Annotated in this window: 51 protein-coding genes and 1 pseudogene (2 of these 52 cut by a window edge); 23 read left to right on the top strand and 29 right to left on the bottom strand. The window is 65.7% G+C overall.

Features of this window, described 5'->3' with window-relative positions; translation table 11 throughout:
• The 4 genes from FAS41_RS01365 to FAS41_RS01350 all read right to left on the bottom strand — a co-directional run.
• On the bottom strand, positions 1-761 hold the 5' portion of the coding sequence (locus tag FAS41_RS01365; protein ID WP_138519918.1) for an 8-oxoguanine deaminase. 598 nt of this gene lie to the left of the window's left edge; 761 of the gene's 1,359 nt are visible here — the first part of the coding sequence; the start codon lies at positions 759-761; its stop codon lies off the left edge, out of view.
• A gap of 151 nt (positions 762-912) precedes the next feature.
• A complete protein-coding gene (locus tag FAS41_RS01360) occupies positions 913-1,596 on the bottom strand; it encodes an SDR family oxidoreductase (RefSeq protein ID WP_138519917.1) in 684 nt (227 codons plus the stop codon).
• A gap of 230 nt (positions 1,597-1,826) precedes the next feature.
• On the bottom strand, positions 1,827-3,134 hold the full coding sequence (locus tag FAS41_RS01355) for an MFS transporter (protein WP_138519916.1): 1,308 nt from the start codon (positions 3,132-3,134) through the stop codon (positions 1,827-1,829).
• Between the two features lie 333 nt (positions 3,135-3,467).
• Positions 3,468-4,265, bottom strand: coding sequence for an AraC family transcriptional regulator (locus FAS41_RS01350; protein WP_138519915.1), 798 nt, complete (start codon positions 4,263-4,265; stop codon positions 3,468-3,470).
• A gap of 571 nt (positions 4,266-4,836) precedes the next feature.
• Here FAS41_RS01350 and FAS41_RS01345 point away from each other — a divergent pair.
• The 4 genes from FAS41_RS01345 to FAS41_RS01330 all read left to right on the top strand — a co-directional run bounded on the left by FAS41_RS01345 (position 4,837) and on the right by FAS41_RS01330 (position 7,770).
• Positions 4,837-5,673: an outer membrane protein OmpK gene (locus tag FAS41_RS01345; protein ID WP_138519914.1), complete on the top strand. Its 837-nt coding sequence runs from the start codon at positions 4,837-4,839 to the stop codon at positions 5,671-5,673.
• A gap of 191 nt (positions 5,674-5,864) precedes the next feature.
• Positions 5,865-6,350: a hypothetical protein gene (locus FAS41_RS01340; RefSeq protein ID WP_138519913.1), complete on the top strand. Its 486-nt coding sequence runs from the start codon at positions 5,865-5,867 to the stop codon at positions 6,348-6,350.
• A 161-nt stretch (positions 6,351-6,511) separates the two neighbouring features.
• Positions 6,512-7,183, top strand: coding sequence for a TetR/AcrR family transcriptional regulator (locus tag FAS41_RS01335; RefSeq protein ID WP_138519912.1), 672 nt, complete (start codon positions 6,512-6,514; stop codon positions 7,181-7,183).
• Positions 7,180-7,770, top strand: a complete 591-nt coding sequence (locus FAS41_RS01330) for an IMPACT family protein (protein ID WP_138519911.1) — start codon at positions 7,180-7,182, stop codon at positions 7,768-7,770. The genes FAS41_RS01335 and FAS41_RS01330 overlap by 4 nt, the downstream gene beginning before the upstream one ends.
• A 472-nt stretch (positions 7,771-8,242) precedes the next feature.
• On the opposite strand, the gene FAS41_RS31395 is transcribed toward FAS41_RS01330, so the two are convergent.
• The 5 genes and pseudogenes from FAS41_RS31395 to xdhA form a co-directional block, all read right to left on the bottom strand.
• A complete protein-coding gene (locus FAS41_RS31395; protein ID WP_405307600.1) occupies positions 8,243-8,971 on the bottom strand; it encodes a methyl-accepting chemotaxis protein in 729 nt (242 codons plus the stop codon).
• 138 nt (positions 8,972-9,109) lie between these two features.
• Positions 9,110-10,132: pseudogene (locus FAS41_RS31390) on the bottom strand (HAMP domain-containing protein); the annotation flags it as partial.
• Positions 10,133-10,278: 146 nt separating this feature from the next.
• Complete coding sequence (xdhC, locus tag FAS41_RS01320; protein WP_138519909.1) at positions 10,279-11,133, bottom strand: xanthine dehydrogenase accessory protein XdhC; 855 nt, start codon at positions 11,131-11,133, stop codon at positions 10,279-10,281.
• On the bottom strand, positions 11,130-13,652 hold the full coding sequence (xdhB, locus tag FAS41_RS01315; RefSeq protein ID WP_138519908.1) for a xanthine dehydrogenase molybdopterin binding subunit: 2,523 nt from the start codon (positions 13,650-13,652) through the stop codon (positions 11,130-11,132). Before xdhB ends, xdhC begins: the two co-directional genes overlap by 4 nt.
• On the bottom strand, positions 13,645-15,069 hold the full coding sequence (gene xdhA / locus FAS41_RS01310; RefSeq protein WP_138519907.1) for a xanthine dehydrogenase small subunit: 1,425 nt from the start codon (positions 15,067-15,069) through the stop codon (positions 13,645-13,647). Before xdhA ends, xdhB begins: the two co-directional genes overlap by 8 nt.
• A gap of 468 nt (positions 15,070-15,537) precedes the next feature.
• Between xdhA and ahpC the strand changes: the two genes are divergently transcribed.
• Positions 15,538-16,101: an alkyl hydroperoxide reductase subunit C gene (ahpC, locus tag FAS41_RS01305; protein ID WP_037016170.1), complete on the top strand. Its 564-nt coding sequence runs from the start codon at positions 15,538-15,540 to the stop codon at positions 16,099-16,101.
• A gap of 196 nt (positions 16,102-16,297) precedes the next feature.
• The gene (ahpF, locus tag FAS41_RS01300) at positions 16,298-17,863 is read left to right on the top strand and encodes an alkyl hydroperoxide reductase subunit F (RefSeq protein WP_138519906.1); all 1,566 of its coding nucleotides are present in this window, start codon (positions 16,298-16,300) and stop codon (positions 17,861-17,863) included.
• 259 nt (positions 17,864-18,122) lie between these two features.
• Here ahpF and cls read toward each other — a convergent pair whose 3' ends face one another.
• The 14 genes from cls to zur form a co-directional block, all read right to left on the bottom strand.
• Positions 18,123-19,556 (bottom strand): cardiolipin synthase, encoded by a 1,434-nt coding sequence (gene cls, locus FAS41_RS01295; RefSeq protein WP_138519905.1) that lies wholly within the window; start codon positions 19,554-19,556, stop codon positions 18,123-18,125.
• A 42-nt stretch (positions 19,557-19,598) separates the two neighbouring features.
• Positions 19,599-20,996: an amidase gene (locus FAS41_RS01290; protein WP_138519904.1), complete on the bottom strand. Its 1,398-nt coding sequence runs from the start codon at positions 20,994-20,996 to the stop codon at positions 19,599-19,601.
• A gap of 108 nt (positions 20,997-21,104) precedes the next feature.
• Positions 21,105-21,686 (bottom strand): alpha/beta hydrolase, encoded by a 582-nt coding sequence (locus tag FAS41_RS01285; RefSeq protein ID WP_138520032.1) that lies wholly within the window; start codon positions 21,684-21,686, stop codon positions 21,105-21,107.
• 118 nt (positions 21,687-21,804) lie between these two features.
• A complete protein-coding gene (locus tag FAS41_RS01280; protein ID WP_138519903.1) occupies positions 21,805-22,458 on the bottom strand; it encodes a gamma-glutamylcyclotransferase in 654 nt (217 codons plus the stop codon).
• A 343-nt stretch (positions 22,459-22,801) separates the two neighbouring features.
• On the bottom strand, positions 22,802-23,203 hold the full coding sequence (locus FAS41_RS01275; RefSeq protein WP_138519902.1) for an ExbD/TolR family protein: 402 nt from the start codon (positions 23,201-23,203) through the stop codon (positions 22,802-22,804).
• 1 nt (position 23,204) lies between these two features.
• Positions 23,205-23,921 carry a MotA/TolQ/ExbB proton channel family protein gene (locus FAS41_RS01270; RefSeq protein ID WP_081518836.1) on the bottom strand — a complete coding sequence of 239 codons (717 nt, stop codon included), beginning with the start codon at positions 23,919-23,921 and terminating at the stop codon, positions 23,205-23,207.
• A gap of 49 nt (positions 23,922-23,970) precedes the next feature.
• Positions 23,971-24,792 carry an energy transducer TonB gene (locus tag FAS41_RS01265; protein WP_138519901.1) on the bottom strand — a complete coding sequence of 274 codons (822 nt, stop codon included), beginning with the start codon at positions 24,790-24,792 and terminating at the stop codon, positions 23,971-23,973.
• A gap of 421 nt (positions 24,793-25,213) precedes the next feature.
• Positions 25,214-25,996 (bottom strand): MetQ/NlpA family ABC transporter substrate-binding protein, encoded by a 783-nt coding sequence (locus tag FAS41_RS01260; RefSeq protein WP_138519900.1) that lies wholly within the window; start codon positions 25,994-25,996, stop codon positions 25,214-25,216.
• A gap of 41 nt (positions 25,997-26,037) precedes the next feature.
• Positions 26,038-26,703: a methionine ABC transporter permease gene (locus FAS41_RS01255; protein ID WP_024766991.1), complete on the bottom strand. Its 666-nt coding sequence runs from the start codon at positions 26,701-26,703 to the stop codon at positions 26,038-26,040.
• Entirely contained in the window at positions 26,700-27,710 is a 1,011-nt protein-coding gene (locus FAS41_RS01250; RefSeq protein ID WP_138519899.1) for a methionine ABC transporter ATP-binding protein, read from the bottom strand. Before FAS41_RS01250 ends, FAS41_RS01255 begins: the two co-directional genes overlap by 4 nt.
• 193 nt (positions 27,711-27,903) lie before the next feature.
• Complete coding sequence (locus FAS41_RS01245) at positions 27,904-28,290, bottom strand: hypothetical protein (RefSeq protein ID WP_138519898.1); 387 nt, start codon at positions 28,288-28,290, stop codon at positions 27,904-27,906.
• Positions 28,291-28,327: 37 nt separating this feature from the next.
• A complete protein-coding gene (znuB, locus tag FAS41_RS01240) occupies positions 28,328-29,116 on the bottom strand; it encodes a zinc ABC transporter permease subunit ZnuB (RefSeq protein WP_138519897.1) in 789 nt (262 codons plus the stop codon).
• Positions 29,109-29,909, bottom strand: a complete 801-nt coding sequence (znuC, locus tag FAS41_RS01235; protein WP_081518832.1) for a zinc ABC transporter ATP-binding protein ZnuC — start codon at positions 29,907-29,909, stop codon at positions 29,109-29,111. Before znuC ends, znuB begins: the two co-directional genes overlap by 8 nt.
• Entirely contained in the window at positions 29,909-30,415 is a 507-nt protein-coding gene (gene zur, locus FAS41_RS01230) for a zinc uptake transcriptional repressor Zur (protein ID WP_138519896.1), read from the bottom strand. The genes znuC and zur overlap by 1 nt, the downstream gene beginning before the upstream one ends.
• A gap of 70 nt (positions 30,416-30,485) precedes the next feature.
• Here zur and znuA point away from each other — a divergent pair, with 70 nt between their 5' ends.
• From znuA to FAS41_RS01215, 3 genes are all read left to right on the top strand, one after another.
• A complete protein-coding gene (znuA, locus tag FAS41_RS01225) occupies positions 30,486-31,424 on the top strand; it encodes a zinc ABC transporter substrate-binding protein ZnuA (protein WP_138519895.1) in 939 nt (312 codons plus the stop codon).
• A gap of 374 nt (positions 31,425-31,798) precedes the next feature.
• Positions 31,799-33,946 carry an adenosylcobalamin-dependent ribonucleoside-diphosphate reductase gene (locus FAS41_RS01220; protein WP_138519894.1) on the top strand — a complete coding sequence of 716 codons (2,148 nt, stop codon included), beginning with the start codon at positions 31,799-31,801 and terminating at the stop codon, positions 33,944-33,946.
• Positions 33,947-33,963: 17 nt separating this feature from the next.
• Entirely contained in the window at positions 33,964-34,650 is a 687-nt protein-coding gene (locus tag FAS41_RS01215; RefSeq protein WP_017521239.1) for a TSCPD domain-containing protein, read from the top strand.
• Positions 34,651-34,868: 218 nt separating this feature from the next.
• Here FAS41_RS01215 and FAS41_RS01210 read toward each other — a convergent pair whose 3' ends face one another.
• Entirely contained in the window at positions 34,869-35,819 is a 951-nt protein-coding gene (locus FAS41_RS01210; protein WP_138519893.1) for a homoserine kinase, read from the bottom strand.
• Positions 35,820-35,853: 34 nt separating this feature from the next.
• On the bottom strand, positions 35,854-36,141 hold the full coding sequence (locus FAS41_RS01205) for a DUF2782 domain-containing protein (RefSeq protein ID WP_024766803.1): 288 nt from the start codon (positions 36,139-36,141) through the stop codon (positions 35,854-35,856).
• Positions 36,142-36,215: 74 nt separating this feature from the next.
• Here FAS41_RS01205 and polA point away from each other — a divergent pair, with 74 nt between their 5' ends.
• Positions 36,216-38,966 carry a DNA polymerase I gene (gene polA / locus FAS41_RS01200; RefSeq protein ID WP_138519892.1) on the top strand — a complete coding sequence of 917 codons (2,751 nt, stop codon included), beginning with the start codon at positions 36,216-36,218 and terminating at the stop codon, positions 38,964-38,966.
• A gap of 277 nt (positions 38,967-39,243) precedes the next feature.
• On the opposite strand, the gene yihA is transcribed toward polA, so the two are convergent.
• Entirely contained in the window at positions 39,244-39,906 is a 663-nt protein-coding gene (yihA, locus tag FAS41_RS01195; protein ID WP_138519891.1) for a ribosome biogenesis GTP-binding protein YihA/YsxC, read from the bottom strand.
• 180 nt (positions 39,907-40,086) lie between these two features.
• On the opposite strand from yihA, the gene FAS41_RS01190 reads away from it, so the two are divergent.
• The 8 genes from FAS41_RS01190 to FAS41_RS01155 all read left to right on the top strand — a co-directional run bounded on the left by FAS41_RS01190 (position 40,087) and on the right by FAS41_RS01155 (position 49,314).
• Positions 40,087-40,377: a c-type cytochrome gene (locus FAS41_RS01190; protein ID WP_138519890.1), complete on the top strand. Its 291-nt coding sequence runs from the start codon at positions 40,087-40,089 to the stop codon at positions 40,375-40,377.
• Positions 40,378-40,423: 46 nt separating this feature from the next.
• Positions 40,424-41,029, top strand: a complete 606-nt coding sequence (locus FAS41_RS01185) for a c-type cytochrome (RefSeq protein ID WP_045213406.1) — start codon at positions 40,424-40,426, stop codon at positions 41,027-41,029.
• Positions 41,030-41,207: 178 nt separating this feature from the next.
• Entirely contained in the window at positions 41,208-41,849 is a 642-nt protein-coding gene (locus FAS41_RS01180) for a thiol:disulfide interchange protein DsbA/DsbL (RefSeq protein ID WP_138519889.1), read from the top strand.
• Positions 41,850-41,861: 12 nt separating this feature from the next.
• Complete coding sequence (locus FAS41_RS01175; protein WP_138520031.1) at positions 41,862-42,734, top strand: endonuclease/exonuclease/phosphatase family protein; 873 nt, start codon at positions 41,862-41,864, stop codon at positions 42,732-42,734.
• Positions 42,731-44,725, top strand: a complete 1,995-nt coding sequence (locus FAS41_RS01170; protein ID WP_138519888.1) for a GGDEF domain-containing protein — start codon at positions 42,731-42,733, stop codon at positions 44,723-44,725. Before FAS41_RS01175 ends, FAS41_RS01170 begins: the two co-directional genes overlap by 4 nt.
• Before the next feature lie 159 nt (positions 44,726-44,884).
• Complete coding sequence (locus FAS41_RS01165; protein ID WP_045213398.1) at positions 44,885-45,655, top strand: DeoR/GlpR family DNA-binding transcription regulator; 771 nt, start codon at positions 44,885-44,887, stop codon at positions 45,653-45,655.
• A 15-nt stretch (positions 45,656-45,670) separates the two neighbouring features.
• Positions 45,671-47,506, top strand: a complete 1,836-nt coding sequence (gene glmS / locus FAS41_RS01160; RefSeq protein WP_138519887.1) for a glutamine--fructose-6-phosphate transaminase (isomerizing) — start codon at positions 45,671-45,673, stop codon at positions 47,504-47,506.
• Positions 47,507-48,009: 503 nt separating this feature from the next.
• Positions 48,010-49,314: an MFS family transporter gene (locus tag FAS41_RS01155; protein ID WP_138519886.1), complete on the top strand. Its 1,305-nt coding sequence runs from the start codon at positions 48,010-48,012 to the stop codon at positions 49,312-49,314.
• A gap of 5 nt (positions 49,315-49,319) precedes the next feature.
• On the opposite strand, the gene FAS41_RS01150 is transcribed toward FAS41_RS01155, so the two are convergent.
• Positions 49,320-50,792: an MDR family MFS transporter gene (locus FAS41_RS01150; protein WP_138519885.1), complete on the bottom strand. Its 1,473-nt coding sequence runs from the start codon at positions 50,790-50,792 to the stop codon at positions 49,320-49,322.
• Between the two features lie 354 nt (positions 50,793-51,146).
• Between FAS41_RS01150 and cfaB the strand changes: the two genes are divergently transcribed.
• Positions 51,147-52,331: a C17 cyclopropane fatty acid synthase CfaB gene (gene cfaB / locus FAS41_RS01145; RefSeq protein WP_138519884.1), complete on the top strand. Its 1,185-nt coding sequence runs from the start codon at positions 51,147-51,149 to the stop codon at positions 52,329-52,331.
• Positions 52,332-52,462: 131 nt separating this feature from the next.
• Positions 52,463-52,939: a GNAT family N-acetyltransferase gene (locus FAS41_RS01140; protein WP_138519883.1), complete on the top strand. Its 477-nt coding sequence runs from the start codon at positions 52,463-52,465 to the stop codon at positions 52,937-52,939.
• Here the strand turns inward: FAS41_RS01140 and folE2 are convergent.
• Both folE2 and FAS41_RS01130 read right to left on the bottom strand, forming a co-directional pair.
• Positions 52,936-53,823, bottom strand: coding sequence for a GTP cyclohydrolase FolE2 (folE2, locus tag FAS41_RS01135; RefSeq protein ID WP_138519882.1), 888 nt, complete (start codon positions 53,821-53,823; stop codon positions 52,936-52,938). The two genes, FAS41_RS01140 and folE2, sit on opposite strands and share 4 nt — an antisense overlap.
• A 67-nt stretch (positions 53,824-53,890) precedes the next feature.
• Positions 53,891-54,292 carry a hypothetical protein gene (locus tag FAS41_RS01130; protein WP_138519881.1) on the bottom strand — a complete coding sequence of 134 codons (402 nt, stop codon included), beginning with the start codon at positions 54,290-54,292 and terminating at the stop codon, positions 53,891-53,893.
• Between the two features lie 115 nt (positions 54,293-54,407).
• On the opposite strand from FAS41_RS01130, the gene dksA reads away from it, so the two are divergent.
• The 3 genes in view from dksA to FAS41_RS01115 are tightly spaced (at most 20 nt apart) and all read left to right on the top strand, a layout consistent with a single transcriptional unit that may run on beyond the window.
• Entirely contained in the window at positions 54,408-54,812 is a 405-nt protein-coding gene (dksA, locus tag FAS41_RS01125; protein ID WP_138519880.1) for an RNA polymerase-binding protein DksA, read from the top strand.
• Positions 54,813-54,832: 20 nt separating this feature from the next.
• Positions 54,833-56,035 (top strand): zinc metallochaperone GTPase ZigA, encoded by a 1,203-nt coding sequence (gene zigA / locus FAS41_RS01120; protein WP_138519879.1) that lies wholly within the window; start codon positions 54,833-54,835, stop codon positions 56,033-56,035.
• On the top strand, positions 56,035-56,164 hold the 5' portion of the coding sequence (locus FAS41_RS01115) for a DUF1826 domain-containing protein (protein WP_138519878.1). Its footprint extends 503 nt past the window's final position; 130 of the gene's 633 nt are visible here — the first part of the coding sequence; its start codon is at positions 56,035-56,037; its stop codon lies off the right edge, out of view. The genes zigA and FAS41_RS01115 overlap by 1 nt, the downstream gene beginning before the upstream one ends.

The raw sequence follows: 56,164 nt of genomic DNA, 5'->3' as shown, positions 1-56,164 counted from the left end.
ACGGTGCGCTGGCCGAAACGCTGCAGGCAGAAGTCTTCCTCGTCGAGGGTTTCCGCGAGGTGGGTGTGCAGGCGCACGTCCTCGCGCTCCGCCAGTTCAGCGCTGGCGCGCATGATTTCCGGGGTCACCGAGAACGGTGAGCAGGGCGCCAGGGCGATCTGCACCTGGGCGCCTTCGCCGCGTTGGTGATACTCGCGGATCAGCCGCTGGCTGTCGTCGAGGATGGCCTCGGCGCTCTGCACGGTCTGCTGCGGTGGCAGGCCACCGTCGGCTTCGCCCAGGCTCATGGAGCCACGGGTGAGCATGGCGCGCATGCCCAGCTCCTGGACCACGCCGGCCTGCACATCGATAGCCTGCTCCAGGCCGTCGGGGAACAGGTAGTGGTGGTCGGCGGCGGTGGTGCAGCCCGACAGCAGCAGTTCGGCCAGCGCTACCTTGGTGGCCACGCCGAGCTGCTCGGGAGTCAGGCGCGCCCACACTGGGTAGAGGGTCTTCAGCCAGGGGAACAGCGGCTGGTTCACCACCGGCGCCCAGGCGCGGGTGAGGGTCTGGTAGAAGTGGTGGTGGGTGTTGATCAGGCCGGGCGTCAGCACGTGCTGGCTGGCGTCGAAGGTCTGCTGGACGGGAGCCGAGGGCTGCTGGCCGGCGGCGACCAGTTCGACGATGCGGCCGTCCTGGACGACGATGCCGCCACGGGCGTCCTGATCGTTAGCGGTGAAGATGGCCAGCGGGTTGCGCAGCCAGAGACGCGGGGAGGACATGGATGAATTCTCCAAACGGACGGAGCCGTTCGTTCGAGTCGGCTCCATGGGGTCATGGGAAGCCAGCTCAGTGTTCACCCTGTCTGCTGATCCAGGTTCGCTGACTCGGAAGTCAGGCGTGGGCGCATGGTAGCGCCCACGGCGCTGCTCGTCACCAGTCGATCGTCGCTCCCTGGTAATCCAGGTAGAACTGCCCGCCACGGCCGGCGTGGCCATCGACCTGGTCGACGAGGCCTTTGGCGCTGGTCTGCACGTCCAGCGGCGCGGACTCCCCACCCATGTCGGTGCGCACCCAGCCCGGATGCAGGTTGAGTACCGTGATACCGGTATCGCCCAGTTCGACCACGAAGCTGCGGGTGAGCGAATTCAGCGCTGCCTTGCTCGCGCGATACAACGCCATGCCGCCGGAGACGTTGCCAGCCACGCTGCCCAGCTCGGAGGTCATGAAAGCCAATACACCGCGCTCGGAGTCCAGACGCGGCAGCAGGCGCTCGGCCAGGCGCAGCGGGGCGATGGCGTTGACCATGAACAACTGGCCGACGTCGGCGAGGCTGGCGTCGATGGCCGACTGGTGCGCCGGGCCGTAGATGCCGGCGTTGATGTAGATGAGGTCGAAGCGCGAGCCGGCCAGGGCTTCGGCAAGACGGTCCTGGGAGTGGATGTCGTCCAGCAGCAGCGTTTCCACGCGCACCGGCAGGTTGGCCAGCTCGCCGGGATGGGCAGCATCGCGCACGGTGGCGGTGACGTCCCAGCCGCGGTCCAGCAACTCGCGCACCAGGCCCAGGCCGAGGCCGCGCGAGGCGCCGATGATCAGGGCGGATTTCGGGTTGGTCATGGCAGGGCTCCAGCAGGTGACGGAAGGGTCAAGGATAACCCACCCGGATGACGGCACTGATCGTGTAGGAGCGAGCTTGCTCGCGAACCGAGTCCGCAGCGGCGTTTGTTCGCGAGCAAGCTCGCTCCTGCAGACGGCGAAGCGCTCAAACGACAAGGCCCGGCATGTGCCGGGCCCTGTGGATAAAAAGCCCCGGAGAGTGTGCGCCGGGGCCTGGGCAAGGAGCCCAATCAGTCGGTGGTGATCTTCGAGTGCTTCTGGGTGTCCTTCATGGTCACGTAGACCAGCAGCGAGCAGGCGATGCACGCGGTGACGTACCAGTAGAAGCCGCTCTCCATGCCGATGCTCTTGAACCACAGCGCTACGTACTCGGCGGTGCCGCCGAAGATCGATACGGTCAGCGCGTAGGGCAGGCCCACGCCCAGGGCGCGGATCTCGGTGGGGAACAGCTCGGCCTTCACCACGGCGTTGATCGAGGTGTAGCCGCTGACGATGACCAGCGCGGCCATGATCAGGAAGAACGCGCCCCACCAGGTATCGATGGTGTGCAGGGTGCTGAGGATCGGGTAGGTGAAGACGGTGCCCAGCACGCCGAAGGCGATCAGGATCGGGCGACGGCCAATCTTGTCCGAGAGTGCGCCGACGATGGGCTGCAGCAGCATGAACAGGAACAGGGTGGCGGCCGAGATCATGGTCGAGTCGTTCTTGCTCATGCCCACGGTGTTCACCAGGTACTTCTGCATGTACGTGGTGTAGGTGTAGAAGGCCAGGGTGCCGCCCATGGTCAGGCCGACCACGGTGAGCACTTCCTTGGGATGGCGCATCAGCGAGCGCATCAGGCTTTCCTTGGGCTCTTCCTTCTTGGTGGAGAAGGACTCGGTCTCTTCCATGCCGCGACGCAGGAACATGGCGACGACCGCGCAGAGCGCGCCGATGAAGAACGGAATACGCCAGCCCCAGCTTTCCAGCTGCTCGACGGTCAGGGTCTGCTGCAGCACGATCAGCACCGCCAGGGCGATGAGCTGGCCGGAGATCAGGGTGACGTACTGGAAGCTGGAGAAGAAGCCGCGCTGCTCCTTGTTGGCCATCTCGCTCAGGTAGGTAGCGGATGTGCCGTATTCGCCGCCGACCGACAGGCCCTGCAGCAGGCGCGCGAGCACCAGCAGGATCGGGGCGCCGACGCCGATGGTTTCATAGCTGGGGGTCAGGGCGATGATCAGCGAGCCGAAGCACATCAGCAGCACCGAGGCCAGCAACGCCGCCTTGCGGCCCTTGCGGTCGGCATAGATACCCATCAGCCAGCCGCCGATCGGACGCATGAGGAAGCCCACGGCGAAGATCGCGGCGGTGTTCAGCAGTTGGGCGGTCATGTCGCCCTGGGGGAAGAATGCCTTGGCGAAGTACAGCGAGAAGGCGGCGTAGACGTACCAGTCGTACCACTCGACCAGGTTGCCGACCGAGCCACTGAAGATCGACTTGATGCGCTGGGATGTCGTGCGGGGTGCGGCAGAAGCGGAGACGGCGCTTGCGCTATCCATGGGTATTCCTCTTGTCGTTGTTGTCGTCAGGCGTGCGGACTACTTGTAACGTCACGCCGGCGCGCCGCGAGGGCGGCGCAGTGTCGAGGGCGATAGCAGGCAGCGTGCCAATAAGCGAAAGCAGCGTGGCACTAAGCGTTGAGCGATTTCTTGGGTGGCGCTGGCAGGCGAAGCGGCGCCGATCGGTGAGGGTCTTGAGCGGAAATCCGCCGATACTCGGGCTGACCTGTAGGAGCGAGCTTGCTCGCGAACGGATTACCCGGCGGCACTGGCGCTTGGCGGTTCGCGAGCAAGCTCGCTCCTACAACGGCAGCCTTGGCGGACGGGTGCTGTTCAGCGCTGGCGGAACAGGTCTCCCGGCGTGAACCCAAACAGCCCCTTGAAGGACGCGATATACGCCGAGGTGGAGTCGTACCCGCAATCCAGCGCTGCTGCCGTGACGCTATCGCCCGCCTCGAGTGAGCCAAGGGAGGCGAGCAGACGCTGGCGCTGGCGCCACAGGCGGAAGGTCATTCCGGTCTCGCGCTGGAACAACCGCGACAGGGTCTTCTCCGAGGTACCGATGCGCTGTGCCCAGTCACCCAGGGTGTGGCTGTCGGTGGGGTGGTCTATCAGCGTCTGGCACAACTGCAGCAGGCGGCCCTCCTGCGGCATCGGCAGGGAGAAGGCGACTTCCGGCAGGTCGCGCAGCTGATCCAGCAGCACTTCCACCAGGCGCGATTCGGCGCTGTCGCCCTGTGGATAATCCACCGGCAGCTCGCAGAAGCTCTTGATCAGCTCGCGCGCCAGCGGCGTCACCTCCAGCACCCGGCAGCGATCCGGCGCCCAGCGGCAGGCGTCATCGCGAATGTACAGGCTGCGCATTTCCGCCTGGGTCGAGGTCACCACTTCATGGTCGAGGAAGGCTGGAATCCAGATCGCCCGCTGCGGTGGTGCGAAGAAGCTGCCTTCGGCCGTGTGTACACCCAACACTCCGGTGATGGCGTAGGACAGCTGCACCCAGGCGTGATGGTGCTTGCTGGTCCAGGAGCCCGCGCGTAAACGCTCGGCGCGCGCATAGACCGGCCGCGGCAGGCGGTCGAGTACCGGGATCAGGCGCTGCAGTTCGGGGGCTTGTCCTTTCATCGGTATAACTTTGGAAAGTATCGCTGGAGCATCGGAGTCTGGCAGGCCGCCCCCTTCGCCTCAAGCCAGTTAAGCGATGTTGTCGGTCCGAACGACGGCGTTCGAGCCCTGAAGGAAGCATCCGACAGCGCGACCGCCGAGCGGCCCGAGGCACTCTGACAGGTGTGGTGAAGGCCCTTGTCTGGCATTATCCGCGCCCGGAAAAACGCGTGGTGTGTTCCGACGGCTGTTGTGTAGATTTCCCACAGGATAGTTGTATACATAATTTGTGTTGATTCGTTTCAACACAAGTTTGCCATGTATCCAATCTTCTGGTCGGCGATCGCCATTTCAGTGCTTGCTGCTGGGGCCGATGCCCTCGAAACAGGCGAAGTTGTCCTGTGAGTCAGGAAATGGCCCGGCTCGTGCACCTGCGTCTTCCCTGCCAAAGGAGCGGATCCCAAGGGGTTCGTCATAAAAGTGGAACATCTGGTCAGGATTGGCGCCAATCTTGCTTTTCCTCGCCAGGCCTGACCGACCGGACAGGTTCCACCGACAATTAAAAACGCAACACGACTGCACTGATTAGGAGCAACGCATGACTCGCACTCTCGCATCCCTGCTGCTCGCCGGCGGGCTGCTCGCGGCCGGGCAGGCCATGGCTGGCGGTGAAGACCTGGAGCCGGCCAAGGCCGTCAACGATGGCCCGCTGATCTGGCACAACGAAAGCCTGTCCTACCTGTGGGGCAAGAACTTCAAGGTAGATCCGCCGATCCAGCAGACCTTCACCTTCGAGAGTGCGAGCGCCTGGACCTGGGGCGACATCTGGTTCTTCGTCGACCAGATCAACTACAACGGCAAGGAAAGCGCCACCAACGGCAAGAACACCTACTACGGTGAGTTCAGCCCGCGCCTGTCGTTCGGCAAGATCACCGGTACCGACCTGTCCTTCGGCCCGGTCAAGGACGTGCTGCTGGCGACCACCTACGAGTTCGGCGAAGGCGACGTCGAGTCCTACCTGGTCGGTCCGGGCTTCGACCTGGCGCTGCCGGGCTTCGATTACTTCCAGCTGAACTTCTACTACCGCAAGCCCGACGGCAACCGCGTACCGTCCGGCGCCTGGCAGATCACCCCGGCCTGGGCGATCACCATCCCGGTGGGCAACTCCGACATCCTGTTCGACGGCTTCATGGACTGGGTCGTGAACAACAAGGACGCCAGCTCCAGCCACCGCAACCAGTCGGATTATCACGCCAACCTGCACTTCAACCCGCAGGTGAAATACGACCTGGGCAAGTCCCTGGGCTACGAGGCCAAGCACCTGTACGTGGGTATCGAGTACGACTACTGGTCCGACAAGTACGGCATCAAGGATTCGCAGTACTTCACCACCGACCAGAACACCGTCAGCGCGCTGGTCAAGTACCACTTCTGATGTTCCCCACCGACCCCGCCACCTGGCGGGGTCGGTCTTTTCAGGCTTCGTCGGCAAATTCGTGAGCCTGCAGCTATGTCAGCAAATCTTTCGGAAATTGCCGACAGGCCATCCGGCTCGCAGCCCATTGGTCGAACCCTTGCCAGCCTCTAGCTTTGCATCTCTTTTGCTTCACCTAGGAGATGTGAGCCATGAAGAAACTGTTGATCGCGGCCATTGCCGCGAGCCTGGGCACCCCGGTATTGGCGGCGCCTCTCGGGCACCCCAGCATTCCCGCGACCGAAGTGCACGACGAAACCCATGCGGGCGGCTTCTATCAGGACGTCATTACCCGTTCCCAGCCGGCGCCGGTGAAAGAAGAGCCGAAGGAAGAACAGAAGGCCGTGGTTGCCACCAACGATTGTGCGCCGCTGTGGGGCGGCGGTGCGAAAGACCAGCAGGATCAGGCCCGGGCCGCGAATGCAGCTGACAAGGACGACAAGGATCGTGCCGGCGCGATCGTTCCGCTGCCGCCGACCTGCTCCGGCATGGGCCTGGCCACTCCGCTGTACGGCCAGCTGACCGTCGGTGAGGCTGTCGGCATCGGTGCCGCGGTCGTCGCGATTGGCGCTGCCATCGGCAACCACGGCGGTGGCGGTGGCCACCACAGCTCCGGGACCACCGGTACCACCAAGTGATGCCGTGCCCCCGGTCCATTTCCGGGGGCTGTCGTGGCTGGGACAGGGACCGCACCGCCTGGCGATGCCGGTTCCTGCCCTTTTTCACGCCTTGCGCTTGAATCCCGCTACCCGCCTGGGTTATCCATGCAGCGCCCCCGCAAAATGCACGGACATCCCGCATGACCCTCCAGGTACCCGCCCATACCGCGCCCAACGGCGAAAAGCCCGCCGGTCGCATTCGCCAGAAGAACGAGGAAGCCATCCTCGCCGCCGCCGAGGAGGAGTTCGCCCGCCACGGCTTCAAGGGCACCAGCATGAACACCATCGCCCAGCGCGTCGGCCTGCCCAAGGCCAACCTGCATTACTACTTCAGCAACAAGCTGGGGCTGTACGTGGCGGTGCTGAGCAACATCCTCGAACTGTGGGACAGCACCTTCAACCACCTGACCGTGGACGATGACCCGGCCGTGGCGCTGGCCGCCTACATCCGCGCCAAGATGGAGTTCTCCCGCCGTTACCCGCAGGCCTCGCGGGTGTTCGCCATGGAGATCATCAGCGGCGGCGAATGCCTCTCCCAGCACTTCAGCCAGGACTACCGCACCTGGTTTGCCGGCCGCGCCGCGGTGTTTCAGGCCTGGATCGACGCCGGCAAGATGGACGCCGTGGACCCGGTGAACCTGATCTTCCTGATCTGGAGCAGCACCCAGCACTACGCTGACTTCGCCACCCAGATCGGCTTCGTCACTGGCCGCAAGCGCCTGTCCAGGCAGGACTTCAGCGAGGCCAGTGACAACCTCATCCGCATTATCCTCAAGGGTTGCGGGCTGACGCCGCCGCCGGCCTCGGCATGAGTTTCACCCTCGCCGGCCCCGCGGTTTACGAGGAAGACATCCGCAAGAGCCGCTTCCACTGCGTCGCCGCCCCTATCGCCAGCGAGGTCGAGGCCCAGGCCTTCCTCGCCGCTCACCGCGACGCCAGCGCCGGGCACAACTGCTGGGCCTGGAAGCTGGGCAACCAGTACCGCTTCAGCGACGACGGCGAGCCCGGCGGCACCGCCGGCCGGCCCATGCTGGTCGCCATCGAGGGGCAGGACATGGACCGCGTGGTAGTCGTCGTCAGCCGCTGGTTCGGTGGCATCAAGCTCGGCACCGGCGGCCTGGCCCGCGCCTATGGGGGCTGCGCGGCGAAATGCCTGCAGGACGCCGAACGCATCGAACTGGTGCCCAGCAGCCGGCTGGCGTTCGATTGCAGTTTTGCCGAGCACGCGCTGTTCAAGGCGCGGGTGCTCGCGCTCGGCGCCAGTGTCGAAGACGAAGCTTTTGGTGCGGAAGGTGTGCGCATGACGGTGAACCTGCCGACCACCCAGGTCGAGCCTCTGCAGAGGCTGTTGAGCGACCTCAGTCGTGGTCGTGTCCTGGCGCAATGGCTGGACGCCTGATCCTTCTCCCCAAACACCGTGGAACCGCCTGTGGATAACCTGTGGCAGGACCTCTGCTGCCCAGGTATTCCGCAGCCTTCAGCGCGTCGCTCGTTTTCTGATCAAACGCCCTCGTGCCTGTTGAGTGAAATATGAACAAGCTGTGGAAAAGGTGTGGGTTAAACTCCCCGGGAACATGGTCAAACACCACTTCTGACCGGTCGGTAAGTTATTCATCGGATTGATGCAGGGCTTGCAGGGCCTGGGCTCGGGCTTTTCGCCAGTTGAGCGGGCGGCGCCGTGGAGGTTGGGGGCAAGTCTCTGGACAATCTGTGGGCAACTTGTGGGCAAGGTGTCTCGCTGGCGAGACACTTCGTGCGCTGATCGGCCGTCACCACCCACCGGCCATGGCGAAAAGGCTGCCGCTTCGCTTGGAAAATCTGTGGGTAACTCTGGGGAAAAGGCGCCGGCACAAGGTCGGCGCCGGAACAGCTCAAAGGCGGAACTGCGCCATCTGCCGCGCCAGGTCATCGGCCAGGTTCCGCAACTCGCGGCATTGCTCGCGGCCGTGCTGCACTTCGCGGGTGGTGGCGTGGGCGAGATCGGCGATGCCCTGCACGTTGCGATTGATCTCCTCGGTCACCGCCGACTGCTCCTCGGTGGCCGTGGCGACCTGATGGTTGATATCGCTGATGCGCTCCACCTGATCGGCGATGGCACCCAGCGAGGCGCCCGCCTGTTCGCTGGCGGCCAGGCTCTGGCCGGTGGTCTGCTGGCTTGACTGCATCGAGCGCACCGCAGCCTCCGCGCCGCCCTTCAGGCGCTGGATGATCGTGAGGATTTCGTCGGTGGAGCCCTGAGTGCGGCTGGCCAGCGTGCGTACCTCGTCGGCCACCACAGCGAAGCCACGGCCCAGTTCACCCGCACGCGCCGCCTCGATGGCGGCGTTGAGGGCGAGCAGGTTGGTCTGCTCGGAAACGCCACGGATCACCGCCAGCACCTGGTCGATACTTGCCACTTGCCCGGCCAACTCACCCACGGCGCCGGCGGCTTCGCCGATCTCCCCGGACATGCGCTGGCCGACCTGCAGCGAGCCGCCGACCACGCGGCGCGCTTCACCGGCCTCTTCCCTTGCCTGCTGCGAGGCGCTGGCGGCTTGCTCGGCGTTACGGGCGATTTCCTGCACGGTGCTGCCCATCTCGTTGACCGCCGTGGCGACCATGTCGGTCATTTCCTGCTGGCGGCCGGCGCGGTCGGCAGTGTTGTCCACCACCTGCGCCACTTCGCCGACGGTACGTAGTAGTTGCTGGCTGGTGCCGAGCACGGCGCCGATCAGCGCGCGCTGGCCCTCGAGGAAGCGGTTGAAGCCGCGTGCCAGGTCGCCCAGCTCGTCGGCGCGGCTGTCGTCCAGGCGGCGTGTGAGGTCGCCGCCGCCACCGCCAATTTCCAGCAACGCCCGGGTCACCTGGCGGATCGGCCTGGCCAGGCTGCGCGCCATCAGCACCACCAAAGCCAGGCAGAGTAGGGCGACCACAGCCCCGGCCAGGCCGGAGAAGGCCAGCGCCTCGCGGGCGTCGGCGTAGATTTCCGCTTCCGGCACCTCGCTCACCAGGGTCCAGCCCAGGTCATGCAGCGGCAGGCTGGCGGCCAGGTAGTCCTCGCCGCCACGCTCGAAGCGAGCGCTGTGGAAGCCCTGCTGGCCGAGCAGCGCACTGGCGGCGTCGGCGCCGATCAGGTCGCCGAGGATGCGTCCCTTGGGCAGCGAGGCGTCGGGATGGATCTGCACCTGGCCGTCGTTCTTCACCAGGTACACGCGACCGGACTGGCCGAAGCGGAAGTCGCGGATCAGCGTCGACAGCTCACGCATTTCCAGGCCCAACCCGGCGATGCCCAGCAGCTTGCCGCCCTGCTCCACACGCTGGTCGATGAACAGCGCCAGTTCGCCGGTGCTGCCGTCGGTGTCGATGTTCCACATGCGCGGCTTGCCGCTGTCGATGAACTGGAAGTACCAGCTGTCTTTCGGCTCGCTGCGGCTCAGCGTGCGTTCCTTGCCCTTGTCGCTGTAGTAGGCGCCGCTGGCGTTGGAGGTAATCAGTGCGGAGAAGGCCTTCTGCGAGGCACGGATGCCACCCAGGTAGCGGGTGAACTCGGCAAGCTGTTCGGGCTTCTCGCCGGCCGCCAGCCAGTCCTGCACCAGGGTGTTGTCGGCGATGCCGGCCGCCGCGGTGATGGGGCCGGTGAGGCGCTTCTCGAAGTCGTTGGCAATCGCCTGGATGCTCGCCGGCAACGCCTGTTCGAGCAGGTAGCGCTCGCTGAGGCGATTGACCAGCACGGCATACAGGCCGAGGACGATGAGCAGGCTGATGAGCAGGGCAGCGCCCATGCTGAGGATGAGTTGGGTCTGGATACTTCGCAGGCGCATGTTCTTGTTTTCCTCCGAACGCACAACGAGACGCCCGACAGAGGCGGGCGAAGAGACGGGGTCGTTGAGTGTATCGGCGGCGCCAGGAAAAACTGTTGTCCAACTGGTCAGGTTTTTGCGTTTTCTGGCGAGTCGCGGCACGAGCCTTCGCTACACAACTCGGCCCACTCCACCCCTTCGCGCGTCTGCCGGACGGGGGCGTCCTGGTGATAGCGGGCGATGACCTGGGCAGCCACCGAGATGGCCACTTCCAGTGGGCGTTTGCCGGGCACTTCGGGCAGGCCGATGGGACAGTGCATCTGCGCGATCACCTCCTGTGGGTAACCGTGCTGCTCCAGCCTCATCTGGAAGCGCCGGGCCTTGGTGCGCGAGCCGATCATGCCGAGGAAGCCGGCGTCGCCGCGCTTGAGCACCGCCTCGGCAATGGCATAGTCCAGCGGGTGGTTGTGGGTCATGACCAGGAAGTAGCTGCCCGGTGGCGCCTCGTGCACGGCGTCTTCCGGCTCTTCCAACAGACGCACGCGCACGCCCTCGGGAACGGACTGGGGAAACTCCGCTGCGCGGCTGTCCACCCATTCCAGGCGCAGCGGCAGCCCTGCCAGTAGCGGTGCGAGGGCGCGGCCCACGTGGCCGGCACCGAACAGCACGACCTGCGGCCCGCGTGCGGCGAAGCATTCGAACAGCAGGCTGGCGCGCCCGCCGCAGCATTGGCCCAGCCGCGCGCCGAGGGGGAAGTGTTCCAGCGCCTGGCTGTTCTTGCCGGCCAGCAATAGCTGGCGGGCGTGCTCGATGGCGGCAAATTCCAGATGGCCACCGCCGATGGTGTCGAAGGTTTCCCCGGCGGTGACCAGCATCTTGCTGCCGGACTCGCGGGGCGTGGAGCCCTGCACGCCGATCACGGTGATCAGCACGTAGCGCTCGGCGCTGTCGCGCAGGCGGGCGATGGCGTCCATCCAGGTCATGGCCTGAACTCCTCTGCTGGCTGTTCACCCTCTCCCCAGCCCTCTCCCTGAAGGGAGAGGGGGCGGTTCGGTGCAGGATAGGAGGATGGTCTTTTCACGGACAGCGCAACTGCCGGCTGAAGACCCGGAGGAGCGTCGCGCCGGTCGGCCCCCTCTCCCGCCTGCGGGAGAGGGCTGGGGAGAGGGTGCTCTTGCTGGCGCATCGCCTCACAGGCCCAGAGTACCCGCTCCGGCGTCGCCGGCGTATCCAGGTCGGGGCTCAGCCGGTAATCCGCGAGGCTGGCGATGGCGTCGCGCAGCGCCGACCACACCGAGATCGCCAGCATGAACGGCGGTTCGCCCACCGCCTTGGACAGGTACACGCTGTCCTCTTCGTTGGGACGCTCGAACAGCGCCACGCGGAAGTCTTCCGGCGCGTCGCTCACCGCCGGGATCTTGTAGGTGGCCGGTCCCACGGTGAGCAGCTTGCCCGAGTCGTCCCAGCGCAACTCCTCGGTGGTCAGCCAGCCCATGCCCTGGACGAAGCCGCCTTCGATCTGGCCGATGTCGATGGCCGGGTTCACGCTGCGGCCGACGTCGTGGAGGATGTCCACGCGAAGCACGCGGTACTCGCCTGTCAGCGTGTCGATTTCCACCTCGGAGACCGCCGCGCCATAGGCGAAGTAGAAGAATGGGTGGCCCTGGCCCTTCTCGCGGTCGTAGAAGATTTTCGGCGTGCGGTAGAAGCCGGTGGCGGAGAGCTGGATGCGCGCGAAGTAGGCCGCCTGGATCACCTCGGTGAAGCCCAGGTGCTGCGCCCCGACGGTCACTCCGCCTTGCTCGAAGCGAACCTCCTGCGGCTTCACGCCATCCCGTTCGGCAAGGAAGTCGACCAGGCGCTTCTTCAGCGTGCGCGCGGCATCGCGGGCGGCCATGCCGTTCAGGTCGGTGCCGCTGGAGGCGGCGGTGGGCGAGGTGTTGGGCACCTTGTCGGTGCGCGTGGCGGTAATCACCACACGCTCCAGCGGCACCTGAAATTCCTCGGCGACTATCTGCGCGACCTTGGTGTTCAGGCCCTGGCCCATCTCGGTGCCGCCGTGGTTCAGCTGGATGCTGCCGTCGGTGTAGAGGTGGATCAACGCGCCCGCCTGATTCAGATGCTGCGCAGTGAAGGAAATGCCGAATTTCACCGGCGTCAGCGCCAAGCCCTTTTTCAGCACCGGGCTCTGTGCATTGAAGTCGCGGATGCCCGTGCGACGTGCGGCGTACTCGCTGCTCTGTTCCAGTCGCGCAATCAGTTCGCCCAGCAGGTTGTGCTCGACCTTCTGGTGGTAGGGCGTCAGTTCCCTTCCCATTCCACCATAGAGGTTGAGCTTGCGCACCTCCAGCGGGTCCTTGCCCACTGCACGGGCTATGTCGTCCATGGCGCGCTCGATGATCATCATCCCCTGCGGCCCGCCGAAACCGCGGAATGCCGTGTGCGAGACGATGTTGGTAAAGCTGCGGTAGCCGGAGATGGCCACGTCGGGGATGAAGTAGGCGTTGTCGGCATGGAACATCGCGCGGTCGACGATGGCGTCGGAGAGGTCCGGCGAATGGCCGCAGTCGCCCACCACTTCAAGCTGCGCGGCGAGCAGCCGGCCTTCGTTGTCGAAGCCGATGCGGTAGCGGTTGTGGAAGGGGTGGCGCTTGCCGGTCAGGCGCATGTCGTCGGCGCGCGGCAGACGCAGTTTCACCGCGCGACCGGTCTTGTGCGCGAGCAGCGCAGCGAGGCAGGCGAAGGGCGCGGCCTGGGTCTCTTTGCCGCCGAAACCACCGCCCATGCGCCGCACTTCCACGGTGACCTTGGCCAGCGGGATCGCCAGCACTTCGGCGGCCAGTTTCTGTACTTCGCTTGGGTGCTGGCTGGAGGTGTGCACCAGCATGCCGCCGTCGTCGCTGGGCAGGGCGAGCGAGGCCTGGCCTTCGAGGTAGAAATGCTCCTGGCCGCCGATGAACTGGCGCGCCTCCAGCACGTGCGGGGCGCTCTCCAGTGCAGCCTGCGCATCGCCCCGGCGAAGGTGGTGCGGTGGGCGCACGAAGCGCTCCTCGGCCTTGGCCCGCAGCGGGTCGATCAGTGGAGCTTCCTTCGCGTACTCGACCTTCGCCAGGCGTACCGCCCGGCGCGCCTGGATGAGGCTTTCGGCGGCGACCGCGAACAGTGCCTGACCGTGGTATTTCACCCGCTCGCCAGCGAGCAGCGGGTCGCCGGGGAACACCGGGCCGATGTCGGTGTGGCCCGGCACGTCGTCCAGGGTCAGCACGGCCACCACGCCGGGCGCGCTGCGCACGGCATCGAGATCGAGCGAGAGCACGGCGCCGCAGGCGATTTCAGTCAGGCCGACAGCGGCGTGCAGCAGCTCGCGTGGTTCCTTCAGGTCGTCCACGTAGCGCGCGGCACCGCTCACGTGCAGCGTGGCGCTATCGTGTTCGCGGGGCTTTCCCGCGCTGTGGATGGCAACTGCGACGCCGTTGCTGGCCAGCGGTGGCAGGCTACGCATGGCGCACCTCCGCAGGGCATTCGGACCATTCCAGTAGTGCGCGCTGCAACAGGTTCTGCGCCACCTTCAGCCGATAGGCGGCGCTGGCGCGCAGGTCGTCGATGGGCTGGAAATCCTGGGGGATCGCCGCTTGTGCGGCGGCCACGGCAATGGCGTCGAAAGGCCTGCCGCGCAAGGCTGTTTCGGTGTACGCACCGCGCAGCGGCGTGGCCGCCATGCCTCCGCAGGCAAGGCGCGCGTCGGTGACGGTGCCGGCCTCGTCGAGGTCCAGGCGCAGGGCCAGGCAAACGGCGGAAATATCGTCGTCGCGGCGCTTGGATACCTTGTCGACGCGGAACCGCTGGTTCTCGCGCAGGTGTGGAATCAGCAGCGCCTCGATGTATTCGCCGGCTTGCAGGAGCGTCTGGCGGTAGCCGGTGAAGAACCCGTCGATGGGGACTTCGCGCACGCTTCCCGCCTTGCGCAGGCGCAGCCGGGCATCCAGTGCGAGCAGCAGCGGTGGCATGTCGCCGATGGGGGAGGCGTTGGCGATGTTGCCGCCCAGGCTGCCGCGCTGGCGGATCTGCAGGGAGCCAAGGCGTTCGAGCAGGGCGGCGACGCCGGGAAACTCCCGCAGCGCTTCAAGGCAGTCGGCATAGGTTCGCGCGGCGCCGATCAGCAGGTGGTCGGCATGGACCTCCAGGCGCTGGAGTTCGTCGATGCGGTCCAGGTGGATCAGTGCAGGGAAGGCCTTGAGATTCTGCGTGGCTTCCAGCGCCAGGTCGGTGCCGCCGGCAATCAGACGTGCCTGCGGATGACGCTGCAGCAGGGTATCCAGTTCCTCCAGCGAGGCGGGCAACCAGGCCTGCGCCTCGCCGTCGCGCAACGCGCCGGCTGTAGGTATTTCCCGAAGACGGGTGACGGTGAGGGTCGTGTTGTGCGCGAACTGGTCGTGGCAGGGCTGCCCGGCGATCTGCGCGGCGGCGTCGAGGATCGGCCGGTAGCCGGTGCAGCGGCACAGGTTGCCGGAGAGCGCGGTCAGCGCCGTCTCGCGATTGTGTGGCGGCGGCGAGTGGCGCCAGGCGAACAGCGACATGACGATGCCCGGTGTGCAGAAGCCGCACTGCGAGCCGTGGCAGTCCACCATTGCCTGCTGCACCGGATGCAGTGCGCCGGGCTCGCCGAGGTGCTCCACTGTCAGCACCTGGCGCCCGTGGATCGCGCCCAGCAGCGTGATGCAGGCGTTCACCGCGCGGTAGCGCAGCGCTTCGCCCTCAGGTTCGGCGAGCACTACGGTGCAGGCGCCGCAGTCGCCCGAGGCGCAGCCCTCCTTGGTACCGGTGCGCGCACGGTGGATGCGCAGGTAGTCGAGCAGGCTGGTTTCAGGCGCGAGTCCGTCAACCTGGATGGCCTCATCGCCGAGCAGGAACTGGATCATCGGGAGTCCTCGTCGTCAGGCGTGCGGCGTACCGCTTCGCGAAGGCTGTCCGGAATGCGCGAGAGCCCCCCGGCAGCAGCTCTCAGGCACAAGCATAGGCTCGTGGGCGGGCAGGGCAAAAAAGGCGAAGGCCGGGAGAGGGTACAGGGGACCGTACGTCGCATCCGCCGTTGCCCTCCAGTGGCTTTCGCGCCAAGGTGACAGGACCGGTGCCAGCCGCCGGACTCAGGGGGTAGGGCTTGAAGCCGCCAGGCAGAGCCCTCGAAGCGGATATCCAGGCGTAGGATGCAGCGCTTCGCTTGATAGGAAACTTCTTCCTTCTATAAGTATCTCCATAGAAAGACTCAATATTCCTAATGCCCTAAATCAATGGGCCTTTTCTGTCATCAGACGATAATCTTCTACCTGTCGAATTTCTAACGATCGACCCACTCGATTAAACGACAACTCTCTACGAGGAATTGCCTAATGAACCTGATCAACACCCAAGTCCAACCGTTCAAGGTCAACGCTTTCCACAATGGCAAGTTCATCGAAGTCACCGAGCAGTCCCTGAAGGGCAAGTGGTCGGTACTGATCTTCATGCCGGCAGCCTTCACCTTCAACTGCCCGACCGAGATCGAAGACGCCGCCAACAACTACGCTGCGTTCCGTGATGCTGGTACCGAGGTTTACATCGTGACCACCGACACCCACTTCTCCCACAAGGTGTGGCACGAAACCTCCCCGGCTGTTGGCAAGGCTCAGTTCCCGCTGATCGGCGACCCGACCCACCAGCTGACCAACGCTTTCGGCGTGCACATCCCGGAAGAAGGCCTGGCCCTGCGCGGCACCTTCGTGATCAACCCGGAAGGCGTGATCAAGACCGTCGAAATCCACTCCAACGAGATCGCTCGTGACGTCGGCGAAACCCTGCGCAAGCTGAAAGCTGCCCAGTACACCGCCGCTCACCCGGGCGAAGTCTGCCCGGCCAAGTGGAAAGAAGGCGAGAAGACCCTGGCTCCGTCCCTGGACCTGGTCGGCAAGATCTAAGAACGGTCGGGAAGCGGTTGCGCGGTGGCTCCCGCCGCGCAACCTCCGGGCGCTCGCCCGACGGCTTCCCCCACCGTTTTGCAACACCCCGAGGATGCCTACCGGCATCCTCCCTACCTAAAGCCAAAAGCGTGTGTAGGGTGGGCCAGAAGGCTCGCCGGGGAACCCCTTTGCTCAAATTCCGAGGATCTGGATCATGTTGGACGCCACGCTTAAAACCCAGTTGAAGGCCTACCTGGAAAAGGTCCAGCAGCCGTTCGAGATCGTCGCTTCCCTCGATGACAGCGACAAATCCCGCGAGCTGAGCGAACTGCTGCACGACATCGTCGGCCTGACCGACAAGATCACCCTGCGTGAAGACGGCAGCGATGCCCGCAAGCCTTCCTTCGCGCTGAACCGCCCCGGGGCGAACATCGGCCTGGCTTTCGCCGGTATCCCCATGGGCCACGAATTCACCTCCCTGGTGCTGGCGCTGCTGCAGGTTGGCGGCCACCCGTCCAAGCTCGACGCGCAAGTGATCGAGCAGATCAAGGGCATCCAGGGTTCGTTCGAGTTCGAAACCTACTTCTCGCTGTCCTGCCAGAACTGCCCGGACGTGGTCCAGGCGCTGAACCTGATGGCTGTGCTCAACCCGAACATCCGCCACGTCGCCATCGATGGCGCGTTGTTCCAGGAAGAAGTCGAGCGCCGCCAGGTGATGGCTGTACCGAGCCTCTACCTCAACGGTGAAGTGTTCGGCCAGGGCCGCATGGGCGTGGAGGAAATCCTCGCCAAGATCGACACCGGCGCCGCAGCCCGCGAAGCCGAGAAGCTGTCGGCGAAAGAAGAATTCGATGTACTGGTCGTCGGCGGTGGCCCGGCCGGTGCTGCGGCCGCCATCTACGCCGCCCGTAAAGGCATCCGTACCGGTGTCGCGGCCGAGCGCTTCGGTGGCCAGGTGCTGGACACCATGGCGATCGAGAACTTCATCTCGGTGACCGAGACCGAAGGCCCGAAACTGGCTCGCCAGCTGGAAGAGCACGTCAAGCACTACGACGTCGACATCATGAACCTGCAGCGCGCCAGTGCGCTGATTCCGGCGAAGACCGCCGGCGGCCTGCACGAAGTGCAGTTCGAGGGTGGCGGCAGCCTGAAGGCCAAGTCCGTGATCCTGGCCACCGGCGCCCGCTGGCGCGAAATGGGTGTGCCGGGCGAGAAGGAATACAAGGCCAAGGGTGTGTGCTTCTGCCCGCACTGCGACGGCCCGCTGTTCAAGGGCAAGCGCGTGGCGGTGATCGGTGGCGGTAACTCCGGCGTCGAGGCGGCCATCGACCTGGCCGGTATCGTCAGCCACGTGACCCTGCTGGAGTTCGACAGCAAGCTGCGCGCTGACGCCGTACTGCAACGCAAGCTGTTCAGCCTGCCGAACGTGGAAGTGATCACCAGCGCACTGACCAGCGAAGTGAAAGGCGATGGCCAGAAAGTCACCGGGCTGGTCTACAAGGACCGCAACTCGGAAGAGTTCAAGTCCATCGAGCTGGAAGGCATCTTCGTGCAGATCGGCCTGCTGCCCAACAGCGAATGGCTCAAGGGCACCATCGAGCTGACCCCGCGTGGCGAGATCATCGTCGACGCTCGCGGTGAAACCTCGCTGCCGGGCATCTTCGCCGCCGGTGACGTGACCACCGTACCGTACAAGCAGATCGTGATCGCGGTCGGCGAAGGCGCCAAAGCGTCGCTCTCCGCCTTCGATCATCTGATCCGCTCCTCCGCGCCAGCCTGATGACCTCGCGCTAGAGAAAGAAACGCCCGGTTCACGAGAGTGAACCGGGCGTTTCTTTTGTGCAGTGCGTGTCTGTCGGTTCAGGCGCTTGGATTGGCGCCCTCTCCCTAACCCTCTCCCTGAAGGGAGAGGGGACTGTTCGGCAGGCGCTGATATCTCTGGGCTTTCCGGCTGACTTCGAAACATGTCGCGGCAGAGGACGGCTCCCTCTCCCTTCAGGGAGAGGGCGGGGGAGAGGGCCAGCCCCCGCTCCAAACCTTCAAAGAATCGGCGACACCAGCCGTGCCACCCGCATCCCCAACTGCTGCAGCCGATGCACGCGCTTGCGGTCGTCCAGGGTCATCTCCACCGACTGGGCGAAGTCCTCTTCCAGCATGCTCTCCACGTCGCGAGCGAAGCCTTCGTCGACGGTGATCACCATGATCTCGAAGTTCAGGCGGAAGGAGCGGTTGTCCAGGTTGGCGCTGCCTACGGCGGCGCTGTCGTGGTCGATCAGCACCACCTTCTGGTGCAGGAACCCGGGCTGGTAGCGGAACACCCGTACGCCAGCGCGCACGGCTTCCAGCGCGTAGAGGCTGGAGGCGGCGTAGACCGTCTTGTGGTCCGGCCGCGAGGGCAGCAGGATGCGCACGTCCACGCCGCGCAGCACCGCCAGGCGCAGGGCGGCGGCGACGGCTTCGTCGGGGACAAAATACGGCGTGGTGATCCACACCCGCTCCACCGCCGCGTTGATCGACTCGACGAAGAACAGCGAGCAGGTTTCCTGGGTGTCCGCTGGCCCGCTGGGCACCACCTGGCAGAGCATCCCGGCATCGTCGTAGCCATCGGGCAGGATCAGTGTCGGCAGCGCGTGGGTGGCCCAGAACCAGTCCTCGGCGAAGCACTCCTGCAAGCAGGCCACCGCTGGGCCGTGCAGCTCGATGTGGGTGTCGCGCCAGGGTGCCAGCGGCGGCTTCTCGCCCAGGTATTCGACGCCAACGTTGTGTCCGCCGACGAAACCGCGTACGCCGTCGACCACCACGATCTTGCGGTGGTTGCGGAAGTTGACCTGGAAGCGGTTGATCATCCCGCTGCCGGTGCTGAAGGCATGTACCTGCACGCCGCCCTGGCGCAGTTTTTCCACATAGCGGCGCGGCAGCGAATGGCTGCCGATGCCGTCATACATCAGGAACACATCCACACCGTTGGCGGCGCGCTCCATCAGCAGTTGCGCCAGGCGCTGGCCAAGGGCGTCGTCGCGGATGATGAAGAACTGCACCAGGATGACTTTCCGCGCGCTGGAGATGGCCTCGAACATCGCGTCGAAGGAGGCCTTGCCGTTCACCAGCAGGCGCACCTTGTTGTTCGCCAGCGTCGGCATGCGCGCCAGGCCAACCATGGCCTTGAGCGATTTGTAGGCGTGGTACTGGCGGGCGGCGAGGGCTTCTTCCACCCAGGGGCGCCAGTCCAGCTCGGCGGCGGCCACGTGCATTTCCTCGTTGGCCTGCCGGCGCGCGCCGATGTAGGCGTCAAAGCGGCTGCGACCGAAGACCAGGTAGGGCACCAGGGTCAGCAGTGGCATGAACACCAGCGAAGTGGCCCAGGCGATGGCGCCCTGAGCGGTGCGCACGCTGAGCACGGCGTGGACCGCGGCGATGATTCCCAGCAACTGGATGACCACCAGGAAGTGGGCGATGTAGGCGGAGTAATGCATGGGCGCGCGATCGGTTCCTTGTGCTCGGCGTTGGCTTTGAGCCTAGTTGACTCCCGGCGGCTGCGGCCAGTGGTGGATCGGGCCTCGCCAGTGTTCGTAGGCTTTTCCCAAGCGCAGCACAGTGATGTCGGCGAAGCGCGGGCCGACGATCTGCAGGCCGATGGGCATGCCGGCGCTGGTGAAGCCACAGTTGATTGAGAGTGCCGGTTGCTCGGACATGTTCCAGGGTACGGTGAAGCCGATGTGCTCGAAGGGCAGCGCCGGGTCGTTGGTGGGCGAGGCCCATTCGGCCGGGAAGGCGGAGACCTGGTTGGTCGGCGAGAGCAGGAAGTCTACTTCGTGGAATTGCTCGGCAGCCCGTCGACGCATGTCGAAAGTGCGGTTGTAGCCGCGCACCGCGTCGGCGCCGCTGACCGAGGCGCCGCCCTCGGCCCACTGGTAGATGTAGGGCAGCACCTTGGCCTGGCGCTCCCGGGGCAGGTTTTCCAGCTCGGCCCAGAGGCGTGCGCGCCAGAACTTGTCGAGGCCGTCGAGCAACTCGCGATCGAGGATCGGTCGGACTTCGACGATTTCCGCGCCCGCATCGGCGAAGCGCCGCGCGGCTGCCTCGACGGCGTCGCGTACTTCGGGTTCGGGCTGCAGGCCGCAGCCGGGATCGAGTTGCAGGCCGATGCGCAGGCCCTGCACGTCCAGCGGCTCGATGTGCCAGTCCAGTTCCTCCGGCGGCAGGGACGTGGCGTCGCGCCAGTCCGGGCGGGCGAGGTGCTTCATCATCAGCGCCGCGTCATCCAGGGTGCGGGTCATGGGCCCGGCGCAGCGCCCGGTGTAGTAGGGGTCGATGGGAATACGCCCGAAGCTCGGCTTGAACCCGACCAGGCCGCACCAGCCCGCCGGCAGCCGCACCGAGCCGCCGATGTCGGTGCCGATGTGCAGCGGCCCGTAGCCGGCGGCGGCGGCCGAGGCGGCGCCAGCGCTGGAGCCGCCGGGGTTCATGCGCAGGTCCCAGGGGTTGCGCGCCAGTTCGTGGAAGCTGGAGAGCCCGGAGGAGAGCATGCCGAAGTCCGGCACCGTGGTCTTGCCCAGCAGGATCGCGCCGGCCTCGAACATCCGCGCGGCGGGCGGTGCATCGCCGGTGGAAGGTTGCAGCAGGGTGGCGGCGCAGCCCTGGGGAATCGGGTCGCCACGGGTGGCGATCAGCTCCTTGATGGTCACCGGCACGCCATCCAGTTCGCCACAGGGCGCGCAGCGAATCCAGCGCGCCTCGGAGCGCCGCGCCTGCTCCATCGCCCGCTGCGGATCGAAGGCGAAGAGCGCGCAAAGCTGCGGTTCCCAGCGGTCGATGTGAGCGATCAGGTGTTCCAGGTACTCGACGGGGGAAAGCTGGTGCGAGCGGTACAGGGCCAGCAGTTCGACGGCGGACAGGTCGTGCAACGGGGGCATGGCGGTCTCCGGCGTGGGGCTATGCCTCACCCTAGCCGAATCCGCGCCGCGATGGGATAGGCGCGGTCGTCACACCGCGCTCCATGCTCCGGTCGTCAGAGGTCGGAATCAGGCGCGCTGGCGCGATTGCTGGTCGATCAGGTACTGCAGGCGATAGAGATGACGGTAGCCCGATTCCCAGGCGCCGTGGCCGGATTTCACGTTGATGTGCCCGGCGGACGGCAGGATCACCGTCTCGGTGCCCCAGGCGCGGCCGAGGATCAATGCGCGCTGCGGGCTGCAGGCAGCGTCGTTGTCCGAACCCACCAGCACGGCGGGGAAGGGCAGCGCCTGCGCGGCGATGGGGGCGAAGTTGCGCAGCGCTTCGTGGCAGGTTTCCCGTTCCACGTCGGCCGGGGCGACCAGCAGGGCGCCGGCGACCTGGGCGAGGGCGCGGCGGTCGGCGCGGGCCGCCCAGGAGGCAACGGTGACGCAGCCCAGGCTGTGGGCGATCAGCACCACGCGGCCGGGTTCGCGGCGGATTTCGCGGTCCAGTTCGGCAACCCAGTCGTGGTGCTGCGGGGTGATCCAGTCCTGCTGCTGCACCCGCGCGGCGTTCGGCAGGGCGCGCTGCCAATGGCTCTGCCAGTGGGCGTCGTCGGATCCGTGCCAGCCCGGCACGATCAGGTAGCGGATGCGTTCGTTGCGCATGAAGCGGCCCTCTCGAATCGTCATGAGAAGGCATTCTAGGGAGGGTTTTAATATTCGTTAAGGAATAAGAAATTCTTTGCTTATGCAGTATTTAAGCTAAACGAATCGCTATAAGCCTTCATTCCTGCGCCCGGCGCAACGGACAGCAGCGCGCCAGGATGCCTTCCAGGTTGAGGTCGGGCATGGCGTAATCGCGCAGTGCCTTGGCGGTCTGCTCGACGTAGTCGCGGGTGGTGCCGAAGTGGCCCTGGGCGCTGTCGAGTACGTGCTGGACGATGTTGTCGGGCAGGGAGCCTGCGTAGCTGGGCAAGTGGCGTTCGAGGACGAAGCCCAGGGCGCGCACGCGGCTGCCGTCGTCGAGGCGGCAGTTCAGCCATTCCGGGCGGTAGGAGGCATAGGGCATTTCCCGTTCCCAGAGCGCGTAGAGATTGGCGTCGAGGTGGTCTTCCGGCAGGCGGAAGGCGAAGCCCGAGCAGGAGCCGCCACGGTCCAGGCCCAGCACCAGGCCCGGTGCTTCCGGGGTGCCGCGGTGGGTGAGGGACCACAGGTAGAGCCCGCGGTGGTAGCCATGTACCCGCGCGCGGCGTGCCTCGGCCACCGGGAATTCCGGGCGCCAGATCAGCGAGCCGTAGGCGAACAGCCACACCGGGCCGGCGCCGTGTTCGCTCATGGTGATGTCGAGCGAGGCGCGCAGCTGTGCGGGTGTGAAACGTTCCGGCACCCCCAGTGTCGGTGGATAGAACGGGCCTTCCGAAGCGGGAGACGATGTCATGCGGTACCCCTCAGGTCTCCTAACTGTCATCAACTTAGTAGAACTGCGGCGGCCACGGAAGGGCCTGAAAGGCATAGGTTTATTGCCGAGGTGGGGATGACGACGAACGGCGGTGGACGGATCAGGGGCGGTTCGCGAGCAAGCTCGCTCCGACAAAGAGCGCTCCGGCTCAAACCTGTAGGAGCGAGCTTGCTCGCGAACCCGACATCCGGCGGATGTCGAAGCCGGGCATAAAAAAAGGCCGCTCACCCCTGCCTGAGTATTGGGAGAGCGGCCTTGAAGCTCGGTACGTTGTGGAGGTCCCTTTCTACACCCGCTCTGTTTCAGGTGTCTTACAGGTGCCTCAGCGCGCGGTGATCACCGCCAGCTTGGTAATGCCCGCCTTCTCGATGGAGGCCATGGCCTTGGCCACCTGGCCGTAGTTCACGTTCTCGTCGGCCTGCAGCTGCACACGCACTTCTGCGTCCCTGGCCTTGGCCGCCTGCAGGTTGCCTTGCAGGAGTTCCGGCTGAATTTCGTCCTTGTTGATGAACCACTTGCCGGCGCCGTCGATGCTCACCACCAGCGGGTCCTTCTGCTCCGGCGGGGCGACCGCCTCGGTCTTGGGCAGGTTGATCGGAATGGCGTTGGTCAGCAGCGGCGCGGTAACGATGAACACCACCAGCAGCACCAGCATCACGTCCACCAGCGGGGTGACGTTGATCTCGGAGAGAACCTCGTCGCTGTCCTGGGTCGAGAAGGCCATGTCAGCTCGCCTCCTTCACGCTGGCGCCGGCAGCCGGTTTGCGCGCGGCGGTGGGCAGGGTGACGACGCGGAAGGCGCTCTTCTGCGCGAGGCTGTAGAAGTCGTGGGCGAAGTCGTCGAGGTCGGCCGCCGTGAGCTTCAGGCGACGGAGGAAGTAGTTGTAGACCAGCACCGCCGGCACGGCGACGGCGATACCCACGCCGGTGGCGATCAGTGCGCTGCCAATGGGGCCGGCGACCGTTTCCAGACTAGCCGAACCGGCCGCGCTGATGCCCTTGAGCGCTTCCATGATGCCCCACACGGTGCCGAACAGGCCGATGAAGGGCGAGGTGGAACCGATCGAGGCGAGCACCGCGAGGCCGGACTCCAGGGAGCGGCGCTCGCGCTGGATCTGCTGGCGCAGGGCGCGCTCGAGGCGGTCCTGGTGGTTGATCGACTGGGCGAGGTCCGGCTGGCCGTTGTCCTGGACCTGGATGGCGGCGAATCCGGCCTGGGCGACACGGGCGCCGGCGCCGGGCTTGCCGGCGGCCTGGTCACCGGCCGATTCGAGGCTGGTGGCGCTCCAGAACTGCTTCTGGAAGCGCTTGTCCTGGGACTTCTGGCGGGTGAACTGGACGCCTTTCACCAGGGCCAGGGCCCAGGTGACGACAGAGAAGCCGACCAGCAGCCAGATGACTGCGCCTTCGACGGATTCCAGGGGGTTCAGGGGCAGACTCATGGGTGTTCTCCTTCCGCGTTTCTCGTGCGGCTGATCTGGGCAAGTTGAATCAATGCAATTTGAAATCGATGGGTACGCTGACCCAGCCGTCCTGGGCTACGTCGCCGCGCTTGGCGGGGACGAAGCTCCAGCGTTTCACCGCGCGCACCGCCGCATCGTCCAGGGCGTCGCGGCCGCTGCTCTTCTGCACCTGGATCTCGCTCGGGCTACCGCTGGCGAGGACATGCACCCGCAGCAGCACGGTGCCTTCCCAGCCACGGCGCTGGGCCAGTGGCGGGTATTCCGGTGCCGGGTTCTTCAGGTAACCGGCGTTGGCCGAGGGCGGCGTCAGCGGGGCCGGAGCCGGCGCTGGCGGAGCGGGTGGTGCCGGTTGCGGCGGCGGGGTTTCGGCCTTGGGCGGCGTGGGCTGCTCGACCGGCTTGGGCACGGGCTTGGGGACCGGTTTCGGCTTAGGTTTCGAGACGGGTTTAGGGATCGGCTTGGGCGGCGGCGGTTTCACCGCGTTCTCGTCCACCACCGGGGGCGGCGGCTCCTGCACCACCGGCTCGGGAATCGGCTCGGGCGGTGGTGGCTCGACCACGGGCGGAGTGGGTGCGGTGAACTCGATGGTCATCGGCGGCACCTGCGGCGGCACTTCCGGCAACTGCGGAGTGGGCTGCTGGCTCAGCCAGTAGATCACCGCGCCGTGTAGCGTCAGGGTGAACAGACCGAGCAGGACGGCTTCGCGGCGGCTCAGCGCACGGGCTTTTGCCGGCACATGGCGGCCCAGCTCCAGCGCGTGACGCAACGGGCGTCCGAGATCGACCAGGTCGCCGCCGGGCACGTGGCGCAGGAAAGCATCCGGCGCGAGGGCATGCTGGGGTTGAGCCATGAACGATCTCCTTGCAGGTCTGCGCGGCTCTACGTCGCGCTTGAAACGGACCTGCATGATTGGCGGAGCGTCTTAGCTCTTGAAGTGATTGTTTCTCTTATTTAAATAACTTTCAGTGCTATGTGTTTTTGGAGAATCGCTGCAGGCCACGCCGTACGGGCCTTTGCGTGATTTCGCAAAAAACCGATGCCTTTGCGGCATGGAAAATATGCAGGAAAGGTTGGTGAAAAATTGCTCAATACGCCGGGATAGAGCGGCCGGCGGAACCCTCTAGGAGCGAGGTTGCTCGCGAACGGTGCTCGCCGATGGCAGCGGCGCTGGGTGGGTTCGCGAGCAAGCTCGCTCCTACAAAAGCCAAAAGCCGGAAACGAAAAAGCCCGGTCATTCGACCGGGCTTTTTTGAGCGTCAGCTTCGCGGCGATCAGAAGGCTGGAACGACGGCGCCCTTGTACTTCTCGAGGATGAACTGCTTCACCTCGGGGCTGTGCAGGGCGGCCGCCAGCTTCTGCATGGCGGCGCTGTCCTTGTTGTCCGGGCGGGCAACCAGGATGTTCACGTAGGGCGAATCGGCGCCTTCGATGGCCAGCGCGTCCTTGGTGGGGTTCAGCTTGGCTTCCAGGGCGTAGTTGGTGTTGATCAGGGCGAGGTCGACCTGGGTCAGCACGCGCGGCAGGGTGGCCGCCTCCAGCTCACGCACCTTGATGTTCTTCGGGTTCTCGACGATGTCCTTCGGGGTGGCGGTGATGGACTTGTTGTCCTTGAGCTTGATCACGCCGGCCTTGTCCAGCAGCAGCAGGGCGCGGCCGCCGTTGGTGGCGTCGTTGGGAATCACCACGGTGGCGCCGGAGGGCAGCTCTTCGAGCTTCTTGAACTTGGTGGAGTAGGCGCCCAGCGGCTCGATGTGCACGCCGGTGACGGCGATCAGGCTGGTGCCCTTGGTCTTGTTGAACTCATCCAGGTACGGCTGGTGCTGGAAGAAGTTGGCGTCCAGGCGCTTCTCGGCGACCTGGGTGTTGGGCTGCACGTAGTCGGTGAATTCCTTCACCTTCAGCTCCACCCCTTCCTTGGCCAGGATGGGTTTGACGAAGTTGAGGATCTCGGCGTGCGGCACCGGGGTGGCGGCGACGGTCAGGCTCTCGGCGGCCTGGGCCAGCGGGGTGGCGATGACTGCGGCGGCAGCGAACGCGGCGAACAGCTTCTTCATGGTTGGCTCCTTGGTCGGCCCGCATCCGGCGGGCCTTGTGGTTATTTGCGCGAGTAGTGGACCACCAGCTTGTCGCCGACGGTCTGCAGGATCTGGACGAGTACCACCAGCATCACCACGGTGAGCAGCATCACGTCGTCCTGGAAGCGTTGGTAGCCGTAGCGGATCGCCAGGTCGCCGAGGCCGCCGGCGCCCACCACACCGGCCATCGCGGTGTAGGACACCAGGGTGATGGCGGTGACGGTGATGGCGGCGATGATGCCCGGACGGGCTTCGGGCAGCAGCGCGTTCCAGATGATCTGGCGGGTGCTGGCGCCCATCGCCTGGGTGGCTTCGATGATGCCCTTGTCCACCTCGCGTAGCGCGGTTTCCACCAGGCGCGCGAAGAACGGCGTGGCACCCACCACCAGCGGCGGGATGGCCCCGGCGACGCCCAACGAAGTGCCGACCAGGATCACCGTGAGCGGGATCAGTACGATCAGCAGGATGATGAACGGCAGCGAGCGCAGCACGTTGACGATGAACGCCAGCACGCCGTAGATGCCGCGGTTGGCGAACATCTGCTTGGGCCCGGTGAGGAACAGCAGCACGCCCAGCGGCAGGCCGAGGATGACGGTGAACAGCAGCGAACCGCCGAGCATCCAGAAGGTATCGAGGCTGGCCTGGAGGATTTCCGACCAATCGATGTTTACGAAAAAGTCGCTCATGCGCGCAGCACCTCCACATGGACCTCGGCGGCGTTGAGTTGCGCCATGGCGGCCTCGATGTCGCCGCCCACCAGGGACAGGGTGAGCTGGCCGTAGGGCTGGTCCTTGATGCGGTCGATACGCCCGGCAAGGATGCTGTAGTCGACGCCGGTCTGGCGCGCGACGGTGCCCAGCAGCGGCGCGTAGGTCGCCTCGCCACGGAAGGTCAGGCGCAGGATGCGGCCCGGCACGTGGGCGAAGTCATCGTGCTGCTCGTCCTCGTCGACTCGTTCGGCCTCGAAGACGAAACGTCGGGTGGTGTCGTGCTGCGGATGGAGGAACACGTCGGCGACCTCGCCCTGTTCGACGATGCGCCCAGCATCCATCACTGCCACCTGGTCGCAGACGCGGCGGATCACGTCCATCTCGTGGGTGATCAGGACGATGGTCAGCTTCAGCTCGCGGTTGATCTCGGCCAGCAATTGCAGGACCTGGCCGGTGGTCTGCGGGTCGAGGGCGCTGGTGGCTTCGTCGCAGAGCAGGATGGTCGGTCGGCAGGCCAGGGCACGGGCGATGCCGACGCGCTGCTTCTGGCCGCCGGAGAGCTGCGCGGGGTATTTGCGGGCGTGGTCCTTGAGGCCGACGCGCTCGAGCAGTTCGTCCACTCGCGCGGTGATCTCGGCGGCGCTGAAGGTACCGGCGAGCTTCATCGGCATGGCGATGTTGTCGGCGACGGTCTTGGAGGCCAGCAGGTTGAAGTGCTGGAAGATCATCCCGACGCGCTGGCGGAAGCGGCGCAGGCCGTCGGCGTCCAGGGCGGTGATGTCTTCGCCATCGATGACGATGCGCCCGCCGCTGGGCTCTTCCAGGCGGTTGATCAGGCGCAGCAGGGTACTTTTACCGGCGCCGGAATGGCCGATCAGGCCGAACACCTGGCCGCCCTCGATGGACAGGCGGGTCGGCTGCAGGGCCGGGATATCGCGTCCGGCGACGCGATAGGTCTTGTGGACGTCGTGGAATTCGATCACTTAGCGAACCTTGTGGGTACGGGGAGGCGCCGCTCGCTGCCGGAGCCGTCGGATGAACAGGCGTAGGCAACGAGCGTAGGCGGTCAGCCAAAACCGCGCATTTTAACCTGCTTTTTTATGGCTGATTAATCTTTGTTCAGCTAAGCACGGAACAAAAGGAAATAACGGGCGCCGCGAACGGGCGCCCGCGGGCTTACGGTGTGCAGGTCGGCTGAGGGGCCGGGGCTGCTGGCGCGGCGGGCTTCTGCAGGCCGCTCACGTCGGCGGCCACGCCGGGCGCGCGGGGCATCAGCGAGCGGGCGCGGGTCAGGGCGGTGGTGGCGCCATTGACGTCGCCCTTGGCCAGGGCTTCGCGGCTGCGCTCCAGGTACGCGTCGGCCAGGCGCTTGCGGCGCTCGGCGAGCTGGGTGGTGTCTTCCTGTTCGGAGCCCAGCGCGAGCTGCGCGGATTCCAGACGGCCGGCGGCCAGTTCGGTCTCGAAGCCACTGCTGCTGGGCGGTTGGCTCGCGGTGCTCTGGCAGGCCGCGAGGGCCAGCGCCATGGCCATCAGCGCGAACAGGCGGATGACGAACGACTTCATGCGTCAGGGTCTCTTTTGATCAAAAAATCGCCAAATTCTACACCGTCCGGCGCGGCAGGACAAAACTCAGCAGGAACAGGGTCGCCGCGCTGACCACGATGGAGGGGCCGGCGGGGGTGTCCTTGAACCAGGACAGCGAGAGCCCGGCACACACCGCCACCAGGCCGATCAGACTCGCGCCGAAGGCCATTTGTTCAGGGCTGCGCGCATGCCGTTGGGCGGCGGCGGCGGGGATGATCAGCAGCGAGGTGATCAGCAGCACGCCGACGATCTTCATGGCCACGGCGATGACGATGGCGATCAGCAGCATCAGCGCCAGGCGGATGGCGGTGACCGGCAGGCCTTCGACCCGCGCCAGTTCCTCGTGCACGGTGATCGCCAGCAGCGGTCGCCACAGCCAGCAGATCAGCCCGAGCACCAGGGCGCTGCCGGCAATGATCCACAAGAGGTCGGTCTGGCTGACGGCGAGCAGGTCGCCGAACAGGTAGGCCATCAGGTCGACGCGCACTTCCTTCATGAAGCTCAGGGTCACCAGGCCCAGCGACAGCGTGCTGTGGGCGAGGATGCCCAGCAGGGTGTCGGCGGCCAGTGGCTGGCGCTGCTGCAGGGTGACCAGCAGTACGGCGAGCAGTACGCAGCCGACGGTCACCGCCAGCGTCGGGCTGACGTCCAGCAGGAAGCCGAGGGCCACTCCGAGCAGGGCGGCGTGGGACAGGGTGTCGCCGAAATAGGCCATGCGTCGCCAGACGACGAATGAGCCCAGGGGCCCGGCGACCACCGCCAGGGCCAGCCCGGCGAGGAGGGCGTTGAGCAGAAAATCAGCCATGGTTGCAGTCGGGGCCGTGCTGGTGGACCGGGGTGAAGCGGGTGCCCGCGGGGAAGGCGGGTTTCACCACCTCGCCGTGCAGGTCGTGGGAATGGTCGTGGTGGTGGTGATAGACCGCCAGGCTGCGGGCATCCTGGCCGAACAGCTCGACGAAGGCCGGGTCACCGCTGACCTGTTCCGGGTGCCCGGAGCAGCAGACGTGACGGTTCAGGCAGACCACCTTGTCGGTGGCACTCATCACCAGATGCAGGTCGTGGGAGACCATCAGCACGCCGCAGCCGAGGCGGTCGCGCAGGCGGCCGATCAGGCGGTACAGCTCGGCCTGGCCGGCGACGTCGACGCCCTGCACGGGTTCGTCGAGCACCAGCAGTTCCGGCTTGCGCAACAGGGCGCGGGCCAGCAGCACGCGCTGCAACTCGCCGCCGGAGACACTCTGCAGCGGCTTGTCGATCACGTGGGCGGCACCGACTTCCTTCAGCGCGTCGAGTGCGTGGGAGCGCTGCACACCGGGGACCAGGCGCAGGAAGCGGAAAACGGTCAGCGGCAGGGTCGGGTCGACGTGGAGCTTCTGCGGCATGTAGCCGATGGACAGCTTCGGCTGGCGCCAGACGCTGCCGGTATCGGGCTTGAGCAGGCCGAGCACGCTGCGCACCAGGGTCGTCTTGCCGGCGCCGTTGGGACCGATCAGGGTGACGATCTCGCCGGGGGCGATGGTCAGGTCGACGTTCTGCAGCACCGCCTGGCCGGCGTAGCTGACGCCGACGCCTTGCAGGCGAATCAGCGCGTCGCTCATCACGCCTCCCGCTGGCCGGGGGCGCAGGCGCCGCAGAGGCCGACAATCTCGACGGTCTGGGTTTCCACGGCGAAGCCGACGCTCCTGGCGCCGTTGACGATGGCCTCGCTGATGGCCGGCTGCTCCAGCTCGATGGCGGTATGGCAGGCACGGCAGATCAGGAACTGGCCTTCGTGGGCGTGCTCCGGGTGGGCGCAGCCGATGAAGGCGTTGAGCGAGGCGATGCGGTGTACCAAACCGTTTTCCAGGAGGAAATCCAGGGCGCGGTAGACCGTCGGCGGCGCCGCCTTGCGGCCGTCCTCCTCGCTCAGCACGGCGAGGATGTCGTAGGCGCCCAGCGGCTTGTGGCTCGCCCAGACCAATTCCAGCACGCGCCGGCGCAGCTCCGTCAGGCGCACGCCCTGGCGCGCGCACAACGCGTCGGCGTCGGCCAGGGCGCTGGCCACGCAGTTGGCGTGGTCGTGCGGACGGCAGGCGAGGGGAGTCTTGGGGGCGATCTTGTACATGCGCGGCGACGCTCGGGTTCAGAGACGTTATTATATTACTCTTTCATGTCTCCCCTGTGTGAGTGCTGCCGTGTCCTTCCGTCCCGTCGCCCTGCTGACTGCCGCCTGCGCGCTGCTGCTCAGCCTTCCCGTACGTGCCGAGGTCAGCGTGCTGACCAGCATCAAGCCACTGCAACTGATCGCCGCCGCCATCCAGGACGGCGAGGGCACGCCGGACGTGCTGCTGCCGCCAGGCGCCTCGCCGCACAGCTACTCGCTGCGCCCGTCCGACATCCGCCGCGTGCGCGACGCGCAGCTGTTCTATTGGGTCGGCCCGGACCTGGAGAACTTCCTGCCCAAGGTGCTGGAAAGCCGCAAGGGCCCCAGCGTGGCCGTGCAGGACCAGGCCGGCATGCACCTGCGCAAGTTCGCCGACTTCAGCGAGTCCAACCACCCGGACCATGACGATGATCACGATGACCTGGGCCACGATCATGATCACCGCCCCGGCATGATCGACGCCCACCTCTGGCTGTTGCCGGCCAATGCCCAGGTGATCGCCGCGCGCATGGCCGAGGACCTGGCCATCGCCGACCCGGCCAACGCCAGCCGCTACCAGGCCAACCTGAAGGCCTTCGACGAGCGCATGGACCAGCTCAATACCCGCCTGCAGCAACGTATCGATCCGCTCAAGGGCAAGCCGTTCTTCGTCTTCCACGAGGCATTCGATTACTTCGAGGAGGCCTACGGCCTGCGGCACACCGGCGTCTTCGCCGTGTCCGCCGACGTGCAGCCAGGCGCCCGTCATGTCGCCATGATGCGTGCGCAGCTGCAGAAAGCCGGCCCTTCCTGCATCTTCAGCGAGCCGCCGATCCGTCCGCGCCTGGCCGACACCCTGAGCCAGGGCCTGCCGGTGCGCCTGGCCGAGCTGGACGACCTGGGCGTTGGCGTGAAGGTCGATGCTCAGGGCTACGAGCATCTGCTGGGCAACCTGGCGGATGAGTTCGCGGGGTGCCTGGAGAAGCTCTGACCGGGCTTCTCGGGACCGGGGGTTGCCCTCGCCCCCAGCCCTCTCCCTTGTAGGAGCGGGCCATGCCCGCGATCGCGCGCATGGCGCGCTCCTACAGTTCACATGCCCGCACCGGGCGCGGCACTGTGCCATCGCCGCGCCTGATCGTCGCACCATTCCTGCCTGAAATTTCCCCTTCGTATCAGCCCGCAACGCCCCGCCAGTCGTCGCCTTCGTGCATCTTTTTAGTCGCCCTCCGATCCACCGTCTATCGTGTGTAATGGTGTGAGGTAGGCACAAGATATTGATGCCGGTCAGCTTTTCATGCCTACATATTGGGTCTACTCGCGCTCCTTTGCGCCCTGCCACCCAACCGACAGGAGGTTATTTCCCGGATGGCCAAGACCGATGCGCGCCAACGCGGCGCCAAACCAGGAGTTCTCGCCCTGCAGCCTGCCTCGCAGGATATCTGGGACAGCAAGTACCGCCTCAAGCACAAGAGCGGTGACCCCATCGACGGCAGCGTCGACGAGACCTGGCAGCGCGTCGCCCGCGCCCTCGCCGACGTCGAGGCCAACAAGGCACTGCGCGAGCACTGGTACGAGCGCTTCCTCTGGGCCCTGCGCAACGGCGCCATCCCGGCCGGGCGGATCATCTCCAACGCCGGTGCCCAAGGGCACAAGCCGGCCACCTCGACCATCAACTGCACCGTCTCCGGGATCATCCGCGACTCCATGGACGACATCCTGGAGAAGGTCCACGAGGCCGGGTTGACGCTCAAGGCCGGCTGCGGCATCGGCTACGAATTCAGCACCCTGCGCCCGCGCGGCGCCTATGTCTCCGGCGCCGGCGCGCATACCAGTGGGCCGCTGTCGTTCATGGATATCTACGACAAGATGTGCTTCACCGTCAGCTCTGCCGGCGGGCGGCGCGGTGCGCAGATGGGCACCTTCGATGTCAGCCATCCGGACGTGCGCGAGTTCATCCGCGCCAAGCGCGAAGACGGCCGCCTGCGCCAGTTCAACCTCAGTCTGTTGATCACCGATGGTTTCATGAACGCCGTGGAGGACGACGAGGACTGGCCGCTGGTGTTCCCGATTCACCAGAAGGAACGCGACGAGGTCGACCTCAAGAACGCCGAGGAAGTGGTCTGGCGCGACTGGCCGCTGCACGACGACTACCTGGTGGGTGACGACGGCCGCGTGGCCTGCAAGGTCTACGGGCGGGTCAAGGCGCGGCACCTGTGGGACATGATCATGGTATCCACCTACGACTACGCCGAACCCGGCTTCATCCTCATCGACCGGGTCAACGAGATGAACAACAACTGGTGGTGCGAGGCGATCCGCGCCACCAATCCCTGCGGCGAGCAGCCGTTGCCGCCCTATGGTTCCTGCCTGCTGGGCTCGGTGAACCTGACCACCTTCGTGGTCGACGCCTTCGGCGACAATGCGCGCTTCGACTGGGAGCGCTACCGCGAAGTGGTCCGGGTGTTCACTCGCATGCTCGACAACGTGGTGGAGATCAACGGCCTGCCGCTGGAACAGCAGCGTGCGGAAATCCTCGGCAAGCGTCGCCACGGCATGGGCTTCCTTGGCCTGGGCTCGGCGCTGACCCTGCTCAAGCTGCGCTACGGCAGCCCGGAAGCCTGCGTGTTCACCGAGGAAGTGGCGCGCGAGATGGCCCTGGTCGGCTGGGAAGTGGCGCTGGAGCTGTCCCGCGAGAAAGGCCCGGCGCCGGCGCTGGTGAAGGACTATGAAGTCACCGCCGAGATGCTGCGCAAGCGCCCGGAAATGAAGGTCGATGGCCTCAAGGTCGGCGACAAGGTCGCGGGCCGCGTGCTGCACGCCAAGTACTCGCGCTACATGCAGCGCGTCGCCGAGCATGCACCGCAGCTGATCGAGGAACTGGCCGAGCACGGCGCGCGCTTCACCCACCACAGTTCCATCGCGCCCACCGGCACCATCAGCCTGAGCCTGGCGAACAATGCTTCCAACGGTATCGAGCCGAGCTTCGCCCACCACTATTCGCGCAACCTGATCCGCCCCGGTCGCAAGACCAAGGAGAAGATCTCGGTCTTCAGCTACGAACTGCTGGCCTACCGCGACCAGGTAGACCATCACGCCGTACCGGGTGCCGAGGAAGAGAAGCACCGCCTGCCGGACTACTTCATCACCGCCGACGACATCACCCCGCAGCAGCATGTGGACATCCAGGCCGCCGCGCAGAAGTGGATCGACTCGTCGATCTCCAAGACCGCCAACGTCCCCACCGACTACCCGTTCGAGGACTTCAAGGACATCTACCTCTACGCCTGGCGCCAGGGCCTGAAGGGCTGCACCACCTTCCGCTTCAACCCGGCGGCCTTCCAGGGCGTGCTGGTGAAGGAATCGGACCTGGAGAAGACGGTGTACCGCTTCGAGCTGGAAGACGGCAGCGTGGTGGAACTCAAGGGCAACGAGGAAGTGGAGTACGACGGCGAGATCCATACCGCCGCCAACCTCTTCGACGCCTTGAAAGAAGGCTATTACGGCAAGTACTGATACCCCTGGAGAATGCTATGAGCGTCAAGATCAACCAGAAGATCAAAGGCTTCCAGGTGGTGGATGTGGCCGAGGAAAAGGCCCGCGTGGAAGCCGCTGCGGCCGCCGCCGTGGTGAAGATGGACGAGACCCTGCAGCGCCCCGAGCTGCTGGTGGGCGCCACCTACAAGATCAAGTCACCGCTGTTCGAGCACGCGCTGTACGTGACCATCAACGACGTGGTGCTCAACCCGGACACTCCGTACGAGCAGCGCCGGCCCTTCGAGATCTTCATCAACTCGAAGAACATGGACCACTTCCAGTGGATCGTTGCGCTCACCCGGATCATGTCCGCGGTGTTCCGCAAGGGCGGTGACTGCACCTTCCTGGTGGAAGAGATGAAGGCGGTGTTCGACCCGCGCGGTGGCTACCTGAAACGCGGCGGCATCTATATGCCGTCGATCGTCGCCGAGATCGGCGCCGTGGTGGAGCGCCACCTGGTCGCCATCGGTCTGATGGAAGGCCCGCAGCTGGACGAGGAGCAGCGCCTGTACCTCGCCGAGAAGCGCGCCGCCTACGAAGCCGCCCAGGGCACCAACAAGGCCGAACCCGGCGAAGGCTTCCCCGCCGGCGCCCAGCTGTGCGGCAAGTGCAACACCATGGCGGTGGTGCAGATGGATGGCTGCGCCACCTGTCTGAACTGCGGGCATTCGAAGTGCGGGTGAGCCCGCTCAAAACGCATGCGTACGGGCCATGGATGGCCAGGCTGGGGCTGACCTTGAGTATGGGAGCACCGGCAGGGATGCCCGCTCCGAGTTAGATCTTTACGCCGCCCGCTTCATACCGGACTGTTCTTCTGTAGGAGCGAGCTTGCTCGCGAACCAACTCCGCTGCGGGGCTTGTTCGCGAGCAAGCTCGCTCCTACGAAGAGCCGTCGGAGCGTTTACAGCGCAAACGGCAAATGAATCCCCACCGTCTGCCGCAGGGCCAACCGTCGTTCGAACTCACTAGGGTCATGGATCAGCACATCCTGCCCGGCGAACGCCTCGGCGGCGATCAGCCGCGACAGCCAGAAGCGCACGCAAGCCACCCGCAGCATCTCCGGCCACAGCTCTGCCTCCAGTGCGGTGAACGGCCGCCTGGCCGCGTAGGCCGCCAGCAGAGCACGGGCGCGTGGGCCGTCGAGGGCGCCATCGTCGGTTGAGCACCAGTCGTTCACGGTGATCGCCAGGTCGTAGAGCATCCAGCCGGAGCTGGCGTTGTAGAAGTCGATTACTCCAGCCAGGTGCGGGCCGTCGAACAGCACGTTGTCGCGGAACAGGTCGGCGTGCAGGTTGGCGCGCGGCAGTGCCGGTTGTTCGGCGAGCAGGCGGGCAATTTCTTCCAGGGCATCGCCCAGCAGGGTCGCAGCGTTGCCGGAAAGGTGCGACTGCATCGTCTCGCCCTCATGCAGCATCCAGCTCAGGCCACGGTCGCTGGGGCGCTCGATGATCCGATCGCGGGTCGCCAGGTGCAGGCGAGCCAGCAGGTTGCCGACCTCCTGGCAGTGATGGTTGTTCGGTGAGCGTTCGTGACGGCCGGCCAGGCGCGGTTGCAGTAGCGCCGGCTTGCCTTCGAGCTGGCGCAGCGCCTCGCCGTCTTTCGTGCGCAGAGCGTAAGGCACCGGCAGGTCAGCTTCGTGCAGGACGTCGAGCAGTTCGATGAAGAACGGCATCTCCTGCACCGGGCCGCGCTCCACCAGGGTCAGGACGAATTCGCCCTGTTCCAGGCTGACGAAGAAGTTGCTGTTCTCCGACCCTTCCGCGATGCCGCGAAAGTCCCGCAGGCGGCCGAGACCGTAAGGGGCGAGGAAGTCTTCCAGGACCGGACGTTCCAGAGGCGTGAATACCGACATGCTCAATCCTCTGGAGCGTCGTGGAGGGGAGGGTTTACCAGCTGAAGATCTGCCACTGCGGAATCAGCTTGTCGGGCTGGTCCGAGCGGATGAAGTTGCCGTCGCTGCCGTCCTGGCGCACCAGGAAGTACGGCTTGCCGTGCTTGGGCACGACCTTGATGGCGTAGAGGAATCCGTTCACGCGGTATTCCTGGATGGTCTTGTCGCCTTCCTGGCGGATGGTCACATCCGGTTCCGGCGTCGGGGCATCGTCCGCCGCCATGACGGAAGTCGCGCCAAGACCCAGTAGAGCGGCGAGCAACAGGCGGTTCAACGTACGCATGATAACCTTGTCCCTTTGTCGAATTGGCTACGGACATTTTAGCCCGAGCCCTTCTGAAAAGGTTGATTCCCCTCATGAGCCAAGCACCCCTCGTCCTCGTGGACGGCTCGTCCTACCTGTATCGCGCCTTCCATGCCCTGCCGCCGTTGATGACCTCCACCGGCATGCCGACGGGAGCGGTGAAGGGCGTGCTGAACATGCTCAAGAGCCTGCGCAAGCAGTACCCGGACAGCCCCTTCGCGGTGGTCTTCGATGCCAAGGGCGGGACCTTCCGCGATGAGATGTTTGCCGAGTACAAGGCCAATCGCCCCTCGATGCCGGACGACCTGCGAGTGCAGGTGGAGCCTCTGCACGCCACGGTGCGCGCCCTCGGCCTGCCACTGCTCTGCGTGGAAGGCGTGGAAGCTGATGACGTGATCGGCACCCTGGCTCGGCAGAGCGCGGCCGGCGGTCGCGCAGTGGTGATCTCCACCGGCGACAAGGACATGGCGCAGCTGGTCGACGGGCACATTACGCTGGTCAACACGATGACCGGTAGCACGCTCGACGTGGATGGCGTTAAGGAGAAATTCGGTGTCGGTCCTGAGCTGATCATCGATTACCTCGCGCTGATGGGCGACAAGGTCGACAACATTCCCGGCGTGCCCGGTGTCGGCGAGAAGACCGCCCTCGGTCTGCTCACCGGCGTCGGTGGTGGCCTCGATGTGCTCTACGCCAGCCTGAACAAGGTGCCCGAATTGCCGATCCGCGGCGCCAAGGGCTTGCCAGCCAAGCTCGAAGAGCACAAGGACATGGCCTACCTGTCCTACAAGCTTGCCACCATCAAGTGCGACGTTGAGCTGAACATCGAGATCGATGCCCTGCACCCCGGCGAGCCGGACCGCGAGGCGCTGACCGAGCTGTACCGTACCCTGGAGTTCAAGACCGGGCTGGATGACCTGCAACGCCAGGCGGCCAAGGTCGGCAGCCCCCAGCTAACGCTGGAAGAAGCCCCGGCTGCTGCCGCGGAGAAGAGCTATGAGATCGTCCTGGAGCAGCCGCAGTTCGACGCCTGGCTGAAGAAGCTGGACGCCGCCGAGCTGATCGCCTTCGACACCGAGACCACCAGCCTCGACCCGCAGCAGGCGCAGGTGGTGGGTGTGTCATTTGCGGTGAAAGAGGGCGAGGCCGCCTATGTGCCGCTGGCCCACAGTTATATGGGTGTACCGGCACAACTCGACCGCGACGCCGTCCTCAAGGCGCTCAAGCCGCTGCTGGAAGACCCGAAGAAGCGCAAGGTCGGCCAGCACGCCAAATACGACATGAACGTCCTGGCCAACGCCTCGACGCCCATCACCGTGCAGGGCGTCGCCTTCGACACCATGCTCGAGTCCTATGTGCTGGACTCCACCGCGACCCGCCACGACATGGACAGCCTGGCGCTCAAGTACCTGGGCCACAGCACCATCCGCTTCGAGGACATCGCCGGCAAGGGCGCCAAGCAGCTGACCTTCGACCAGATCGCTCTGGAACAGGCCGGCCCCTACGCGGCCGAAGATGCCGACGTCACCCTGCGTCTGCACCAGACCCTGTGGCAGAAGCTGGAGGCCATCCCGTCGCTGGCCAAGGTCCTCACCGAGATCGAGATGCCGCTGGTGCCGGTGCTGGCGCGTATCGAACGCAACGGCGCGCTGGTCGATGCCAACCTGCTGGGCAAGCAGAGCGTCGAGCTGGGCGAGAAGATGGTCGAGTTGCAGCGCCAGGCCTATGACCTGGCGGGTGAAGAGTTCAACCTCGGCTCGCCCAAGCAACTGGGCGCCATCCTTTATGAAAAGCTGGGCCTGCCGGTGCTCTCCAAGACCGCCACCGGCCAGCCGTCCACCGCCGAGAACGTTCTTGCCGAGCTGGCCGAGCAGGATTACGAGCTGCCCAAGGTGATCATGCAATACCGCTCCATGAGCAAGCTCAAGAGCACCTACACCGACAAGCTGCCGGAGCAGATCAACCCGCGCACCGGTCGCATCCACACCAGCTACCACCAGGCGGTGGCAGCGACTGGCCGGCTGTCCTCCAGCGACCCGAACCTGCAGAACATCCCGATCCGCACCGCCGAGGGCCGGCGCATCCGCCAGGCCTTCGTCGCGCCCAAGGGCTACAAACTGTTGGCGGCGGACTACTCGCAGATCGAGCTGCGCATCATGGCTCACCTGGCCAAGGACGAAGGTCTGCTGGATGCCTTCCGTCATGACCGCGACGTGCACCGCGCCACCGCCGCCGAAGTCTTCGGCGTGCCGCTGGACGAGGTGACGGGCGACCAGCGCCGCAGCGCCAAGGCGATCAACTTCGGCCTGATCTACGGCATGAGCGCCTTCGGCCTGGCCAAGCAGATCGGCGTCGAGCGCAAGGAGGCCCAGGCCTACATTGACCGCTACTTCGCTCGCTACCCTGGCGTGCTGGCGTACATGGAGCGCACCCGCGCCCAGGCCGCCGAGCAGGGCTTCGTCGAAACCCTGTTCGGCCGTCGCCTGTACCTGCCGGAAATCGCCTCGAAGAACGGCGCCATGCGCAAGGCCGCCGAGCGCACCGCGATCAACGCACCGATGCAGGGCACGGCGGCGGACATCATGAAGCGCGCGATGGTGGCTGTGGATAACTGGCTGCAGGAGAGCGGCATCGATGCCCGCGTCATCCTTCAGGTACACGACGAACTAGTGCTGGAAGTGCGCGAGGACCTGGTCGAGCAGGTGCGCGATGGCATTCGGCCGCTGATGAGCGGCGCAGCGGAACTGGACGTGCCGCTGGTCGTCGAAGCCGGTGTCGGGGCGAACTGGGACGAGGCCCACTGACGACTGGACGAACGGTCGCAAGGCCCGTCAGCCGGGCCTTCTGGCACGATTGTTCAGGCGCTTTCAGGCCAGCCCGAAAAAATCTTTTGTGACCCGCTGAACTTTCCCGCGAGGAGCCGAGTCAGAACTCGTGAATGGCTGGTGAAGCCCTTCGATGCTCCTTTGCAGTGTTTAGTGTTGGCAGATTACTGGACCCCGCCCTAGCGGTCCGGACTTAAACCCCGAACTTCCCCCTCCCCATACGAAGCTCGGGGTTTTTTTTGCCTGCGATTTGGCCTCAGGCCTCCTCGCCGGCTTCCTCTTCTTCCTCGTCCAGCAGCCCCAGCCAGCCGGCCAGGACCAGCTGCGCCTCTTCCACGCCCTGGCGCTTGGGTGCCGAGAACAGCTGCAGGGTGGCGACATCGCCCCAGCCGTCGAGAATTTCCTTGCGGGTCTTGAGCAGCGCGTTCTTCGCCGCGCCGTAGGCCAGCTTGTCAGCCTTGGTCAGCAGCACGTGGATCGGCAGCTGGCTGGCCTGCGCCCAGTCGAGCATCAGGCGGTCGAAGTCGGTCAGCGGGTGGCGGATATCCATCATCAGCACCACGCCGGCTAGCGCATTGCGGCTGGAGAGATAAGCTTCCAGGTGCTGCTGCCAGTGCAGCTTCAGCGGGATCGGTACCTTGGCGTAGCCGTAGCCGGGCAGGTCGACCAGGCGGCGCTCGTCATCCAGGCGGAAGAAGTTCAGCAACTGGGTGCGACCGGGGGTCTTGGAGGTCCGCGCCAGGTTCGCGTGGGTCAGCGCGTTCAGCGCGCTGGACTTGCCCGCGTTGGAGCGGCCGGCGAAGGCGACTTCCAGGCCGGAGTCTTCCGGGCACTGGTTCACCTTGGCGGCGGAGATGAGGAAGGTGGCCTGTTGGCAGAGGCCGAGAATCGGGTTTTTCGTAGCGTTATTCGAGGGCATGGGTAACTTCGCGGCGGGTGCGACGCGGTGTCGCGGGGGGCGGTTTCGTTTCCGTTTGGGCATCTGAAGTATATAATGCCGCGGATTTTGTGTGCGCTTTATCCCCCAGGGTCGAGCCACACGGGAACGTTGGAGTCCGCGCAATCAAGAACGCGGATGTTCCCTGCGATGAGGATAATCATGAAGAAACTGCTGTTCGCAGCCATCGTTGCCGCGCTGGCATCCAGCGCCCTGGCGGCCCAGGATCCGGAAGCCGTTTTCAACAGAGCCTGTGGCGCCTGCCACAATGGTCAGTTGCCAATGGCGCCGAAAAAGGGCGACGCCGCCGCTTGGAAGCCACGCCTGGACAAGGGCATGGACACGCTGGTGCAACATGTGACCAACGGTTTCAACGCGATGCCGCCTCGCGGCCTGTGCACCGACTGCAGCGCCGAGGATTACCAGACAATTATCCACTGGATGTCGAAGTAACTCCCAGGCCTTACTCTTTCACCCTTAGCCGTTATTGGATTAGCTGATGAACAAATTGATCGTGAGTCTGCTGTTGACCCTGGGTCTTGTCGGTGTGGCGAACGCCGCTGGCGATGCCAAGGCCGGTCAGGCGAAAGCTGCTGTCTGTGGTGCCTGCCACGGCGCCGATGGCAACAGCATGGCGCCCAACTTCCCGAAACTGGCCGGGCAGGGTGAGCGCTACCTGCTCAAGCAGATGCACGACATCAAGGACGGCAAGCGTACCGTGCTGGAAATGACCGGCCTGCTGACCAACCTCAGCGATGAGGACCTGGCAGACATCGCCGCCTACTTCTCCAGCCAGAACGGCAGCGTCGGCGCCGCCGATCCCAAGCTGGTCGCCCAGGGTGAAGCCCTGTTCCGTGGCGGCAAGCTCGCCGAAGGCATGCCGGCCTGCACCGGTTGCCACAACCCGGCTGGCCAGGGCAACGCCGAAGCCGGCTTCCCGCACCTGGGTGGCCAGCACGCCGCCTACACCGCCAAGCAGCTGACCGCCTTCCGCGAAGGCGAGCGCACCAACGACGGCGACGCGATGATCATGCGCAGCATCGCCGGCAAGCTGTCCAACAAGGACATCGCCGCGATCTCCAGCTACATCGAAGGCCTGCACTGACAGGCGGCTGGCGGAAACGCCAGATCGAAAAACTGCTTCGAAAAAAAGGGTGGCTTCGGCCACCCTTTTTTGTGTCCTCCGCCACTACAATGCTGGAACCGTGTCTGGCCCCTCCGGTCAAACCGCTTCATCCCGCCGCGCTGTAGCGTGGCGGTTCCGCTCAGCCAAGGAGTGAACCATGCGTAACCTGATTTTCACCGCCGCTCTTGCCTTCGCCGGCCTGTTCGCCGTCAACGCGAACGCCGCCGACTTCGAAGCTGGCAAGAACTACACCGAGCTGAACCAGGCCGTCCCGGTCTCCCAGCCCGGCAAGATCGAGGTGGTGGAGCTGTTCTGGTACGGCTGCCCGCACTGCTACGCGTTCGAACCGACCATCAACCCGTGGGTCGAGAAGCTGCCGGCCGACGTTCACTTCGTGCGCCTTCCGGCCATGTTCGGCGGCCTGTGGAACATCCACGGCCAGCTGTTCCTGACCCTGGAATCCATGGGCGTGGAGAAGAAGGTGCACCACTCGATCTTCGAGAAACTGCATAACAACCCGAAAGCCCTGACCACCCCGGAAGAAATGGCTGACTTCGTCGCCGAACAGGGCGTGGACAAGGACAAGTTCCTCAGCACCTACAACTCCTTCGCCATCAAGGGCCAGATCGAGAAGGCCAAGAAACTGGCGATGGCCTACCAGATCAGCGGCGTGCCGACCATGGTGGTCAATGGCAAGTACCGCTTCGACATCGGCTCGGCCGGTGGCCCGGACGAGGCGCTGCAGCTGGCTGACCAGCTGATCGCCAAGGAACGCGCCAGCGCCAAGGCTGCCCAGTAAGGGCTGATGACGATGCTGCGCCGGCGGACTCGTGAGCGTGTCGCGGGGGCCTGCGTCCCGCGGGAGAATCCCGCGCCCGGGGCATCCGCCGGCCTGCCCGACGACGGCCGGCTCCGCCTGCTCAGCTTCAACATCCAGGTCGGTATCAGTACCGAAAGGTACCGCCACTACCTGACCCGCGGCTGGCAGCACCTGCTGCCGGCCGCCGGGCGCGCCACCAACCTGCAGCGTATCGGCGAACTGCTCCACGACTACGACGTGGTCGCCCTGCAGGAAGCCGACGGCGGCAGCATCCGCTCCGGCAACATCAATCAGGTCGAACACCTGGCCCAGCTCGGTGCCTTCCCTTACTGGTACCAGCAGCTCAATCGCAATCTCGGGCGCATCGCCCAGCACAGCAACGGCCTGCTCAGCCGCCTGCAGCCCACCGCCCTGGAAGACCATCCGCTGCCCGGCCCGCCCGGACGCGGTGCGATCCTCATGCGCTTTGGTGAAGGCCAGGACGCGCTGGCCGTGGTGATGATGCACCTGGCCCTCGGCGCGCGGACCCGCACCCGTCAGCTCGCCTACATCCGCGAGTTGCTGCAGGACTACCGCCACCACGTGCTGATGGGCGACATGAACACCCATGCCACCGACCTGCTGGAAAGCTCGCCGCTACGCGACCTCCAGCTCATCGCCCCGCAGGTCGAGGCCACCTTCCCCAGCTGGCGCCCGCAGCGCTGCCTGGACCACATCCTGCTCAGTTCCGAGCTGGCGCTGGAACGCGTCAGTGTCCTCCCGCACCCGATTTCCGACCACCTGCCCGTGGCCGTGGAAATCCGCCTGCCGGATGCCCTGCGTTCGTCCTCGTCGCTCGCCTTGCGCGGCGAGGACCCTGAATGAGTCGCGACGACGACCAACGCTGGAAACAGAAGTACCTGGACAACCTCGAGCAGCAGGAAAAGCTCGAACGTCGCTGGGATGCCCGTCTCGACCTGCTGCGCCGTGGCCTGGTGCGCAGCAGCCTGGCCGCCGAGGGCAGTGACAAGGCGGTGGACGCCTGCATGAAGGAGCTGCGTGAAGTATTGCGCCGCGATGAGATGGACGCTGGTCTGTCGCGCCTGATCCCGCAGCTGGAAAAGGCCGTGCTCGACTCCGAGCAGCGCCGCCAGCAGCGCATCGAGCAGAACGTTGCGGCCCTGAGCCAGTTGTCGCAGCAACTGCTGTCCCTGGAGATGCCCGGCGACGTGCGCAAGCCGCTCAAGCGCCTGGCCAAGGACATTCCCAGCCGCGGCAGTTCCTCCCGTGAACTCCCCGCCCTTCTGGCCGAGCTGAGCCGCCTGCAGCGCCAGGTGCTGGACCATTTCGGCAGCGCTGGTGGCGAACAGCGCCCCGGCTTCCTGCAGCGGCTGTTCGGCAGCCGGGACAACGACGACGCAGACTCGCCGGAATCGACACCCTCTGCACCCGCTGCAACGGCAGAAGCTGCGTTCATCGACGAAGCGAGGATGGCTGAGCCATTGCCCGTTGCAGTACAGCCTGCTGCACCTGCACCTGCACCTGCTGAGTCGGTGGTCGCTGAAGCGGTTGCCGTGCCCGTCATGGAGCCAGCCGACGCCGTGGCGCGGGCCCCGGCACCAGAACCCGTCGCCGAGCCATCGCCGGCCGTGCCGCCCGAACCTGTCGTCGTAGCGGAGGCAATGGCCCCAGCGCCCGTGTTGGAGCCTGTCGCCCACGACGATTCCAAGCTGCTCGACAGCCTGCCGGTACCGCCCGGCCTGTTCGGCACGCCGGAAGACGCGCGCCAGGCCAACGACCCCTACGCCCTGCCGCCGCGCCCGGAGCCTGGCTACAGCGCCGTGGCGCCGCACATCGAGGCGAGCCTGCTGCGCCTGCTGGACGAGATGCACCTGCCGGCCGCCCAGCAGATCCAGGCCGAGGAGCTGCGCTCGCGCATCCATGGCAGCCTCAACTGGTACGAACTGGTGCCGGTGCTGGATGACCTGGGCGTACTGGTTCTGTCGCTCAACGACGGCGGCCAGCGTGAGTTCGAAGGCTACCTGCACCAGCTCAATGAACGCCTGGGCACTTTCCTCGATGGCCTGCAGGCAGTCCAGGAGAACCACAGTGGCTCCAGCTCCAGCGCCCGCGACCTGGATGACACCCTGCGCGAACAGGTCAGCGGCCTGAAGGAAAGCGTGCTGGAAGCCACCGACCTGGAAGGCCTCAAGCGCAACGTCGAATCACGCCTGCAAGGGCTGGTTGGCACCATGGACCGCTTCCGCGAGGAGCGCGAAACCCGCGAGCGCGAAGTGGGCGAGCGCATCCAGTCGCTGGTGACCCGCGTTGCCAGCATGGAAGAGGAAGCCCGCACCTTCCAGGCGAACATCGAGGACCAGCGCCAGAAGGCCATGACCGACGCCCTGACCGGCCTGCCCAACCGCGCCGCGCTGAGCGAGCGGCTGGAGCTGGAAGTCTCGCGCTGGCAGCGCTACGGCGGCGACCTGCTGCTGGCGGTGCTCGACGTCGACCACTTCAAGCGCATCAACGACGACTTCGGCCACCTCGCCGGTGACAAGGTGCTGAAGATCATCGCCAATGAACTGGCCAAGCGCGTACGCAAGACCGACTTCATCGCCCGCTACGGCGGCGAGGAGTTCGTCGTGCTGCTGCCTGCCACGCCGCTGGAGGGCGGACAGCAACTGCTCGACGCGCTGCGCGGCGCCATCGAAGCCTGCCCGTTCCACTTCAAGGGCGAACGCCTGAGCATCACCTGCTCGGCAGGCCTGACGAACTTCCGCGAGGGCGAACGCGCCGAAGCCGTGTTCGAGCGCGCCGACCAGGCGCTGTACCGCGCCAAGCGCGGCGGGCGAAACCGTCTGGAAGTCGACTGACAACGTGCGCCGACCGTTAGGAGCAGACCATGCACGCGAATGGCGGGCATGGCCCGTTCCTACGGAAGAGCATTTCATTTCGGCCGAAAATTCTTGACGAATGAAAGATCCTAGGTTTTGATTCGCACCATTATCTTTCGAATCGAAACTTGATCGTTCATGTCGAAACGCAATACGCCTCAACGCCGCCACGACATCCTGGCGCTGCTCGCCGAACAGGGCGAGGTCAGCGTGGACGACCTCGCACGCCGCTTTGCCACCTCCGAGGTGACCATCCGCAAGGACCTGGCCGCCCTGGAAGGCAACGGCCTGCTGCTGCGCCGCTACGGTGGTGCGGTGCCGATGCCCCATGAGCTGATCGCCGAGCCGAGTCAGCCGCTGTCGCGCTACAAGCAGGCCATCGGTCGCGCCGCGGCTGCCTGCATCCGTGAGCACGCGCGGATCATCATCGACAGCGGCAGCACCACCGCCGCGCTGATCCCGGAGCTGGGCCGCAAGCCGGGGCTGGTGGTGATGACCAACTCCCTGAGCGTGGCCAACGCCCTGCGCGAACTGGAGCGCGAGCCGGTGCTGTTGATGACGGGCGGCACCTGGGACCCACACTCCGAGTCGTTCCAGGGCCAGGTGGCCGAACAGGTGCTGCGCTCCTACGATTTCGATCAGCTGTTCATCGGCGCCACCGGACTGGACATCGAGCGTGGCACGACGACCTTCAACGAACTGCTGGGCCTGAGCCGGGTCATGGCCGAGGTCGCCCGCGAGGTGATCGTCATGGCCGAGGCCGACAAGCTGGGCCGGCGCATTCCCAACCTGGAGCTGCCCTGGAGCAGTGTCCAGACCCTGATTACCGACGAACGCCTGAGCGATGAAGCGTTCGAACTGATCCAGGCGCGTGGCGTGAAAGTGATCCGCGCGCGCTGCGAAGACTGACAGGAGACTCAAGCCATGTGTGGAATCGTAGGCGCCATCGCCGAGCGCAATATCACCCCGATCCTCGTCGAAGGCCTCAAGCGCCTGGAATACCGTGGTTACGACAGCGCCGGTGTGGCGGTCATCGACGGCAATGGCGTGCTGGATCGCCGTCGCCGTGCAGGCAAGGTTTCCAGCCTCGAGCAGGCCATCGCCGAGCAGCCGCTGCCTGGCCGCCTGGGCATCGCCCACGTCCGCTGGGCCACCCACGGCGCGCCTACCGAGGCCAACGCCCACCCGCATTTCTCCCGTGGCGAAGTGGCGGTGGTGCACAACGGCATCATCGAGAACTTCGAGCCGCTGCGCGAAATGCTCAAGGCGCGTGGCTACGAGTTCACTTCGCAGACCGACACCGAGGTCATCGCCCACCTGCTGCACCTGCGTCTGGGGGAACTGGGCGACCTGACCGTCGCGCTCAAGGCCGTGGTCAAGGAACTGCACGGCGCCTATGGCCTGGCGGTGATCAGCAGCAAGCAGCCCGACCGCATCCTTGCCGCCCGCAGCGGCAGCCCTCTGGTGGTGGGCCTGGGTCATGGCGAGAACTTCCTTGCCTCCGACCAGCTGGCGCTGCGCCAGGTCACCGACCGCTTCATCTACCTGGAAGAGGGCGACATCGCCGAAATCCGCCGCGACGGCCTGCAGCTGTGGGATGTCAACGGCAACCCGGTACAGCGCGAGGAAGTGCGCTACCACGAAGGCGCCGAGGCGGCCGACAAGGGCGGTTATCGCCACTTCATGCTCAAGGAGATTCACGAGCAGCCGGCCGTGGTGCAGCGCACCCTGGAAGGCCGACTGGGTAACGAGCAGGTGCTGGTGGACAATTTCGGCCCGCAGGCCCGCGAGCTGCTGGCCAAGGTGCGCACTGTGCAGATCGTCGCCTGTGGCACCAGCTACCATGCCGGCATGGTCGCCCGTTACTGGCTGGAGAGCCTGACCGGCATCCCCTGCCAGGTCGAAGTCGCCAGCGAGTTCCGCTACCGCAAGGTCGCGGTGCATCCGGATTCCCTGTTCGTCACCATTTCCCAGTCCGGTGAGACCGCCGACACCCTGGCCGCGCTGCGTTACGCCAAGGAGCTGGGCTTCCTGTCCAGCCTGGCGATCTGCAACGTCGCCACCAGCTCGCTGGTGCGCGAGTCGGACATGACCCTGCTGACCAACGCAGGCCCGGAAATCGGTGTGGCCTCCACCAAGGCCTTCACTACCCAGCTGGTCGCCCTGCTGCTGCTGACCCTCGGCATCGGCCAGGTGCAGAAGCGCCTGAACGACGGGGTCGAGGCCGAGCTGGTGAACGAGCTGCGCCGCCTGCCAACCCATCTGGAAGAAGCCCTGTCCATGGACAAGGTGGTGGAAAAGGTCAGCGAGCTGTTCGCCGAGAAGCACCACACCCTGTTCCTCGGCCGTGGCGCGCAGTACCCGGTGGCGATGGAAGGTGCGCTGAAGCTCAAGGAAATCTCCTACATCCACGCCGAAGCCTACCCGGCCGGCGAGCTCAAGCACGGCCCGTTGGCGCTGGTCGACGCCGACATGCCGGTGGTCACCGTGGCGCCGAACAACGAGCTGCTGGAGAAGCTCAAGTCCAACCTGCAGGAGGTCCGCGCCCGTGGCGGCGAGCTGGTGGTCTTCGCCGAGGGTGGCAGCGGCATCGCCAATGGTGAGGGCACCCATGTGGTGGGGATGCCGGCGATCCACGATTGCCTGGCGCCGATCCTCTACACCGTGCCGCTGCAGCTGCTGTCCTACTACGTTGCCGTGCTCAAGGGCACCGACGTCGACCAGCCACGCAACCTGGCCAAGTCAGTGACGGTGGAATAAGCGGAACAGCGCGCAGGCGCAGTGAGAAAGGTCCCTTCGGGGGCCTTTTTTCGTCTCAGGGCTGGAGAACTCGCGAGAGGTGGCAGGGGAGATCAACATTCCCCCGGTGCCTGCTCGTCCGGGGGTGTGGACGGGGCACCGAGGCCAGGCGGCAGAGGCCGCTACACGAGGGGAATGGAAATCGACCTTGTCTTGTGGACAAGGTCGGGCTCCGGCCCTGCGAGGGGTACCTGACAAGTCTCCCGCAGGGCCGGGAGCGGGCCAACGATAGAAGCTGGCTAGTGGCCGGTCAATCGGAAACGACAAACGCGCGTTCGCCAGTGTCCGATATTCGAACCAAAAGGGCCGGTCGACCCCGCGATTTCGTTAGCCGGCTATCGGAAGTGGCTATACTGTTTCTGATTGTGTCGGTGAAAAACGCCTGATGGCATTTCACTGGCAAGGGCGGCGAGGGAGTTCCGTCCTCCCGTCCGGGATGCAGTTAAACCGACAAGAGAATCCCCATGAACGCACCTGCCGCACCGCAGTATTCCGCCCACGAGCGCCGCTCGCGCATCCTCGCCATCGTCGGCGCCTCGTCGGGCAACCTGGTGGAGTGGTTCGACTTCTACGTCTACGCCTTCACCGCGCTGTACTTCGCCCATGCCTTCTTCCCGTCGGACGATCCGACGGTGCAACTGCTCAATACCGCCGGGGTCTTCGCCGCCGGCTTCCTGATGCGCCCGATCGGCGGCTGGCTGTTCGGCCGCATCGCCGACAAGAAGGGCCGCAAGACCGCAATGATGATCTCGGTACTGATGATGTGCGGCGGCTCGCTGGCGATTGCGGTGATGCCGACCTACGCCACCATCGGTGTCGCGGCGCCCGCGCTGCTGCTGCTTGCGCGGCTGTTCCAGGGCCTCTCCGTGGGCGGCGAGTACGGCACCAGCGCGACCTACATGAGCGAAGTGGCGCTCAAGGGGCAGCGCGGTTTCTTCGCTTCCTTCCAGTACGTGACCCTGATCGGCGGCCAGTTGCTGGCCGTGCTGGTAGTGGTGATCCTGCAGCAGTTGCTGACCACCGATGAGCTGAAGGACTGGGGCTGGCGCATTCCCTTCGTGGTGGGTGCGATTACCGCAGTGATCGCCTTCTACCTGCGCCGTTCGCTGAGCGAGACCGCCAAGGAGTCCAACCTCAACCGCAAGGAGTCGGGCACCCTCACCGAGCTGTTCACCCACCACAAGCGCGCCTTTTTCACCGTGCTGGGCTTCACCGCTGGGGGCTCGCTGATCTTCTACACCTTCACCACCTACATGCAGAAGTACCTGGTGAACACCGCCGGGATGGACCCGAAGGTGGCCAGCGGCGTGATGACCTTCGCCCTGTTCTGCTACATGTGCATGCAGCCGATCTTCGGTGCGCTGTCCGACCGTATCGGCCGCAAGACCTCGATGCTCTGGTTCGGTGCGCTGGGCATGCTGTGCACCTGGCCGATTCTCGCGGCGCTGAAGACCGTCAGCAGCCCTTACGCCGCGTTCGGCCTGATCATCCTGGCCATGGCCATCGTCAGCCTGTACACCTCGATCAGCGGCCTGATCAAGGCGGAGATGTTCCCGCCGCAGATCCGCGCGCTGGGGGTAGGCCTCTCCTACGCGGTGGGCAACGCGATCTTTGGCGGTTCGGCGGAGTACGCCGCGCTGGGCCTGAAGAGCATTGGCCAGGAAGAGGTCTTCTACATCTACGTTTCGGTCATGTGCGGCGTGGCGTTGCTGGTCTGCCTGCTGCTGCCGGACCTGCGCAAGGTCAGCTACCTCAACGACGAGGACTGACCCGGTCAGTCCTTTGCCCGGCCGCGCAAGGCGTGGTCGGGCAACGACAGCGCAATCAGCAGGGCGAGGGTACCGAAGCCGGCGTTGACCAGGAACAGGTGCCCGAAGACCCCATCCAGTGCCTGCCGCTGTGCCTCATGGCCGTCGCCGCTCAGGCTGGCCAGCAGCGCGCTGGCCGCCAGCCCGTGCCCGGCTTCGCCTGCCAGGGGTTGCAGCATCGCCAGCAGCAGCGCCGACATCAGCGCAATGCCCACCGCGCCGCCCAATGAGCGGAACAGCGTGATGTTGCTGGTGGCCACGCCCAGGTGCTTCATCTCCACCGCACTTTGCGCCGCCACCAGGCTGGTGGGGAACTGCGTGCCAGCAGCGATGCCGGTGAACAGCATGCAGACGCCCGAGAAGAAATACGCGCTCGGTGGCGTCAGCGCCAGGCCAGCAATCGCCAGCGGCATCAACAGCCCGCCACCGACGATCTGCGGCTTGTAACGGCCGATGATCGCGGTCAGCCGGCCGCAGCAGTACGCACCGATGGGCACGCCCATGGCCAGCGGCAACAGGTGCAGCGCCGCGCTGTCAGCACCCGCGCCGGTCACCGACTGAAAGCGCAGTGGCACCAGCACCGACAGCGAGATGACCTGGAAGCTGGCGAAGAAGCTGATCAGCCAGCTCAGGGTGGCCGCCCGAATACCGAACAGGTGCATCGGCACCAGCGGTTCCGGTGCGCGACGCTCCTGCATCACGAACAGCGCAATCAGCACCAGTGCGGCGGCGAACAGCGCGAGCATTTGCGGGTCGTTCCAGCGCGCGCCCTGGCCGACCTCGGTGATCGCCAGCAGCAGGCTGCCCAGGCCGGCAATCATCAGCATCGTGCCGAGGTAGTCGATCACCGGCTTGCGCCCCGGTACCGGCAGGCCGCGCAGGGTCTGGCGCGACACTGCGAGGGCCACCAGGCCCACCGGCAGGTTGATCAGGAACACCCAGCGCCACGACAGGTACTCGGTGAGCAGTCCGCCCAGCACCGGGCCGGCGATGCTCGCCACTGCGTACATGCTGCTGAAGTAGCCCTGGTAGCGACCGCGTTCGCGTGGCGGTACGATGTCGCCGATGATCGCCTGGCTCACCGACATCATGCCGCCGGCGCCGATGCCCTGCAGTACGCGGGCGAGCACCAGCTGCTCCATGCTCTGGGCCGCGCCGCAGAGCAGGGAGGCGAAGGTGAACAGGCCGATGGCGAAGAGCATCAGCCTGCGGCGGCCGTAGAGGTCACCGAGCTTGCCGTAGATCGGCATGGAGATGGTCATCGCCACCATGTAGCCGGAGATGACCCAGGCCAGCAGGTCGAAGTCGCCGAAGCCGGCGGAGATCGCCGGCAGGGACACGGCGACGATGGTCTGGTCGAGTGCACCGAGGAAGATCGCCAGCATCAGCCCGACCAGCACGGTGCGGACCGCCGGACGCGGCTCGGACAAGGTATTCAAGGAAGGCCCCCTTCACTGCAGAGGTGCTCCGGCCGGGATGGGCGCGGGCGAGCCCAGTGTAGTGCAAGGCAGCGACGAACTGTCACGCCGGCGCGATAGTTGCCAGGCAGGAAAGGCTCTATCTCAGGGCTGACAAAGATAGCCAGCGCAGCGGCTGCTACGCTTTACAGGCGAGCTATCTTGCCGTGCTGTCCTTTTTGGGAACGCAACCCGCCGGGGCGTACTCCACTGCAGAGATACCGTCAGGTTCACTGCAGGGATCGGCGCCCGATAGTTTTTCGCGGGCCAGGCCATAGGCGAAGACTATGGAGGTGCTGGTCTATAGTTCTTCAGCCCTGTGACCAGGAGGTTTGCATGAAAGCCAATCTGCCCTCTGAGTTGCTGTCCCTGCAGCTGCCGTTGCGTATCCGCATCGGCGAGGCCCAGGCTTTCGACCTGGGCCCCGACCCGCAGGTAACTCTGGTTGTCCGCGATCCCACGCTGCTGACCGAGATCACCCATCCCAACCTCGATATCCTCGGTCGCGCCTACGTAGAGGGCCGCATGGACATCGAGGGGCCGATGCAGGAAGTGATCGCCACTGCCGACGCCCTCAGCGCTGCGCTGGGCGATGCCGACGACGATGCCGACTACGTGCGCAAGAGTCACGACAAGGCCACCGACGCCGAAGCCATTCACTACCACTACGACCTGTCCAACGCGTTCTACCAGCTCTGGCTCGATCCCGAGATGGTGTACTCCTGCGCCTACTACGAGACCGGCAACGAAAACCTGGCCACTGCCCAGTTGGCCAAGCTGCGCCACCTGTGCCGCAAGCTGCGCCTCAAGCCTGGCGAGAAGCTGCTCGATGTCGGTTGCGGCTGGGGCGGACTGGCGCGCCTGGCGGCGCGGGAGTTCGGCGTGGAAGTGCATGGCATCACCCTCAGCGAGGAGCAACTCAAGCTCGGCCGCGAGCGGGTCGAGGCGGACGGGTTGGAAGGTAAAGTGACCCTGGAATTGCGAGATTACCGCGACCTGCCGCGTGACGGCCGCTACGACAAGGTGGTCAGCGTCGGCATGTTCGAACACGTCGGCCACGCCAACCTGGGCCTCTACTTCCAGCACCTGTACGACGCGGTACGGCCGGGCGGTCTGGTGATGAACCACGGGATCACCTCCAGCAATACCGACGGCCGTCCGGTCGGGCGCGGCGCCGGTGATTTCATCGACCGCTACGTGTTCCCCCACGGCGAGCTGCCGCACCTGTCGCTGGCCGTCGCGCGCATGAGCGAGGCGGGGCTCGAAGTGGTCGACGTCGAAGGCCTGCGCATGCATTACGCGCGCACCCTGGACTTCTGGAGTGCCAATCTCGAAGCCAAACTGGCTGAAGCGGCGAAACTGGTGCCCGACCAGGCTCTGCGCATCTGGCGCCTATACCTCGCCGGTTGTGCATACGGGTTCAAGAAGGGCTGGATCAATCTGCACCAGATTCTCGCCAGCAAGCCGCATACGGACGGCGGCCACGAGGTGCCCTGGAGCCGCCGCGACCTCTACACCTGAGCCTGTTCAGGGACTGCCATCGGGCCCGGCTTGCCGGGCCCGATGCATTTCCGGCGTGGAGCAAAAGGCTTGCATCGAGGGGCTCGGGAGGCTAAACCCCCTTTCCCCACTGACTCTTTGGTAGACGAATCATGGTGAATTTCTTCCCGGACCTGTCCCTTGTCGAACTCTCGCCCGCGCAGGCGCCCTGGTCGCTGTTGCTCAAGGCCGATCCCAGCCGCGAACAGATCGAGAGCTACCTGCCTGACTCCCGCCTGCTGGCGTTGAACGAGGCGGACTCCGTCCGTGGCGTACTGACGCTGACGCCCCGCGAGCCTGGCGTCGCCGAGATCACCAGCCTCGCGGTGGAGGACGAATGGCAAGAGCGCGGCCTGGGCCGGCGTCTGCTGCTGGCGGCCATCGAGCAGGCGCGCGAGGCCGGCTTGCAGCGCCTGACCATCGCCACCGGCAACTCCAGCCTGGCCCAGCTCGGCCTGTACCAGCGCCTGGGCTTCCGCATCGTTGGCATCGAGACGGATCACTTCGTGCGGCATTATCCCGAGCCGATCTACGAGAATGGCATCCAGTGTCGCGACCAGATTCGTCTGGCGCTCGACCTCGGCGCCTAGTCGCGCCTCCAGCGACTCACCGCTACCGCATCGTGGGCGTGCAGGCTTTCCGCATGCACCACGCGCACCTCGAAACCTGACACTTCTTCGCGCTGCAGCAGCGCCCGGTGCAGCCGGCGTGCGGCGTCCTCGCAGAACATCAGGTTCTGCCCGTTGGCCAGGGCGAAGGCCTGTTCGTCGGCGCGTTTCACCGCCGTCTGCACGGCGGTGCCGAGGGCTTCTTCGGCTTGGTCGATCAGCTCGCTGAAGGCGAATGCCCGCGCGGTCGGACCGAGTTGCACCTTCAGCTGTGCCTCGCTGCGCTGGCTGTGCGGCGTGGCGACTATGCCCTGCGGGCTGCCTAGCCAGGCGCGGACCTCGCTGGCCTTCAGTGGTCGGCCGGCGAAGTCGCTGTCGAAGCGCTCCTGGATCAACTGGCGAGCGAGTGCCGCCGAGCACGGGCAGGTCGAGGAATAGGGCAGGCTCAGACGCAACTCCAGCTGCAGCGCATCGTCCTCAAGCTGCACATGGATCTCGCAGGGATAGCGCTTCCAACCGCTCAGCGGGCTGACCAGTGCCGGTCGTCGCAGCATCAGTTCGAAACGCAGTGCCAGGCTGGCGCGGCGGGAGAGCTGCGCGTGGCTGCGGAGAAACTGCTTGAGCAGGTCACGCAGCAGGGTGGGTGAAAGCTCCGCTTCCGCCAGTGCCTCCAGAGCCAGGTACAGCCGTGACATGTGGATGCCGCGCGCCTCCGCTTCGTCGAGGCTGACGCCGGCATCGGCATACGCGGCAACGCGCTCGCCCGCGATACGCAGCGGCGCGGCGATGCCTTGCATGCCGACCCAATCGAGCGGAATGGGCAGGCGGGTGGATTGGCAGGCGATGTCCGGGAGCAGGGAGGTCATGGGCGGGTCACGATCGGCAATTGTTATAATATAACGTATTTGCTTCCCGGCGATCCCGCAATGGTCTTTAGCGAGGCTGCTGCTTGCAGCCGCTGACCCGGCCGCAGGTCAGGCGCGCGCTGTCGCCCGAGGAACTGCTGAAGCGGCTGATGTTGGTCCAGCCGATACCGCGGCTGGTACCAACCCACACCTGGCCATCGCTGGTTACGCCGCTGAAGAAGGTCAGGCTGCCGTAGCGCGTGCCGGTCTGCGCCCAGCGCCGTCCGCTGCTCGCCTCGAAGCCACGCAGGTAGGTGTCGTGGCCCTGGGTGGCGACGCTGTAGAGATTCCCTGAATCGTCCATGCAGGCCAGCACCGAGGCTGACCAGGTGCAGCGCGCCGGCTTTTCGCCGGGAAACGGCAGCGGTGCGGTACCGCTGCCATGGGCGAAGGGAGCGAACAGGCAGAGAAGCAAGGTGCGGCGCAGCATTGAGGGTCTCGGCAGGCGGGTGGAGCGAAGCGTCGATATCGCACGTCGGCAGGCTATTGTCGAGCGTGCATTGTTATAATATAACATAAAAGATCACTCCCTTCCGGAGACGGTCATGACCGAACAGGAACTGCTCGCCCAGCCCGGCGAGGCCTACATGAGCGAGGCGCAACAGGGCTATTTCCGCGCATTGCTGCTGGACCAGCGCGACGAGCTGCAGGTCCGCATCGAAGAAGAATTCCAGGCACTGCAGGACCCCGAGCGGGCCAGCGACGAAGCCGATGTCGCCAGTCGCGAGGAGTCGCGCCAGTGGCAACTGCGCCTGCTGGAACGTGAGAAGAAGCTGCTCGACAAGATCGACCAGGCGCTGGAGCGCCTGGCCCGGGGCGATTACGGCTGGTGCGAGGAAACCGGCGAACCGATCGGCTTGCGCCGCCTGCTGCTGCGCCCCACCGCCTCGCTGTGCATCGAGGCCAAGGAGCGCCAGGAACGGCGCGAACTGCACGTCCGCGAAGCCTGAATTTCCTGGAGAAGCCCACCGTGAACGCCCCACTTCCCGTTACCGTCCTGTCCGGCTTCCTCGGCGCCGGCAAGAGCACGCTGCTCAACCACGTGCTGAAGAACCGTGAAAACCTCAAGGTCGCGGTCATCGTCAACGACATGAGCGAAATCAACATCGACGGCCGCGAGGTACAGCGCGATGTCAGCCTCAACCGGGGCCAGGAGCGCCTGGTGGAGATGAGCAACGGCTGCATCTGCTGCACCCTGCGCGAAGACCTGCTGGAAGAGGTGAGCCGCCTCGCCGGCGAGGGCCGCTTCGACTACCTGCTGATCGAGTCCACCGGCATCTCCGAACCGCTGCCGGTGGCCGAGACCTTCACCTTCCGCGACGAGCAGGGCCGCAGTCTGTCGGACCTGGCGCGGCTGGACACGCTGGTCACGGTGGTCGACGGGCTGAACTTCCTCGCCGACTACCAGGGCGCCGACAGCCTTGCCGAGCGTGGTGAAACCCTGGGCGAGGACGACGAGCGCTCGCTCAGCGACCTGCTGGTGGAGCAGGTGGAGTTCGCCGACGTGATCCTGGTGAGCAAGATCGACCTGATCGGCAGCGCCGAGCGTGACGAGTTGCTGGCTATCCTGCGCCGACTCAACCCCGATGCCGACATCCAGCCCATGGTCATGGGCCAGGTGCCGCTGGCGCGCATCCTCGACACCGGCCGTTTCGACTTCCAGCGCGCCGAGCGGGCGCCGGGCTGGCTCAAGGAGCTGCGCGGCGAGCACCCGCCGGAGACCGAGGCCTATGGCATCTCCTCGGAGGTCTACCGGGCGCGCCGGCCTTTCCACCCGCAACGCTTCCATGACTTTCTCGCCCAGCCCTGGAGCAACGGCCGGCTGCTGCGTTCCAAGGGCTTCTTCTGGCTGGCCAGCCGCTACCGCGAGGCCGGCAGCTGGTCCCAGGCTGGCGGCCTGATGCGTCACGGCCTGGCCGGGCGCTGGTGGCGCTTCGTCCCGCGCGAGCACTGGCCGCAGGACACCACCGAGTTGCAGGGCGTGCTGCGCCACTGGCGCGAGGACAGCGGCGATTGCCGCCAGGAGCTGGTGTTCATCGGCCAGAACCTGGACTTCCCGCGGCTGTTCGGCGAACTGGACCATTGCCTGCTGGACGACGAGGAAATGGCCGCCGGCACCACCGCCTGGAAGCGTCTGCCCGACCCCTTCGAACCCTGGGAGGCCAGCGCCTGATGCTCGCCCTCCAAACCCCTGCCTGGCCGCGCCAGGTGCTTGGCGACGACCCCCAGGTACTAGCCGAAGTGCTCAAGGAAGATGTCAATCTGGCGGTCTGGCAACGCACGCTGTACCCGGAAATCAGTA

Origin of the sequence: Pseudomonas nicosulfuronedens (assembly GCF_005877905.1) — a bacterium.
GTDB lineage: Bacteria > Pseudomonadota > Gammaproteobacteria > Pseudomonadales > Pseudomonadaceae > Pseudomonas > Pseudomonas nicosulfuronedens.
This window is presented reverse-complemented; position numbering and strand designations above follow the sequence as displayed.

What these genes read in the sequence shown, in the direction of transcription:
- FAS41_RS31395 (WP_405307600.1), bottom strand. Translation starts at nt 8,971, where the DNA reads ATGGTCGCCACGGCGGTCAACGAGATGGGCAGCACCGTGCAGGAAATC.
- FAS41_RS01180 (WP_138519889.1), top strand. Translation starts at nt 41,208, where the DNA reads ATGCGTAACCTGATTTTCACCGCCGCTCTTGCCTTCGCCGGCCTGTTC.
- dksA (WP_138519880.1), top strand. Translation starts at nt 54,408, where the DNA reads ATGACCGAACAGGAACTGCTCGCCCAGCCCGGCGAGGCCTACATGAGC.
- FAS41_RS01170 (WP_138519888.1), top strand. Translation starts at nt 42,731, where the DNA reads ATGAGTCGCGACGACGACCAACGCTGGAAACAGAAGTACCTGGACAAC.
- xdhA (WP_138519907.1), bottom strand. Translation starts at nt 15,069, where the DNA reads ATGATCCAGTTCCTGCTCGGCGATGAGGCCATCCAGGTTGACGGACTC.
- cls (WP_138519905.1), bottom strand. Translation starts at nt 19,556, where the DNA reads ATGCATTACTCCGCCTACATCGCCCACTTCCTGGTGGTCATCCAGTTG.
- ahpC (WP_037016170.1), top strand. Translation starts at nt 15,538, where the DNA reads ATGAACCTGATCAACACCCAAGTCCAACCGTTCAAGGTCAACGCTTTC.
- folE2 (WP_138519882.1), bottom strand. Translation starts at nt 53,823, where the DNA reads ATGACCTCCCTGCTCCCGGACATCGCCTGCCAATCCACCCGCCTGCCC.
- cfaB (WP_138519884.1), top strand. Translation starts at nt 51,147, where the DNA reads ATGAAAGCCAATCTGCCCTCTGAGTTGCTGTCCCTGCAGCTGCCGTTG.
- FAS41_RS01265 (WP_138519901.1), bottom strand. Translation starts at nt 24,792, where the DNA reads ATGGCTCAACCCCAGCATGCCCTCGCGCCGGATGCTTTCCTGCGCCAC.
- FAS41_RS01140 (WP_138519883.1), top strand. Translation starts at nt 52,463, where the DNA reads ATGGTGAATTTCTTCCCGGACCTGTCCCTTGTCGAACTCTCGCCCGCG.
- xdhC (WP_138519909.1), bottom strand. Translation starts at nt 11,133, where the DNA reads ATGACCTGGATGGACGCCATCGCCCGCCTGCGCGACAGCGCCGAGCGC.
- FAS41_RS01175 (WP_138520031.1), top strand. Translation starts at nt 41,862, where the DNA reads ATGCTGCGCCGGCGGACTCGTGAGCGTGTCGCGGGGGCCTGCGTCCCG.
- FAS41_RS01260 (WP_138519900.1), bottom strand. Translation starts at nt 25,996, where the DNA reads ATGAAGAAGCTGTTCGCCGCGTTCGCTGCCGCCGCAGTCATCGCCACC.
- FAS41_RS01285 (WP_138520032.1), bottom strand. Translation starts at nt 21,686, where the DNA reads ATGCGCAACGAACGCATCCGCTACCTGATCGTGCCGGGCTGGCACGGA.
- FAS41_RS01355 (WP_138519916.1), bottom strand. Translation starts at nt 3,134, where the DNA reads ATGGATAGCGCAAGCGCCGTCTCCGCTTCTGCCGCACCCCGCACGACA.
- ahpF (WP_138519906.1), top strand. Translation starts at nt 16,298, where the DNA reads ATGTTGGACGCCACGCTTAAAACCCAGTTGAAGGCCTACCTGGAAAAG.
- FAS41_RS01185 (WP_045213406.1), top strand. Translation starts at nt 40,424, where the DNA reads ATGAACAAATTGATCGTGAGTCTGCTGTTGACCCTGGGTCTTGTCGGT.
- FAS41_RS01130 (WP_138519881.1), bottom strand. Translation starts at nt 54,292, where the DNA reads ATGCTGCGCCGCACCTTGCTTCTCTGCCTGTTCGCTCCCTTCGCCCAT.
- FAS41_RS01335 (WP_138519912.1), top strand. Translation starts at nt 6,512, where the DNA reads ATGACCCTCCAGGTACCCGCCCATACCGCGCCCAACGGCGAAAAGCCC.
- FAS41_RS01210 (WP_138519893.1), bottom strand. Translation starts at nt 35,819, where the DNA reads ATGTCGGTATTCACGCCTCTGGAACGTCCGGTCCTGGAAGACTTCCTC.
- FAS41_RS01330 (WP_138519911.1), top strand. Translation starts at nt 7,180, where the DNA reads ATGAGTTTCACCCTCGCCGGCCCCGCGGTTTACGAGGAAGACATCCGC.
- FAS41_RS01205 (WP_024766803.1), bottom strand. Translation starts at nt 36,141, where the DNA reads ATGCGTACGTTGAACCGCCTGTTGCTCGCCGCTCTACTGGGTCTTGGC.
- FAS41_RS01220 (WP_138519894.1), top strand. Translation starts at nt 31,799, where the DNA reads ATGGCCAAGACCGATGCGCGCCAACGCGGCGCCAAACCAGGAGTTCTC.
- yihA (WP_138519891.1), bottom strand. Translation starts at nt 39,906, where the DNA reads ATGCCCTCGAATAACGCTACGAAAAACCCGATTCTCGGCCTCTGCCAA.
- FAS41_RS01270 (WP_081518836.1), bottom strand. Translation starts at nt 23,921, where the DNA reads ATGAGTCTGCCCCTGAACCCCCTGGAATCCGTCGAAGGCGCAGTCATC.
- FAS41_RS01245 (WP_138519898.1), bottom strand. Translation starts at nt 28,290, where the DNA reads ATGAAGTCGTTCGTCATCCGCCTGTTCGCGCTGATGGCCATGGCGCTG.
- polA (WP_138519892.1), top strand. Translation starts at nt 36,216, where the DNA reads ATGAGCCAAGCACCCCTCGTCCTCGTGGACGGCTCGTCCTACCTGTAT.
- FAS41_RS01215 (WP_017521239.1), top strand. Translation starts at nt 33,964, where the DNA reads ATGAGCGTCAAGATCAACCAGAAGATCAAAGGCTTCCAGGTGGTGGAT.
- FAS41_RS01155 (WP_138519886.1), top strand. Translation starts at nt 48,010, where the DNA reads ATGAACGCACCTGCCGCACCGCAGTATTCCGCCCACGAGCGCCGCTCG.
- xdhB (WP_138519908.1), bottom strand. Translation starts at nt 13,652, where the DNA reads ATGCGTAGCCTGCCACCGCTGGCCAGCAACGGCGTCGCAGTTGCCATC.
- glmS (WP_138519887.1), top strand. Translation starts at nt 45,671, where the DNA reads ATGTGTGGAATCGTAGGCGCCATCGCCGAGCGCAATATCACCCCGATC.
- FAS41_RS01165 (WP_045213398.1), top strand. Translation starts at nt 44,885, where the DNA reads ATGTCGAAACGCAATACGCCTCAACGCCGCCACGACATCCTGGCGCTG.
- FAS41_RS01275 (WP_138519902.1), bottom strand. Translation starts at nt 23,203, where the DNA reads ATGGCCTTCTCGACCCAGGACAGCGACGAGGTTCTCTCCGAGATCAAC.
- FAS41_RS01280 (WP_138519903.1), bottom strand. Translation starts at nt 22,458, where the DNA reads ATGACATCGTCTCCCGCTTCGGAAGGCCCGTTCTATCCACCGACACTG.
- FAS41_RS01255 (WP_024766991.1), bottom strand. Translation starts at nt 26,703, where the DNA reads ATGAGCGACTTTTTCGTAAACATCGATTGGTCGGAAATCCTCCAGGCC.
- FAS41_RS01290 (WP_138519904.1), bottom strand. Translation starts at nt 20,996, where the DNA reads ATGCCCCCGTTGCACGACCTGTCCGCCGTCGAACTGCTGGCCCTGTAC.
- FAS41_RS01340 (WP_138519913.1), top strand. Translation starts at nt 5,865, where the DNA reads ATGAAGAAACTGTTGATCGCGGCCATTGCCGCGAGCCTGGGCACCCCG.
- FAS41_RS01190 (WP_138519890.1), top strand. Translation starts at nt 40,087, where the DNA reads ATGAAGAAACTGCTGTTCGCAGCCATCGTTGCCGCGCTGGCATCCAGC.
- FAS41_RS01345 (WP_138519914.1), top strand. Translation starts at nt 4,837, where the DNA reads ATGACTCGCACTCTCGCATCCCTGCTGCTCGCCGGCGGGCTGCTCGCG.
- znuB (WP_138519897.1), bottom strand. Translation starts at nt 29,116, where the DNA reads ATGGCTGATTTTCTGCTCAACGCCCTCCTCGCCGGGCTGGCCCTGGCG.
- FAS41_RS01360 (WP_138519917.1), bottom strand. Translation starts at nt 1,596, where the DNA reads ATGACCAACCCGAAATCCGCCCTGATCATCGGCGCCTCGCGCGGCCTC.
- znuC (WP_081518832.1), bottom strand. Translation starts at nt 29,909, where the DNA reads ATGAGCGACGCGCTGATTCGCCTGCAAGGCGTCGGCGTCAGCTACGCC.
- zur (WP_138519896.1), bottom strand. Translation starts at nt 30,415, where the DNA reads ATGTACAAGATCGCCCCCAAGACTCCCCTCGCCTGCCGTCCGCACGAC.